The sequence below is a fragment of the Streptomyces sp. NPDC025784 genome (genome assembly GCF_055558435.1).
Genome location: NZ_JBVHMN010000024.1, coordinates 1 through 56,930 on the forward strand (window position 1 = coordinate 1; position 56,930 = coordinate 56,930).

Here is a 56,930-nt window from a genome sequence, read left to right on the forward strand (position 1 = left end):
AAACGCCCGGTTACATTCCGAACCCGGAAGCTAAGCCTTACAGCGCCGATGGTACTGCAGGGGGGACCCTGTGGGAGAGTAGGACGCCGCCGAACAATCTTTGGAGGACCTTTGGTCCCAGCGACTCGCTGGGACCAAAGGTCCTTTTTTGTTTTTCCGAAGCGCGCCGGGTACCCGACTGCGCGAGAATGACTTGCGGTACCGAAGACAGGAGTCACCATGTCCCCCAACTCTCCCGACGAGCGTCCGGAGCGCGACCAGCGCCGCCGGGACAGTGGTGACCGCGGCGGCTACCGTGGCGGCCCGCGCCGCGACAGCGACCGTGGCGGCTACGGCCGGCGCGACGACCGACGCGACGACCGCCGAGGCGACGACCGCCGAGGCGACGACCGCGGTGGATCCCGCCGCGACGACAGCCGTGACAGCGGTGGCTTCCGAGCCCGCGACGACCGGCGTGACGACCGTCGCGACGGCGACCGCGGCGGACGACCGCCGTACCGTCGTGACGACCGGTCCAGTGGGCCTCGCCGCGACGACCGGGACCGTGACCGTGGTTTCCGCAGGGACGGGGACCGTCCGGCGTTCCGCCGTGACGACCGTCCCGGTGGCCCGCGCCGCGACGACGACCGCGGTGGCTACGGCCGCCGTGACGACCGTCGTGACAGCGGTGACCGTGGCGACCGCGGTGGTTTCCGTCGTGACGACAGCCGTGGTGGCGACTTCCGTCGCGACGACCGGCGTGACGAGCGCCCCGCCTACCGTCGCGACGACCGCAGGGACGACCGGCGCGACGACCGCCGCGGCGACGACCGCGGTGGCTTCCGTCGCGACGACCGTCGTGACGGCGGTGACCGTGGCGACCGCGGTGGTTTCCGCCGCGACGACCGTGACCGTGGTTTCCGCAGGGACGGGGACCGTCCGGCGTACCGCCGTGACGACCGTCCCGGCGGCCCGCGCCGCGACGACGACCGCGGTGGCTACGGCCGCCGTGACGACCGTCGTGACAGCGGTGACCGTGGCGACCGCGGTGGTTTCCGTCGTGACGACAGCCGTGGTGGCGACTTCCGTCGCGACGACCGGCGCGACGAGCGCCCCGCCTACCGTCGCGACGACCGTCGTGACGGCGGTGACCGTGGCGACCGCGGTGGTTTCCGCCGCGACGACAGCCGAGGTGGCGACTTCCGTCGCGACGACCGGCGCGACGAGCGCCCCGCCTACCGTCGCGACGACCGCAGGGACGACCGGCGCGACGACCGCCGCGGCGACGACCGCGGTGGCTTCCGTCGCGACGACCGCGGTCGTGACGACCGTGGACGCGGTGGTCCGCGCCGTGACGACCGGGGCGGACGCCCCGGCGGCTTCCGCGGTCGCGACGACCGCAGGGGCGGCGACGACCGGCGCGGCGGTGGCGGCCGCTACCGCGAGGAGCGGGACCGCGACCGCGAGCCGATCAAGCGGCTCCCGATCCCTGACGACGTCACGGGCCACGAGATCGACAAGGACGTGCAGCAGGAGCTCCAGAGCCTGCCCAAGGGCCTTGCCGAGGACGTCTCGCGCAACCTGGTGATGGTCGCCCGGCTCATCGACGAGGACCCCGAGGGCGCATACGCGTACTCGAAGATCGCACTGCGGCTGGCCTCGCGCGTCGCCGCCGTGCGTGAGGCGGCCGGCTTCGCCGCGTACGCCAACCAGAAGTTCAGCGAGGCGCTCGCCGAGTTCCGCGCCGCGCGGCGGATGACCGGCAGCGTGGAGCTGTGGCCCGTCATGGCGGACTGCGAGCGCGGCCTCGGACGGCCCGAGAAGGCGCTGGACATGGCCGGTGCCCCCGAGGTGCAGAAGCTGGACAAGGCCGGTCAGGTCGAGATGCGTCTCGTGGCGGCCGGTGCGCGCCGCGACATGGACCAGCTGGACGCCGCCATCGTGACCCTTCAGAGCCCTGAGCTGGCGTCGAACTCCGTGCAGCCGTGGACGGCGCGCCTGCGTTACGCGTACGCCGACGCGCTCCTCGCCGCCGGCCGCGAGGACGAGGCCCGTGAGTGGTTCGCGAAGGCCGTCGAGTCCGACAAGGACGGCAGCACCGACGCCTCCGACCGGCTCGCCGAGCTCGACGGTGTCGAGTTCCTCGACGTCCTCGTCGAGGACGAGGACGGGGCCAAGGCGGTCGCGACGCAGCCGGAGGCCGAGGCCGAGGCCGCGGAGACGTCCGGGACCGCTGCCGAAGCCGACGCCGACTTCGAGGACGAGGACCAGCTCGACGAGGACGAGGACGACGAGGCCCTCGACGAGGCCGAGTCGGCCCCCGACGCGCAGCCGGAGGCCGGCAGCGACGCGGCGGACCGCGACGCTGCGGACTCCGACGGCGGCGAGGCCCCGCGCGACTGACACCCCGCCCAGCCCCGCGACAGCGGGGCGGACGGCGCACGACCTGCACGGGCGGCGGGACTCCGGAAAGGAGTCCCGCCGCCCGTCGGCGTTTCCGCGTGGGTTCAGCGGGCCAGTGCCCGCAGCACCAGCCCCGAGGCCGGCTTCGGCCCGAACGACGTCGATTTGCGGGGCATCTTGACCCCCTGGCGCGCGAGGTCGCGTACGACCTCCTCGCGGACCGGATGCATCAGGACGGCTGTCCCGCCGTCGCGTTCCGCCTTCTCGACCGTGGCGGTCGTGTCGTGGATGTACGCGATGTGCGCGGGCGAGTCCTCCGGGATGGCCCAGATGTGATCGAGGAGCGTGGCGTGCAGGACGGTCGCGTCGAGGGTGCGCCACGCCTCGGGGCGGTCGGCCGGGATCGTCCGGGCGAGGAGGGCCGGGTCCGGGCGGTCGAGCAGGTGGAAGGCGCCGTCGCCCGCCAGGAGGAAGGCGTTCCCGTCGGCGGCGGCCACCGCCAGGGCCTTCAGCGCCTCGGGGAGGGGCGCGTCGAGGCGGCGTACGCGGAAGGAGTCCCCGAGCGCGGCCAGGGCATCGGGCACCGGCAGCTGGTGCAGCAGGCGGTGGATGGCGCGGACGCGCAGCGGATAGCGCGCCGTGTCCACCAGCAGTACGAGGCCGAAGTCCCAGGGGCTGGGCGAGGGGTGCTCGGCGCGCAGCCGCAGGCAGGTGGCCCAGCGGTGGTGGCCGTCGGCGATGAGAGCCTGGTGGTGGCCGAGATCTGTCTGGATCTCGGCCAGTTCGGCCGGGTCGGTGACCGCCCACAGGCGGTGGCCGATGCCGTCCTCGGTGACGGTCGCGAGGAGCGGCGGGAGTTCGGCCGTCCGCTCGATGACCGCGGCCGTGCCCACGCGGGAACCGTTGCCCCGGTAGGTCAGGAGCAGCGGTTCGAGGTTGGCGGAGGTGGCGCGCATCAGGGCCGCGCGGTCCGCGACGACGTGCGGCATGACGTCCTCGTGCGGGAGGACGACCCCCTCCGAGGGCTCGGAGAGGCGCAGGGCGCCGATGACACCGCGTTGCAGATGGTCGCCGTCGCGCTGTTCGTAGACGTACAGGCCCGGCTCGGAGTCGGTCGTCAGTACGCCCTCGGACAGCCAGCGGCTGAGGGTGTCGGCCGCCTGCTGGTTGCGGGCTTCGGGGGTGACGTCCTGGGGGAGGATCAGCCGGACGATGTTGTGGGGGTCGGCGGACTCGAGTTCGATCAGCCCGTCGGGCCGCACGATGACGTCGTACGGCGGGGATGTCACGGCGGCCAGGCTGCCGACCCGGTCGGGGTCGTAGCGCAGGCCCCGGAACGGGGTCAGTTCGAGGCCGCTGCGCGCCGGTGTCTCCTCCGCGGGACCTGCATAGTTCATTGGGGCATCGTAAGTGCGTCGGTGGCATGAGCGATGATCGGGGGAAAGTGGTCGAACGAGGAGCGATACGCAATGAGCCAGACCGTCCGGACCCGGCCCAAGGGCAGTGACCAGGCATTGAGCGAGGCGTACGACACCGCTCTGCTCGATTTGGACGGAGTGGTCTATGCGGGTGGCGGTGCGATCGCGCACGCCGTGGAATCGCTCGGTACGGCCCGCTCCGGAGGCATGCATCTCGCGTACGTCACGAACAACGCGCTCAGGACGCCGGACGCGGTGGCCGCGCATCTGACCGAGCTCGGGACGGAGACCGACGCCGCCGATGTGATCACCTCGGCGCAAGCCGTGGCACGGCTCATCAGCGAGCAGGTGCCCGCCGGTGCGCGCGTGCTGGTCATCGGCGGCGACGGGCTGCGGGTCGCGTTGCGCGAGCGCGGGCTGGAGCCGGTGGAATCCGCCGACGACGACCCGGCGGCGGTCGTCCAGGGCTACGGCGGACCGGACCTGCCCTGGGGTCGCTTCGCGGAGGCGTGCTACGCCGTCGCGCGCGGGGTGCCGTGGTTCGCGTCCAACACCGATCTGACCATCCCGAGCGCACGAGGCATCGCCCCCGGGAACGGCGCGGCGGTCGAGGTGGTCCGTATCGCCACCGGTGCCGAGCCGCAGGTGGCCGGCAAGCCGCTGCCCCCGATGCACCGCGAGACGATCCTGCGGACCGGGGCGAAGCGCCCGCTGGTGGTCGGGGACCGGCTGGACACGGACATCGAGGGCGCGTTCAACGGCGAGGTGGACTCCCTGCTCGTGCTGACCGGCGTGACGGACGGCGCACAGCTCCTCGCGGCGCCGCCGCAGCACCGGCCGACGTACGTGGACGCGGATCTGCGCGGTCTGCTCACCGGCCAGCCCGAGGTCGTCGAGGCGGGCGAGGGCTTCCGCTGCGGCGGCTGGACGGCGACGGCCCGCCGGTCGAGCGGGTCCGCGGGGCCGGACCGGCCGGGCGACGCGGGGAGGCTGGAGCTGGAGGGCGACGGCGAGCCCATCGACGGGCTGCGGGCGCTGTGCGCCGCGGCGTGGACGGCGGCCGGCGAGGGCACCTGCGCACTGGACGGCGGGAAGGCGCTGGCCAGACTGGGGCTCTGAGCAGGCGTTGCCCCGACGGGTGCTGACGGGGGATCGAGACGCGATGCGAGGGTAGGCTAACCTAACCTCGTGTTGGTCGACAGTCCTCCCGAACAGCGCGCGGAGCCCGCCCCCGCGCCCCCAACCCGCCGGACGATACGTGCCTTTGGGCTCCTCGCCTCCGCCGGGATCCTGGTGCTCGTCGCCCTGGCGAGCATCGCGGTCGGTGCGAAGGCGCTGCCGCTGGACCAGGTCTGGCACGGCCTGTTCCACGGCTCGGGGACATACGCCGACGTCGTGGTGCGTGACCGGATGTCCCGTACCGTGCTCGGCCTGCTCGTCGGCGCCGCGCTGGGGCTGTCGGGTGCCGTCCTCCAGGCGCTCACCCGCAATCCCCTGGCGGACCCCGGACTGCTGGGCATCAACGCGGGCGCGTCCGCGGCGGTCGTCACCGCGATCACGTATTTCGGGGTCACGAGTCTGAGCGGCTACGTCTGGTTCGCCTTCTTCGGTGCGGCGGCCGTCGGGGCGCTGGTCTGGTTCCTCGGCGGCAGCCGCGGCGCGACCCCGGTGCGGCTCGCGCTCGCGGGCACGGCCATCAGCGCCGCGCTCTACGGCTATCTCCAGGCCGTGATGATCACGGACGACGCGGCGCTCGGCAAGATGCGCTTCTGGACGGTCGGATCGCTCGCCTCGGCCACCGACTCGACCATCAAGCAGGTGCTGCCGTTCCTGGTGGTCGGCACGGTCGCCGCGCTGGCCCTGGCCCGGCCGCTGAACGCGGTCGCGATGGGGGACGACACGGCCCGCGCGCTCGGTGCCAACCTCAACCGGACCCGCGCCCTGTCCATGGCCGCCGCCACCGTGCTGTGCGGCGCCGCGACCGCCGCCTGCGGGCCGATCGTGTTCGTCGGACTGATGGTCCCGCACGTCGTACGGTCCTTCACCGGCCCCGACCTGCGCTGGATCCTGCCGTACGCCACCGTCCTGTCGCCCGTCCTGCTGCTCGGCGCCGATGTCGTCGGACGGCTGGTGGCCCGGCCGGCGGAGCTCCAGGTCGGCATCGTCACCGCCGTCCTGGGCGGCCCGGTCTTCATCTTTCTCGTACGGCGACGGAGGACGGCACAGCTGTGAGGAACACCGGCAACCCGGCCTCCGTCCGGAACACCGCGCACGACACCGCCACCGCGGCACCCGCGGGCAAGGGCGGCGAGGCGGCCCCGGGCATCCGGGGTGTCCGCGCCGTCCGCGCGCGCGGCGGCCTCTCCGTCCGGTTCGACGTCCGGGCGTTCACCGTCGTCGTCCTGCTGCTGGCGGCCGCACTCGGCGCGAGCGTGGTGCTGATCGGCACCGGCGACTTCCCGATCCCGGCCGCGGACGTGCTCAAGACGCTGTTCGGCGACGGAGACCCCGGCCAGGAGTTCATCGTCAACGACCTGCGCCTGCCGCGCGTCCTCGTCGGCCTCCTCGTCGGGGCCTCCCTCGGCCTCGGCGGAGCGCTCTTCCAGTCCATCTCCCGCAACCCGCTCGGCAGCCCGGACGTGCTCGGCCTCGGCCAGGGCTCGACGGCCGGCGCCCTCATCATGATCGTGCTCTTCTCGGGGAGCGCGGACCAGGTCGCGCTCGGGGCGCTCGTCGGCGGACTCGTCACCGGCCTCGCCATCTACCTGCTCGCCTGGAGACGGGGCGTGCACGGCTACCGGCTGGTCCTGGTCGGTATCGGCGTCTCCGCGATCGTCACCGCCGTCAACGGCTATCTGCTGACCAAGGCGGACATCGTCGACGCGGCCCGCGCCGTCGTCTGGATGACGGGTTCCCTCAACGGCCGTGACTGGGAGCAGGTGTGGCCGCTGCTCGTCCTGTGCGCGGTCCTCGTCCCGCTCGTGCTGGCCAACGCCCGCGGGCTGCGCATGATGGAGATGGGCGACGACGTCTCGAACGCGCTCGGCGTGCGCGTCGAGCGGACACGGCTGCTGCTGATGCTCGCCGCCGTACTGCTCACCGCGGGCGCCACCGCCGCCGCCGGCCCCGTCGGCTTCGTGGCGCTCACCGCGCCGCAGCTCGCCCGGCGGCTGACCCGCTCGCCCGGACCCAACCTGGTGCCGTCCGTGTGCATGGGTGCGACGCTGCTGATCGTCGCGGACTGGGCCTCGCAGCGGGCCTTCGGCGCGGACCAGCTGCCCGTAGGCGTGGTCACCGGTGTACACGGCGGCGTGTACCTGCTGTGGCTCCTGGTCACCGAGCGCAAGGCGGGACGCATATGAGCACCAGCGGACCGGACATGAACAACCAGAGGAGCACTGTGAACCGCCTGTCCGCCGACGACGTCACCCTCGGCTACGACCAGCGCGTCATCGCGGAGAAACTGTCGGTGGAGATCCCCGACAACTCCTTCACCGTCATCGTCGGCCCCAACGCCTGCGGTAAGTCGACGCTCCTGCGCGCCCTGTCGCGGATGCTGAAGCCCACCCGCGGCCGGGTGCTCCTCGACGGCCACGTCATCCAGTCGATGCCCGCCAAGAAGGTGGCCCGCACGCTCGGGCTGCTGCCGCAGTCGTCGATCGCCCCCGACGGGATCACGGTCGGCGACCTGGTCGGCCGGGGCCGCTACCCGCACCAGGGACTGCTGCGGCAGTGGTCGGCGGAGGACGAGCGGGTGGTCCAGGAGTCCATGGCGTCGACCGGTGTCGCCGAACTCGCGGACCGCTACGTCGACGAGCTCTCCGGCGGCCAGCGCCAGCGCGTGTGGATCGCGATGGCGCTCGCCCAGCAGACCCCCCTGCTGCTCCTGGACGAGCCGACGACCTACCTCGACATCCAGCACCAGATCGACGTGCTCGACCTGTGCGCGCAGCTCCACGAGGAGCAGGGCCGCACCCTCGTCGCGGTGCTGCACGACCTCAACCACGCGGCCCGGTACGCCACCCACCTCATCGCCCTGCGCGGCGGCGAGGTCATCGCCGAGGGCGCGCCGAACGACATCGTGACGGCCGAGCTGGTCGAGCAGGTCTTCGGACTGCGCTGCCAGGTCATCGACGACCCGGAGACGGGGACTCCGCTGGTGGTGCCGGCGGCCCGCAGGGCGCGACGGGCGACAGTTGCCGCCGCCGAAGGGGCCTGAGAGAAGGGTTCCGGGCCCGTACGGGCCGCGACGGCCACCGGCCGGGACGGGCCGCGACGGCTACGGGCCCGGACCCGCCGCGGCGGCTAGAGAAGGGACCGGAGCCGGAACAGGTCCCGCAGGCCGGCCTCCAGCCGTACCCGGCCCGAACCCCAGGCCTTCGCGAAGTTCAGCTCGCCGTTCACCATCGACACCAGGTCGTCGCCGCTCATCGTGAGCCGTATCTGGGCTCGCTCGCGCGGTGCGCCGGGCAGCGCGTCGAGGACCTCGATCCGGCCGTCCTTGAGGCGCCCCACGAAGGTGATGTCGAGGTCGGTGATACGGCAGCTGAGCGAGCGGTTCAGGGTCGCCGCGCTGCGTACGTCCCCCTCGGCGCCCGCCAGGTTGTCAGAGAGCTTGTCGAGTGCGGTGCGGCACTCCTCAATCGTCGCCATCGCGATCGACGTTACCGCAGCGCTTCGCGGTAGCGTCGGGGCATGAGCGAGTCAGTTCCCGAGGCCGGGGCCCCGGCGCAGCCGGCGGCCGTGGAGCCCGCGCCGCAGGTGACGGCGTCCGAGAGCGGGCCGTCGGGCGTGCCCTCCCGGACGGCCGGACGCGAGGGCGAGGAGGTGCGGGACACCGTCCCCGATGTCGAACCCGCGTACGATCCCGCCGCGCCGGCCCCGCTGGACGTCCCCCGCACGCCGACCGGCAACGCGGACGTGGACGCCCAGCTGGACCGGCTGACCGACGCCGACCACCTCGCCACGGACGGACACGTCGAGGTGTACGAGGATGTACACCGGGGGCTGCGCGACGCGCTCACCGCGCTCGACGCCCGCCCGGGACCTCCGGCGCCCCCGACGACGTATGGCACTAGGAGCTGAACCGAACGTGGCAGGAGTGGCACGCCGCCGCCTCGACGCCGAGCTGGTCCGCCGGAAGCTCGCACGCTCGCGCGAGCACGCCGGCCAGCTGATCGCCGCGGGAAGGGTCACCGTCGGCAAGACACTCGCGACCAAGCCCGCCACTCAGGTGGAGACCGCGGCCGCGATCGTGGTCACCCAGGACGACAGCGACCCCGACTACGTCTCGCGCGGCGGGCACAAGCTCGCCGGCGCCCTGGAGGCGTTCGTACCCCAAGGGCTGAAGGTCGGGGGACGGCGGGCGCTGGACGCCGGCGCGTCCACCGGGGGCTTCACCGACGTCCTGCTGCGCGCGGGCGCCGCCCATGTCGTCGCCGTCGACGTGGGATACGGACAACTCGCCTGGTCTCTGCAGAGCGATGAACGCGTCACCGTCAAGGACCGTACGAACGTACGCGAGTTGACGTTGGAGGCGATCGATGGGGAGCCCGTGGACCTTGTTGTCGGGGATCTGTCCTTCATCCCGCTCGGACTGGTGCTGCCCGCCCTGGTGCGGTGCGCGGCGCCGGACGCCGACCTGGTGATGATGGTCAAGCCGCAGTTCGAGGTGGGGAAGGAACGGCTGGGGAGCGGCGGTGTCGTGCGCAGTCCCGAACTGCGCGCCGAGGCCGTGCGCGGGGTGGCCGGACGAGCCCGGGAGCTGGGGCTCGGAGTGAAGGGTGTGACCGCCAGCCCACTGCCCGGACCCTCGGGCAATGTCGAGTACTTTCTGTGGCTGCGTGCCGGGGCACCCGAACTCGACCCGGCCGACGTTGACCGTGCAGTGGCGGAGGGGCCGCGTTGACACAGACCCGAGCTCGTACTGTTTTCCTGCTGGCCCACACGGGGCGGCCGGCGGCCATCCGCAGCGCCGAGCTGGTCGTCCAGGGGCTGCTGCGCTCCGGAATCGGCGTACGGGTCCTGGAGGCGGAGGCGGCCGACCTGCCGCTGCCCGGCGAGGTGGAACTGATCGGGGAGGCGACGCCGCAGTGTCTCGACGGCTGCGAGCTGCTCATCGTCCTCGGGGGTGACGGCACCCTGCTGCGCGGCGCGGAGTTCGCCCGCGCCTCCGGAGTGCCCATGCTCGGGGTCAACCTCGGCCGCGTCGGCTTCCTCGCGGAGGCCGAGCGGGACGACCTCGACAAGGTCGTCGACCGTGTCGTCACCAAGGCGTACGAGGTCGAGGAGCGGATGACCGTCGACGTCGTCGTGCACCGCAACGGCGACATCGTGCACACGGACTGGGCGCTCAACGAGGCCGCCGTGCAGAAGGTGTCCGCCGAGAAGCTCCTCGAAGTCGTCCTGGAGATCGACGGGCGGCCCGTGACCGGCTTCGGCTGCGACGGCATCGTCTGCGCGACCCCGACCGGCTCCACGGCCTACGCCTTCTCCGCGGGCGGGCCCGTCGTGTGGCCGGAGGTGGAGGCGCTGCTCATGGTGCCCATCAGCGCGCACGCGCTGTTCGCCAAGCCCCTCGTCACCTCGCCGGACTCCGTGCTGGCCGTGGAGGTGCTGCCGCACGTCCCGCCGGGTGTCCTGTGGTGCGACGGCCGGCGGACCGTGGAGCTGCCGCCCGGGGCCCGTGTGGAGGTGCGGCGGGGCGCCGTGCCGGTACGGCTCGCGCGGCTGCACCACGCGTCCTTCACCGACCGGCTCGTGGCGAAGTTCGCGCTGCCGGTCTCGGGGTGGCGGGGAGCCCCTCACTAGGCGCACGCAAGGGCCTGCCACACGCGTGCGGCAGGCCCTTCGTCCGTGCGACGGACCGTTCGGAAACCCACTCCCGCGGGTGACAAGGGTGTCTTTGCGGTCCCTTGTCACCTGCGTCTTCGCTCCGGCGGGGCGGGGCCCGTCGCACACACGGGCTCCGACCTCGTAAGGTCGTGTCCGTGTTGGAGGAGATGCGGATACGGTCGCTCGGAGTCATCGACGACGCCGTCGTCGAGCTGTCGCCCGGCTTCACCGCCGTGACCGGTGAGACCGGTGCGGGCAAGACGATGGTGGTCACCAGCCTCGGGCTGCTGCTGGGCGGGCGCGCGGACCCGGCCCTCGTACGGATCGGCGCGAAGAACGCGGTCGTGGAGGGGCGGATCGCCGTACCCGCCGGAGGGACCGCCCTCGTACGGGCCGAGGAGGCCGGGGCGGAGCTCGACGACGGAGCCCTGCTCATCAGCCGTACCGTTTCCGCGGAGGGACGTTCACGGGCGCACCTCGGCGGACGCTCGGTGCCGGTGGGTGTCCTCGCGGAGCTCGCCGACGAGCTCGTCGCCGTCCACGGCCAGACCGACCAGCAGGGGCTGCTCAAACTGTCCCGGCAGCGGCAGGCGCTCGACCGGTACGCCGGGGACGCCGTCGCGGTGCCGCTCGCCAAGTACGCGGGCGCCTACCGGCGGCTGCGGGCCGTCTCGGTGGAACTGGAAGAGATCACCACGCGAGCGCGCGAGCGGGCCCAGGAGGCCGACATGCTCCGCTTCGGACTCGACGAGATCGCGGCCGTCGAGCCGCGGGCCGGCGAGGACGTCGAGCTGGCCGCCGAGGCCGAGCGGCTCGGCCACGCGGAGGCGCTGGCCTCGGCCGCCACCGCCGCGCACGCCGCCCTGGCGGGCAATCCCGAGGACCCCGAGGGAATCGACGCCACCACGCTCGTCGCGGGCGCCCACCGGGCGCTGGAGGCCGTGCGGTCCCACGACTCCGCCCTCGCCGCCCTCTCCGGGCGCATCGGCGAGATCGGGATCCTGCTCGGTGATGTCGCGGGCGAGCTGGCCGGATACGCCGACGACCTCGACGCCGACCCGCTGCGGCTCGCCGCGGTCGAGGAGCGCCGCGCCGCGCTCACCCAGCTGACCCGGAAGTACGGCGAGGACATCGCCGCCGTGCTCGCCTGGGCCGAACAGAGCGCCGCGCGACTCACCGAACTCGACGGCGACGACGAGCGGATCGACGAACTGACCGCCGAACGGGACGCGTTGCGCACCGAACTGGGCGGACTCGCGCAGGCCTTGACCGACGCGCGCACGGAGGCGGCCGCACGGTTCGCCGCCGCCGTCACCGCCGAACTGGCCTCGCTCGCCATGCCGCACGCGCGCGTGTCCTTCGACATCCGGCAGACGGACGACCCGGACGGAGTGGAGCTCGGCGGGCGCACCGTCGCGTACGGGCCCGCGGGCGTCGACGAGGTCGAGCTGCTGCTCGCCCCCCACCCGGGTGCGCCCCCGAGGCCCATCGCCAAGGGCGCGTCGGGCGGTGAACTCTCGCGCGTGATGCTCGCTGTCGAGGTGGTCTTCGCGGGCACGGACCCGGTCCCGACCTATCTGTTCGACGAGGTCGACGCCGGTGTCGGCGGCAAGGCCGCCGTGGAGATCGGACGTCGGCTCGCCAAGCTCGCCAGGACCGCCCAGGTCGTGGTCGTGACGCATCTGCCGCAGGTCGCCGCGTTCGCCGACCGGCAGCTGCTCGTCGAGAAGACCAACGACGGGTCGGTCACCCGGTCCGGAGTGAAGGTCCTGGAGGGCGAGGAGCGGATCCGTGAACTGTCCCGGATGCTCGCCGGGCAGGAGGACTCGGAGACGGCGCGGGCCCACGCCGAGGAGCTGCTCGCGACGGCGCGCGCCGACGGCTAGGCGGGAGTCGTCCGGATCGGCCCGCGTCCGCGCCCGTCCGGCACCTCGCCGCGTTGCCCCCGGGCGCGCGCCGTCGGGGCCTTCGGCCGCCGCGGGTCTCCCTTCGGCGGGGCCGCCCGACCTTGCCGCCCTCGGTTCGGTCGGGCCCTGCGCGGGACTTCGGGCGCGTTGGGGGGTGTGGCGGCGTGAACATGTTGTCGCGCGCCTTGCGGAGGGGGCGGCGCGCCCTCGCCAACCCCTTCCACATGCAGGGGACTTCTCACCCGTGTGAGTGATCGGCCTCGGCGAGTCGCCCCGTCCGCCGCGCCCCGCACCGGCGACGGTCCCGGAACACCCGTACGGCCTGGCATCCTTGGCGGAGTACGCGAAGTCCGCGGAGCGCGCTGTGCGTCACACTCCCGCACGAACCTTCTGTACGTTTCTTCGTGACCGTCCGACGCCGAACCAGGAGCCCTGGCCGCGTGACCCACGTGAGCAGCCACCCGCCGCACGGCCAGTCCGCCCTGCGCACCGTGCAGGTGCTCGGTGGCGGGAGCGCGGGCAGCAGCGCGCACGTGCGGTCGCTCGCAGCGGGCCTGGTGGCCCGAGGGGTACGCGTCACGGTGTGCGCTCCCACCGAGGCCGACCGGGCGTACGGCTTCACGCACGCGGGCGCGCAGCACGTGCCCGTGCCGCGCAGCAGCGATCCCGCCTCCGTGGCCGCGCTGCGGGCGGCGTGCGCGGACGCCGACCTGGTCCACGCGCACGGACTGCACGCCGGACTGCGGGCGACGCTGGCCCTCAGCGGACTTCGTGTACCGCTCGTCGTCACCTGGCACACGCGCGCGCACGCCGAGGGCGCCCGGGCCCATCTGCTGCGGCTGCTGGAACGGAGGGTCGCCCGGACCGCCGCCGTGGTGCTGGGCACCTCCTCCGATCTGGTGGACCGGGCGCGCAGGAGGGGCGCCCGCGACGCACGGCTCGCCGCCGTCGCCCTGCCCGCACCCCGCACCCCCGCGGAGCCGCAGGACCCCGATCTCTCGCCGCTCAAGGTGCGGGCCGAACTCGGCGCCACCGAACGCCCGTTGCTCATGGCCGTCGGCTCGCTCGACCGGCACCGCGGCTACGACGTCCTGCTGGACGCGGCACGCTCCTGGCGGCGCCTCGATCCCGTGCCGCTGCTCGTCATCGCGGGGGAGGGACCGCTGCGGGCGGCGCTCCAGCGGCGGATCGAGGACGAAGAGCTGCCCGCCCGCCTGATCGGACGGCGCGGTGACGTCGCGGACCTCCTCTCGGCCGCCGATCTCGCACTGCTGACCAGCAGTTGGGAGTCGCGCTCGGTCCTCGCGCAGGAGGCCCTGCACGCGGGCGTGCCGCTCGTCGCCACCGCGGTCGGCGGCATCCCCGAACTCGTCGGCGACGCCGCCGAACTCGTCCCGTACGGCGACGCGGACGCCCTCGCCGACGCGGTGGTGCGCCTGCTCGGCGACCCCGCACACCGGGAACTCCTGAAGGAGCGGGGCACCCGGCAGGCCGCCGGCTGGCCGACCGAGGACGAGACGGTGGCCCAAGTGCTCAGCGTCTACGACGAGTTGACGCAGGCTCAACCCCTCGCCTGAGCCCCCGGCGCCACGGCCCGGCTACGGGACGTGGCGCCGGGCCCGCAGCGCCAGGCTCAACGCCATGACGGTCTGCGGGTCGTCCAGGTCCGTGCCGAGCAACTCACCGATCCTGGCGAGGCGGTTGTAGAGAGTCTGCCGGTTCAGGTGCAGCTCGCGGGCGGTCTCCGCCTTACGGCCCGCGTGCGCCAAGTAGGTCTCCAAAGTGGGCAGCAGAGGCGGCTTGGAGCGGTTGTCGTGGTCGCGCAGCGGGCCGATCGCACGGTCCACGAAGGCTGCCAGGTCCGGCTGGTCGCGCAGCCGCCACAGCAGCAGGTCGATGTCCAGGCGGCGCGCGTCGTACCAGGGGCGGTCCGACAGGCCCTGCGCCGCCGTCGCCGTCTCCGCGGCGTGCCGCAGACCGGCCGAGGCGGCGGCCCAGCCGCCCGCGACGCCGACGACCACCACCGGCGGCTGCGCGCCGGGCCGTTGCATGCCGGCGCGTTCCACGCCGGCCCGCAGCGCCGCGGCGACCCGATCCGCCACAGTCGGGCGTTCGGACTCCGAGCGCAGGCCCACGAGCAGTGGCACGCGGCCCTCGACGGGGCGCACGCCGAGCAGCAGCGGGACTCCGACCGAGGCCAGCTCCTCGGCGACCGCGCGGGCCAGGACCGCCCAACCGCCGCCGGGGGAGGGGCCGTCGGCGAGACGCATCACGACCGGGAGGAGCGGCCCGGCACCGGGCTTGAAGCCGAGCACCCGGGCCTGCGCGGGCGCGTCCTCGGCCGCGATACGGCCCTCGGCGAGATCGGTGAGGAAGTCGCCGCGCCCGCGCGCCGCGAGCTCCTCCTCCTGGCGGGCCTGCATCAGTACGACGGCCAGGATGCCGGCGGCCCGCTCCGCGGCGATCCGGTGCACCGGGGCGACAGGGTTGCCGACCGGCAGCAGAACGAGACGTGCCCGCACGGAGCCCGAGCCGGGGCCGCCCCCGGGCACGTCCACGAGCGTCGTACCGGCGGGCGGCTCCTGCTTGTGCTGGCCGCGCAGGCCCTCCCACACCTGGAGCGGGTCGGCACCGGCGGACTTCGTCCCGGCGGCGTACAGGAGCTGTCCGTCCGCCGTCTCCAGGAAGACCGGGTCGCCGCTGAAGTCCGCCAGGATGTCCAGGACTTGGGGCACACCGCCGCCGCCGAGGAGTGCCTCCGTGCAGCGCCGGTGCACCTCCTCGGCCTGCTGGAGCAGCGCGTAGTGGCCGTTGACGATCTCGGTGTGCACCTCCTCCGTGACCGTCACGAACGGCACTTCGCGGTGCAGCTGGACCAGCGGGAGACCGGCGGCCCGCGCCGTGTCGACGAGCGCGGAGGGCAGCCGGGTGAAGCGTGGCCCCAGCTCCACGACGAGCGCGGCGATACCCCGCTCGGCGAGCGTGCGGACGAAGGCGCGCTGGTCCGCGGGGCGTGTGCCGAGCCCGTATCCCGTCGTCAGGAGCAGCTCGCCGCCCTTGAGCAGCGAGGCGATGTTCGGGACCTCGCCCGCGTGCACCCAGCGCACGGTGCGCTGCAGGCGGTCGGCTCCGGCGAGGATCTCCGGCAGTCCGCTGCGCAGTCCGGGCAGCTCGAGGGCCCGCTGCACAGTGATTCCGGCGCCCTGGGTGTCGTAACGGCTGTCCATACGGCGGACGCTACCCGTGGATGCGTTCCGGGGGCATCTTCCGGGGCTCCGGGAAGATCCGCGGGACCGGCCTCGGCAGGCGCCGGGGGACCGGTCGGAGGGTGCCGGGCCCGGCACCGGCCGCCGTGCTCACTCCGGCACGGGCCTGATGTTGTGGTTGAAACGGAAGACGTTGTCCGGGTCCCACGAGGCCTTCACCGCGGCCAGACGTCTGAGGTTCTCGGCGCCCAGACCGGCCACGATCCGGTCCGCGCCCTCGTCGCCGATGAAGTTGAGGTAGACGGCGCCGGTGCTCCAGGGCCGTACGCTCTCCCGGACCTCCCTGACCCAGTCGATGCACCTTTCGTCGTCGGCGGGGTCCTCCCAGATGCCGAAGGGATGCACCACCCAGGTCGCGTCCCGGTACGGCACCGGGTAGTCGGTGGGCCCGGTGGCGATCGCGCCGCCCTGCGGGAACAGCACGTGCCGGGTTCCCGTGGGCACGGGCACCCTCTCGCCGAGGGAGTGGAAGACGTCGAGCATGGCGTCGGGGGCCGCCGCCATGTACTCCGCGGACCAGTAGTTGCGCATGTCGGGAGGGTCGTCGAACATCGTCTGGAACTCCGCGTACGACATGGCCGTCACGATCTCCGCCTCGTGCGGCAGCGCCAGCAGCGGCTGGGCGACCTTGCGCAGATCCTCCTCACTGCCCGTGTACGTCACCACGGCGACGAGCAGCCGCGTGCCCACCAGATGGGCGGGGACGAAGTCCTCCGGGGGACCGGTCAGGTAGAGAATGCCGCCGCCCGCCTCCTGCGGGCCGGTCGTGATGATCTCGCGGTAGGTGCGCAGGACGTCGGGCCCGTGCTCGGGGAGGAAGATCACCAGGGCGAAGGAGAACTCGGGCAGCTCGTGCAGGTGCAGGGTGAGCGCGGTGGCGACACCGAAATTCCCGCCGCCGCCGTGCAGCGCCCAGAACAGTTCGGGGTTCTCGTCGTGGCTCGCGCGGACGGCCGTACCGTCCGCGGTGACGAGTTCGACGCCGAGCAGATTGTCGATGGCGAGGCCGAACGCCCGGTCCAGCCAGCCGGTGCCGCCGCCCAGCACGAAGCCGCCGACGCCGGTCGTGGAGGCACGGCCCCCGGTGGTCGCCATGTGGTGGGGCTGGGTGGCGGTGTCCATGTGCCTCATCGTGGCGCCGCCCTGGATGCGTACGCTCGACGACCCGGGGTGCACCGTGACCTCGTGCATCCGCCGCAGGTCGATCACCAGGGCGGCGTCGCCGAGGGCCATGCCCGCCACGCTGTGCCCGCCGCCGCGGACTGCGACCGCCAGGTCCAGGTCCCGTGCGAAGCGGACCGAGCGGATCACGTCGGCCTCGTTCTCGCACTGGGCGATCACGGCGGGCCGCCGGTCGATCATCGCGTTGAAGACGACCCGGGCTTCGTCGTAGCCCAGGTCGTCCGGGGCGAGGACCTCACCGCTCAGATCCGTGCGGAGCGCGTGGAGTGCCGCGCCCGCCTTCGAAAGGGGAGCCATCGCAGCCGCCCCCTTTCCGGCAGGGGACAGGACTGATTCAAGCGTAGGCGGGCACGGCGGATCCCTCCTGTTCGGCGGGGCGCGCCGGGTCAGCCGCCGTACGCTCCCGAGGCCGTCAGACGCAGTGCCGTGTCGATCAGGGGGACGTGGCTGAACGCCTGCGGGAAGTTCCCCACCTGGCGCTGCAGATTCGGGTCCCACTCCTCGGCGAGCAGCCCGAGGTCGTTGCGCAGGGCCAGCAGGCGCTCGAACAGCTTGCGGGCCTCGTCGACCCGGCCGATCATCGCGAGGTCGTCGGCCATCCAGAACGAGCAGGCGAGGAACGCGCCCTCGTCGCCCTCCAGACCGTCCACGCCCGCGTCCTCACCGGCGGTCGGGTAGCGCAGGATGAACCCGTCCGGGGTGGACAGCTCACGCTGGATCGCCTCGATCGTGCCGATCACCCGCTTGTCGTCCGGCGGCAGGAAGCCCATCTGCGGGATCAGCAGCAGCGAGGCGTCCAGCTCCTTGGAGCCGTACGACTGCGTGAACGTGTTGCGTTCCTTGTCGTAGCCCTTCTCGCACACGTCCCGGTGGATGTCGTCGCGCAGTTCGCGCCACTTCTCCAGCGGACCGTCCGCGTCACCGGACTCGATGAGCTTGATGGTGCGGTCGACGGCGACCCAGGCCATCACCTTGGAGTGCACGAAGTGCCGGCGCGGACCCCGCACCTCCCAGATGCCCTCGTCGGGCTGGTCCCAGTGGTCCTCCAGGTAGCGGATCAGCTTCAACTGGAGCAGCGAGGCGTAGTCGTTGCGGGACAGGCCCGTCATGTGGGCCAGGTGCAGGGCCTCGGTGACCTCGCCGTACACGTCGAGCTGGAGCTGGTGCGCGGCGCCGTTGCCCACGCGGACCGGCATCGAGTTCTCGTACCCGGGGAGCCAGTCGAGTTCCGCCTCGCCCAACTCCCGCTCACCCGCGATGCCGTACATGATCTGCAGGTTCTCCGGGTCGCCCGCGACGGCGCGCAGCAGCCATTCGCGCCAGGCGCGCGCCTCCTCGCGGTAGCCGGTGCGCAGCAGCGAGGAGAGGGTGATCGCGGCGTCGCGCAGCCATGTGTACCGGTAGTCCCAGTTGCGTACGCCGCCGATCTCCTCCGGGAGCGAGGTCGTGGGCGCGGCGACGATCCCGCCCGTCGGCGCGTACGTCAGGGCCTTCAGCGTGATCAGCGAGCGGACCACGGCCTCGCGGTAGGGCCCGTGGTACGTGCACTGCTCGACCCAGTCGCGCCAGAACTCCTCGGTGGCCACCAGGGACTGCTCCGGCTCGGGCAGCGCGGGCGGCTCCTTGTGCGAGGGCTCCCACGAGATGGTGAACGCGATCCGGTCGCCCGGCGCCACGGTGAAGTCGGCGTACGTGGTCAGCGCCTTGCCGTAGGTCTCGCAGGCCGTGTCGAACCACACCGAGTCGGGTCCGGCGACGGCGACGGTGCGTCCCTCGTGCTTGTGCACCCAGGGGACCACTCGCCCGTACGAGAAACGCATCCGCAGCGCGGAGCGCATCGGTACCCGGCCGGTGACGCCCTCGACGATCCGGATCAGCTGCGGCGCGCCGTCACGCGGGGGCATGAAATCGGTCACCCGGACCGTGCCCCGCGGGGTGTCCCACTCGGATTCCAGGATCAGCGAGTCGCCGCGGTACCTGCGGCGTGCCGCCGTCGGCGGTTCGGCGTCGGCCGCGTGCGCCGGGCCGAGCCGCCAGAACCCGTGTTCCTCCGTGCCGAGCAGCCCCGCGAAGATGGCATGCGAGTCGAAGCGGGGCAGGCACAGCCAGTCGACTGTGCCGTCCCGGCAGACCAGCGCGGCTGTCTGCATGTCTCCGATGAGTGCGTAGTCCTCGATGCGCCCGGCCACGTGCATCTCCAGTCGAACGGCCACGTCGCCCCCCGTCAGGGGCGGTCGCTCTTGCGGTCAGGGGAACGTATGTAATGCGAAGCGTCTGATGTTGCGGAACGTCGGTGTTGCGCCGCTGCGGAACGTCAATTGTCGGTGCGATTGTCGTTGCGAAACGAACTGACGAGCTCTCTTTGTTCCGGGATACGGGCGGGGATGGTGCCGTGTGCCGGCCGGGCTCGGCAGCGAGTGTCCGAGCAGGATACGACGCACCTGGAAGATCCGCGTGCCGCTCACGGCAACCCGGGTGGGCCGATCGAGTGAGGGCTGTGCGGGCTCTGTGGCCAGGTGTGCGCGGAGCGTGGCCGGAAGCGGTCCTGTTCTGTCGCTGATACCCTGGTAGCCCGTGGACCGGTGGGCAAGAAACCCCCGAACCGCAGCGACGGCACCTCCGGAAATCTCCGGACCCCACGCCGGCACGCACCCCAGACCGCGACCACGGGAGCCCCCCTTTGGCCATGCCGCCCAAATCCACGACGACCAAGCACATCTTCGTCACCGGGGGTGTCGCCTCCTCCCTCGGCAAGGGCCTCACCGCCTCCAGCCTGGGCGCGCTGCTCAAGGCGCGGGGCCTTCGGGTCACGATGCAGAAGCTCGACCCGTACCTGAACGTCGACCCCGGCACCATGAACCCGTTCCAGCACGGCGAGGTGTTCGTCACCAACGACGGCGCCGAGACCGACCTGGACATCGGTCACTACGAGCGCTTCCTCGACGTGGACCTGGACGGCTCGGCCAACGTCACCACCGGTCAGGTGTACTCGACGGTGATCGCCAAGGAGCGGCGCGGCGAGTACCTGGGCGACACCGTGCAGGTCATCCCGCACATCACCAACGAGATCAAGCACCGCATCCGCCGCATGGCCACCGACGACGTCGACGTCGTCATCACCGAGGTCGGCGGCACGGTCGGCGACATCGAGTCCCTGCCGTTCCTGGAGACGGTCCGCCAGGTCCGTCACGAGGTCGGCCGCGACAACGTCTTCGTCGTGCACATCTCGCTCCTTCCCTACATCGGCCCGTCCGGGGAGCTGAAGACGAAGCCGACGCAGCACTCGGTTGCGGCGCTGCGCAACATCGGTATCCAGCCGGACGCGATCGTGCTGCGCGCCGACCGCGAGGTCCCCACCGCGATCAAGCGCAAGATCTCGCTGATGTGCGACGTCGACGAGGCGGCCGTGGTCGCGGCCATCGACGCCAAGTCGATCTACGACATCCCGAAGGTCCTGCACACCGAGGGCCTGGACGCGTACGTCGTGCGCAAGCTGGACCTGCCCTTCCGCGACGTGGACTGGACGACCTGGGACGACCTGCTCGACCGCGTCCACAACCCGCTCCACGAGATCAACCTGGCCCTGGTCGGCAAGTACATCGACCTGCCGGACGCCTACCTCTCGGTCACCGAGGCGCTGCGCGCCGGCGGCTTCGCCAACAAGGCCCGCGTGAAGATCAAGTGGGTCACCTCCGACGACTGCAAGACCCCGGCGGGCGCCGCGAAGCAGCTCGGCGACGTCGACGCGATCTGCATCCCCGGTGGCTTCGGCGACCGCGGCGTCTCCGGCAAGGTGGGCGCCATCCAGTACGCCCGCGAGAACAAGATCCCGCTGCTGGGCCTCTGCCTCGGCCTCCAGTGCATCGTGATCGAGGCCGCGCGCAACCTGGCCGACATCCCGGACGCCAACTCCACCGAGTTCGACTCCGGCACCGCGCACCCGGTCATCTCCACCATGGCCGAGCAGCTCGACATCGTCGCCGGCGAGGGCGACATGGGCGGCACCATGCGCCTGGGCATGTATCCGGCCAAGCTCGCCGAGGGCTCCATCGTGCGCGAGGTGTACGACGGCAAGGAGTACGTCGAGGAGCGCCACCGGCACCGCTACGAGGTGAACAACTCCTACCGCGCCGAGCTGGAGAAGAAGGCCGGTCTGCAGTTCTCCGGCACCTCTCCGGACGGGAAGCTGGTCGAGTACGTCGAGTACCCGCGCGACGTCCACCCGTACCTGGTCGCCACCCAGGCCCACCCCGAGCTGCGCTCCCGCCCGACCCGCCCGCACCCGCTGTTCGCGGGGCTGGTCAAGGCGGCCGTGGCACGCAAGACGGGCAAGTAACGCAAGGGTTGTACGGTGGCCGGGGTGCGCGTCTTGCGAGGTGCGCGCCCCGGTTCCGTCACAGGACCGGATCTTTCGCACGTGTGGGAGGACAGGCCATGACGATCAAGGACACCGCCGAGGAGTGGGAGGTCCGGGCGACCGAGACCCCGTTCAAGGGCAACAAGACCTCGGTGCGCACCGACGACGTGGTCATGCCCGACGGCTCGGTGGTCCGCCGCGACTACCAGGTCCACCCCGGGTCCGTGGCCGTCCTCGCCCTCGACGAGGAGGACCGCGTCCTGGTCATCCGCCAGTACCGCCACCCCGTGCGCCACAAGCTCTGGGAGATCCCCGCGGGCCTGCTCGACATCCCCGGCGAGAACCCGCTGCACGCCGCGCAGCGCGAGCTCTACGAAGAGGCGCACGTCAAGGCGGAGGACTGGCGCGTGCTGACCGACGTCTACACCACTCCCGGCGGCTGCGACGAGGCCGTGCGGATCTTCCTCGCCCGCGACCTCTCCGAGGCGGAGGGCGAGCGTTTCGAGGTCGAGGACGAAGAGGCCGACATGGAGCTGGCCCGGGTGCCCGTCGCGGACCTGGTCCGCGGTGTGCTCGGCGGTGACCTGCACAACAACTGTCTGGTGGTCGGCGTCCTCTCGCTGATCGCCGCACGGCAGGGCGACGGCCTCGACGCGCTGCGCCCGGCCGAGGCGCCCTGGCCCGCGCGCCCCTTCGAGGTCTGACGCCCGCCCACGGTTCCTGCCGCCGCGCACGGCACACCGCCGGTCCTACGATCGCCTGATCCGATCGGGGGACGTGTCCGCCGCGCTCCGCACGGTTCGTCGCAGAGCGTGAACTAGGCTCTGGAAACGCCCGAACCGGAGTCCCGGCGGGCTTGCGCGTGCAGTGGGACGGGAGTGTGGCCCGTGACGGAACCGGCCGTGGAAGACGACGGCACGAACGTGTCGGCGAAAGGGCAGCCGCCGGCTGTCGAGTCAGTTTCCACGCAGGGTCAGTTCCTCGGCCGTACAAGAGAGTTGAAGGAACTCAGGGCCGACATCGAGCGTGCGGGCCTGGACACCCTCTCCGGGCGCAAGGCGCCTCGCGCGCGCGTGCTGCTCATCGCGGGCAAGCCCGGATCCGGCCGTTCCGCGCTCGCCGAGGAGCTCTCCCGGCAGGTTGCCGAGCGTTACCCCGACGGGGTGCTGCGCGCGCGGCTCACCGAACCCGACGGGACCCGGGTGCCCACCGAGCGCACCGCGCGGGAACTGCTCGTCGCCCTGGGCCTCTCGACACCTCCCGGAGCCGATGCCGACGACCTCGGGGAGGCCCTGCGCGAGGCCCTCGCCGTCCGCCGGGTGGTGCTGCTGCTCGACGACGCGGCCGACGCCGAGCAGGTCGACGCCCTGCTCCCGGACGCGCCCGAGTGCCTGGTCGTCGCCGTCTCCGGAGGGCCTCTCACCGGCATCGCGGACGTCCGCCCCTGCACGCTGGGCGGCATGGACACCAAGTCCGCCCTCGAGCTCCTCGGCCGGTACACCGGATCGGTCCGTATCACCGTCGACCCGCTGGCCGCCGAGGGGCTGGTCGAGCTGTGCGCGGGCCAGCCCGCGGCGCTGGCACTGGCCGGCGGCTGGCTCGCCGCCCGGCCCGCGTCGGCCGTCGCCGACCTCACCAAGCACCTGCGCACCGACGGCGAGGAGGGCACGCCCGTCGACCGCGTCTTCCGCCTCTCGTACGGATCGCTCCAGGCCGCCGCGGCGCGGACGCTGCGTCTGCTGTCCCTGGCCCCCGCGGGCCTCGTGGACCCGCACACCGCCTCCGCGCTGGCCGGCTGTTCGGTCGGCGCCGCCCGCTCCGCCCTGGACGAATTCGTCACGCTCGGTCTGCTGCGCTCCGTCGAGTCGCCGCTGTCGCAGTACGAGGTGCCCGGCTGTCTGCTGCCCCTGCTGCGGGCGATGACGGAGATCCACGACCGCCCGTCCGAGCTCCAGCTGGCCCGCGCCCGCATGCTGGAGCGGACCGTGCGGCTGCTGGTGTCCTGCCGCGCCATCACGGAGACCGACAGCTCGCCGGCCCGCGAGAAGCTCGCCGGGATGCCCCGCGCCCTGCGCTTCCCCACTCCCCGGGCCGCGGCCGAGTGGCTGGAGCTCCGGCAGCCCGCGCTGCTGGCCTCGGCCCGGCTCGCGGTCGCCGACGGGGAGCTGGACACGCTGGCCCGCCGCCTCATGGCCGCGCTGGTCAGGGCTCTGGTCGCGCACGTCGGGACGCGGGCCGCCGCCCCCGAGCTGTACGGCATCCACCGGCTCGTCCTGGACGTCGCCGAGCGGCGCAGCCTGCCGCGCGAGAAGGCCGCGGCGCTGCTGAACCTCGCCGACCTGGACGCGCAGACCGGCCGGACGGCCGACGCCCTGGTCCGCTACCGGGCAGCGCTGGACGCCGGACGCGAGGCGAACGACCCGTATGCGACCGGCCGCGCGATGGAATCCGTAGGCGGTGCCCATCAGGAGCTCGGGGACTTCGACCGGGCCGCCGACTGGTACGGCAGGGCGCTCGCCCAGCGCCTGGCCCGTGGGGAGCGCGTGGACGCCGCCCGGCTGTACGGCCGCATCGCCACCGCGCTCACGTACGCGGGCCGCTACGGCGAGGCCCTGCGCAACTGGCGCGCCGCCGTCACCGGACACCGGCGCAACGCCGACGTGGCCGCGCAGGCAAGGGCGTTGAGCGAGATGGCCCGGGTGCAGGAGTACGCGGGACGGCCCGAGGAGTCGCTGCGCACCTGCCAGGAGGCCGTCGAGTGGGCACGGCACGCGGACGACGTACGCCTGCAGGCGGCGCTCCAGCTCAGGCTGGCCGACACGCTGGACCGGCTCGGCGACCCGGCGGCGGCCCGGCTGCACCGCGGCGCGGCGGAGCGCATGCTGGGAGACGAGCTCCCCGAGGGCACATCCAGCCGGGAACACGACGCTAACGCCTACGAAATCCGCAGTACATCCGCTGAAGATTGATGCATTGGAAGGCTAGACAGAGAGAATCCCTTCATTAGACTGGCTCCGCCGCGTTCTTTCGTGGTGTCTCCCGATGTGCTCCGGTGCGTCAGGTATGACATGCATTGCCTGGCTTGCATCGCCTCGGCATGCATAGCCCCAGAACCCTCTGAGCCAAGGACCGTGATCGACGTGAAGGTCGGCATCCCCCGCGAGGTCAAGAACAACGAGTTCCGGGTGGCCATCACCCCGGCCGGCGTGCATGAGCTGGTGCGCCACGGCCATCAGGTCGTCATCGAGCGCGGCGCCGGTGTCGGCTCGTCGATCCCGGACGAGGAGTACACCGCCGCAGGCGCGCAGATCCTGGAGACGGCCGACGAGGTGTGGGCCGCCGCCGACCTGCTGCTCAAGGTCAAGGAGCCGATCGCGGAGGAGTACCACCGCCTCCGCAAGGACCAGACCCTCTTCACCTACCTCCACCTGGCCGCCTCCAAGGAGTGCACGGACGCGCTCCTGGAGTCCGGCACCACGGCGATCGCGTACGAGACGGTCGAGCTCCCCAGCCGCGCGCTGCCGCTGCTGGCCCCCATGTCCGAGGTCGCGGGCCGTCTCGCCCCGCAGGTCGGCGCCTACCACCTGATGCGCGCGGTCGGCGGCCGTGGCGTGCTGCCCGGCGGTGTCCCGGGCGTGCTGCCCGCCAAGGCCGTCGTGATCGGCGGCGGCGTCTCCGGCTGGAACGCCGCGCAGATCGCCATCGGCATGGGCTTCGAGGTGACGCTGCTCGACCGCGACATCAACAAGCTGCGCGAGGCCGACAAGATCTTCGGCACGAAGGTCAAGGCCGTCATGTCCAACTCCTTCGAGCTGGAGAAGGCCTGCCTGGAGGCCGACCTCGTGATCGGCGCCGTGCTCATCCCGGGAGCCAAGGCCCCGAAGCTGGTCACCAACGAGCTGGTGTCCCGGATGAAGCCGGGAAGTGTCCTTGTCGACATCGCGATCGACCAGGGCGGCTGCTTCGAGGACTCGCGTCCCACCACCCACGCCGAGCCGACCTTCCCGGTCCACAACTCGGTCTTCTACTGCGTCGCCAACATGCCCGGCGCGGTGCCCAACACCTCCACGTACGCGCTGACCAATGCCACGCTGCCGTACATCGTCGAGCTTGCGAACCGCGGCTGGGTCGAGGCGCTGCGCCGTGACCCCGCGCTGGCCAAGGGTCTCAACACCCATGACGGCAAGGTCGTTTACCGCGAGGTCGCCGAGGCGCACGGCCTCGAGCACGTCGAGCTGGAGACGCTGCTCGGCTGAGTCATCGACCGGTAAAAAGTCGATACTTCCCGGTCCGCACTTCGCTCGATCAGGGGGAAAACGTCACAGGTCGTCAACACCGCGCACCCGGCCGGACCTTGCCCGACAAGGTCCGGCCGGGTGTGTGTCGGGTCACTTTGCGACACTCGTTCAACTCGCCGCGAACGTAACCCTTCGACCGATTCGCACACCGGTGAAACCTGCCGTGCGACGGCCTTACGCCCTTGACAGAGGGGTGTTCGGTTGCCGACACATCGGGTCGGGTCCGGCGGATTGTGTTGCTGCGGACCGGTGACACGCCATAGAGTCGCCAACCGTCGGCATGGTGCCACGCTGACCTATCTAGAAGTTTCCTGGTCACCAAGGAGGTAAGACGACTTGTGAATGAGTCGACATTTACTCCCGGGGGTGGTCAACCAGGAATGCCGGCGCGGGGCCAGGGCCCCACGGAGCTCAAGGCTGTCGGCTCCGTCGCTGTCCGAACCTTCGCAGCCCACCAGAGTCCCCGGATGACTCAGACAGCACACCAGAGCATGGATGGCCATCACGTGAACGCCATGGCCGGCAACGGAAGTGGCGAGAACCACACCCACTTCGCCGACTACGACGAACTGCCCGAGGGGCACTTCTACGACCCCGACGCCGAGTACGAGCCCGATCCGGAGTACGCGGCCACGCTCGCGCCCGACGCGGCCCGCCAGCGCCGCGAGCGCATCGGCCCGACCGGCCGCCCGCTGCCGTACTTCCCGATCCCGGGCCCGCTGACCGACCACGGCCCCGCGAAGATCATCGCGATGTGCAACCAGAAGGGCGGCGTCGGCAAGACCACGTCGACCATCAACCTGGGCGCCGCGCTCGCGGAGTACGGCCGACGGGTCCTGCTCGTCGACTTCGACCCGCAGGGCGCGCTCTCGGTCGGTCTCGGTGTCAACCCCATGGAGCTCGACCTCACCGTCTACAACCTGCTCATGGAGCGGGGCATGGCGGCCGACGAGGTGCTCCTGAAGACAGCGGTCCCGAACATGGACCTGCTGCCCAGCAACATCGACCTGTCCGCCGCCGAAGTGCAGTTGGTGAGCGAGGTCGCCCGCGAGTCCACGCTGCAGCGCGCCCTGAAGCCGCTGATGGCCGACTACGACTACATCGTGATCGACTGTCAGCCTTCGCTCGGCCTGCTCACCGTCAACGCCCTGACGGCGGCTCACAAGGTGATCGTGCCGCTGGAGTGCGAGTTCTTCGCCCTCCGCGGTGTCGCGCTGCTCACCGAGACCATCGAGAAGGTCCAGGAGCGGCTCAACCCCGAGCTGGAACTCGACGGCATCCTCGCCACGATGTACGACTCCCGCACGGTGCACAGCCGCGAGGTGCTCGCGCGCGTGGTCGAGGCCTTCGACGATCACGTCTACCACACGGTGATCGGCCGCACGGTCCGCTTCCCGGAGACCACGGTCGCCGGTGAACCGATCACCACCTACGCCTCCAACTCCGTCGGTGCCGCCGCCTATCGCCAGCTCGCCAGGGAGGTGCTCGCCCGGTGTCACGCCGAGTGAGTCTGCCGGGGGCCGACGAACTGTTCCGTACCACCGGGGGAATGGCGCTCCAGGCGTCCACGCCCTCACGCCGGACCAATGGCGAGGCGCGGGTTCCGGCGCCCGCGGGTGACAGCGACGCGGCCGCCGCGGGGGAGGACGCGCCTCAGTCGGTGCCCGTCCAGGGCGGCGACGGCGAGGGCGACGAACACGTCGCGGCCGACGCCGAGCCGGCCGACGCGGGCGAGTCCCGCAGCCGGGGTGCCGCCGCGGAGCGCACGGGACGGCGCCAGGCGCCGCAGGAGGGCTCCTCCGCCGCCCAGCCGTCCCGCAAGCGGGGGCGGGCCGCCAACCGCCGGCCCAGCGGCCGGGAGCGGCACGACGAGAAGATCACGGTGTACGTGTCCGCCGAGGAGCTCATGGACCTCGAGCACGCCCGGCTGGTGCTCCGCGGCGAGCACGGTCTCGCCGTCGACCGCGGGCGGATCGTCCGCGAGGCGGTGGCCGTGGTGCTGGCCGACCTGGAGTCCCGGGGGGACGCGAGCATCCTCGTACGACGGCTGCGTGGGCGGTAGCGGTAGCCTGCGACGGCTATGACCTCGAACGACGCCCCCGTCCCCGCCGCCGGCTCCGGCGGGCGTCGGCGTGTCCTGGGGCGGGGCCCCGGGGCGACGCCACCGCCCGAGACGCCGGCCGCGACGTCGCCGCCGCAGCCTCCGGGCGGAGAGCCCGCGCTTCCGGAAGAAGCCGAGGCGGTCGTGTCGCGGCAGGCGGACGAGGCGGCGAGCGAGCCGGTCGCGTCGGCCGAGGCGGTCGGCCCGGCCGCGCGGGTCGGCGCGGGTGAGTCGCCCGCCGGGCGCGAGCAGCCTGCCGCGGTCGTGGAGACCGAGGCGGCTGCGGAATCCGTCGAGGTCGTGCAGTCCGAGACGGCTGTGGAGTCCGAGGCGGTCGCGGAATCCGTCGAGGTCGTGCAGTCCGAGTCGGTGGCGGAATCCGTCGAGGTCGTGGAGCCTTTCGCCGTCGAAGGTCCTGCCGGTGCTGTGCCCGGGGCCGGGGTCGCGACGCAGGGCGCCGGGTACATCGGTGCGGATGCCGTGGCTGCACCCTCCGAAGGCCCCGACGACGCCGCCGACGGGGTCTTCAAGGTGCGGCTCTCGAACTTCGAGGGGCCCTTCGACCTGCTGCTCCAGCTGATCTCGAAGCACAAGCTGGACGTCACGGAAGTGGCGCTGTCCCGCGTGACCGACGAGTTCATGGCGCACATCAGGGCGATGGGACCGGACTGGGACCTCGACCAGACGACCGAGTTCCTGGTCGTCGCGGCGACCCTGCTCGACCTCAAGGCGGCCCGGCTGCTGCCCGCCGCCGAGGTCGAGGACGAGGCCGACCTGGCGCTCCTGGAGGCCCGGGACCTGCTCTTCGCGCGGCTCCTGCAGTACCGCGCGTACAAGCAGATCGCGGACATCTTCAACGCGCGGCTGGAGGAGGAGGCCCGCCGGTACCCCCGTACCGTCGGCCTGGAGGCCCACCACGCGGAACTGCTGCCCGAGGTCGTCATCAGCATCGGCCCGGAGGGCTTCGCGAAGCTCGCGGTCAAGGCGATGCAGCCGAAGCCCAGACCGCAGGTCTACGTCGACCACATCCACGCGCCGCTGGTCAGCGTGCAGGAACAGGCCGGGATCGTGGTGGCGCGGCTGCGCGAACTCGGCGAGGCGAGCTTCCGCGCGCTGGTCGAGGACACCGACGACACCCTCACCGTCGTGGCCCGCTTCCTGGCCCTGCTGGAGCTCTACCGGGAGAAGGCCGTCGCCCTCGACCAGGAGGAGGCCCTCGGGGACCTGCTGGTGCGCTGGACGGGCGGTGAGGGCGACGAGCAGCCCCGGGTCACCGACGAGTTCGACCGGCCCCCCGAGGATCCGACGGGCAAGGACGACGCCAAAGGGACCGGCACGGGCAAGGAGGAGAAGGCGTGAGCGAGGACATCAGCGAGATCCCGGCGGGGCTGCGCACCGTCGCCGACCTCGATCTCAAGCCTGCCCTGGAGGCCGTCCTCATGGTCGTCGACGAGCCGGCCACCGAGGAGCACCTCGCCAAGATCCTGGAGCGGCCGAAACGGCAGATCGCGGACGCGCTGCGGGAGCTGGCCGACGAGTACACGGTTCAGGGCCGGGGCTTCGAGCTGCGGCTCATCGCGGGCGGCTGGCGGTTCTACACCCGGCCCGCGTACGCCACGGCCGTGGAACGCTTCGTCCTGGACGGGCAGCAGGCCCGGCTCACCCAGGCCGCGCTGGAGACGCTGGCGGTCGTCGCGTACCGCCAGCCGGTCAGCCGTTCCCGGGTCTCGGCGGTCCGCGGAGTGAACTGTGACGGTGTGATGCGCACCCTCCTCCAGCGCGGTCTGGTCGAGGAGGCGGGCACGGAACCCGAAACAGGTGCGATCCTGTACACGACGACGAACTACTTCCTGGAGCGAATGGGCCTGCGCGGCCTGGACGAGCTCCCGGAGCTCGCGCCCTTCCTCCCCGAGGCGGACGCGATCGAGGCCGAGACGCAGGAAGGTGTTCCGTCGTTCGACCCGGACGCACCTGACGCTCCGGGGACAGACGACGCAGACGACCAGACGGAATTTTGATGCGAAGCAGCGGCAGCGGCAGCGGCAAGAGCGGCGGGCGCGGTAACTTCCGCGGTGCCGGCAACAACAGGGACCAGAAGCAGGGGCAGGGACGCCCCCGCAAGCCCCGCCCCGAGGAGCGCCGCTACGACGTGGGCCCCGGGGCCTCACCGGACGGCCCGAAGTCCGGACGCGGCAGTGCGGCCCGCGGCGGCGCCAAGGGCGGACCCAAGCAGAGCCAGCAGCGTGGCGGCCGCACCGAGCCCGCGCGCTCCCGCGAGTACGAGACGCGGGCCGAGGAGCGCAACCGGGACCGGTACGCGGGCAAGAAGGACATCAAGCTGCCCAAGACCTTCCCCGGGGCCGAGCAGGAGGGCGAGCGCCTGCAGAAGGTGCTCGCGCGCGCGGGTTACGGCTCCCGGCGGGCCTGCGAGGAACTGGTCGAGCAGGCCCGGGTCGAGGTCAACGGCGAGATCGTCCTGGAGCAGGGCCTGCGCGTCGACCCGGAGAAGGACGAGATCAAGGTCGACGGGCTGACGGTCGCGACGCAGTCGTACCAGTTCTTCTCGCTGAACAAGCCCGCCGGTGTCGTCTCGACCATGGAGGACAACGAGGGCCGTCAGTGCCTCGGCGACTACGTGACGAACCGCGAGACGCGGCTCTTCCACGTCGGCCGGCTCGACACCGAGACCGAGGGCGTCATCCTGCTCACCAACCACGGTGAGCTGGCCCACCGCCTGACCCACCCCAAGTACGGCGTGAAGAAGGTCTACCTCGCGCACATCGTGGGCCCGATCCCGCGCGACCTGGGCAAGCAGCTGAAGGACGGCATCCAGCTGGAGGACGGCTACGCGCGCGCGGACCACTTCCGCGTCGTCGAGCAGACCGGCAAGAACTACCTCGTCGAGGTGACCCTCCACGAGGGCCGCAAGCACATCGTGCGCCGCATGCTCGCCGAGGCCGGGTTCCCCGTCGACAAGCTGGTGCGGGTGGCCTTCGGTCCGATCACCCTGGGCGACCAGAAGTCGGGCTGGCTGCGCCGCCTGTCGAACACCGAGGTCGGCATGCTGATGAACGAGGTCGGCCTCTGAGGGCTCCCGCGACCCACGACGGCCGGTTCCGGAACTTCTCCGGGGCCGGCCGATTCGTTTTCGCCGCCCCGCCGGTCTGTACCGGTGAACGATCCGCCGGTCCGCGCCGGCGGGGGACGCGCCGGTCCGCGCCGTTGTGCCCTCCGCCGGATCCGGTCGGCGCGGGCACCGCCGGTCCGTACCGGCACGGGAGCCGCCGGGCGTGGACCGGCGGGAAGGGAGCGGGCATGGCTGCGACGGCCGACCGCGAGGAGTTCGTACGGCTCACGGATCCGTACCGGCGCGAGCTGCTGGCGCACTGCTACCGCATGCTCGGATCGGTGGACGACGCCGAGGACCTCGTCCAGGAGACCTATCTTCGGGCCTGGCGGGCGTACGGCGGGTTCGAGGGCCGGGCGTCCTTGCGGACCTGGCTGCACCGGATCGCCACGAACACGTGCCTGACGGCCCTGGAGGGCCGTGTGCGCCGTCCGTTGCCCGCCGGCCTCGGCGGGCCCTCGGACGCGCCCGAGGAGCCGCTCAGGGCCCCCGCGACGGACGTCGAGTGGCTTCAGCCGCTGCCCGACGCGCTCGTCGACCCGGCGACCGTGGTGGCGGCCCGGGGGAGCCTGCGGCTCGCGCTCGTCGCCGCGCTCCAGAACCTGCCCGCCCGGCAGCGGGCCGTGCTGATCCTGCGCGACGTGCTGGCCTGGCGCGCGCCGGAGGTCGCCGCGCTGTTCGGGACCTCGACCGCGGCCGTCAAGAGCACCCTCCAGCGCGCGCGTGCCCGGCTCGGCGAGGTGGCGCCCGAGGAGGACCTGGTGACCGAACCCGACGTCGCCCGGGACCGCGAGCTGATCGACCGCTACATGGCGGCCTTCGAGCACGCCGACATGGACGCCCTGCTGGAGCTCCTCCAGGACGGCGTCGAACTGGAGATGCCTCCTCACCTGGACTGGTTCCGCGGCACCAAGGACGTGCTGCGCTTCCTGGGGGTGCGGGTCGGCGAGCCGGGACGGGTCCGGATGCTGCCGACGGGGGCCAACGGACAGCCCGCGGTGGGGTCGTACGAGAGGGGCGCGGACGGCGCGTACCGGGCGCACTCCTTGCAGGTGCTCGATGTGACCGGCGCACGTGTCCCGGATCCGCGCGACGCGCACGCAGTGCCTGCGCTCGGCGTACGCGGAGCGCGCATCGCGCGGATCACCGCCTTCCTCGACCCGGACCTCTTCGCGCGCTTCGGCCTGCCGAAGGTGCTGCCGCAGGTGTTCCGGTGAACTCCGGCGAGCTCCTGGAGCGTGCGCTCGCCTACGCCCTGGGAAGCGTCGCGGTGGTGGCGCCCGGCACGCTGGGACGGGCCACGCCCTGCGCGGGCTGGGACCTGGGGGAGCTGCTGCGGCACCTCGACGACTCGGTGGACGCGCTGTACGAGGGCGTCACCGACGGGCAGGTGGGGCTGTGTCCCACCGTGGGCGTCGCCGATCCGGTGTGCGCCTTCCGGGAACGTGCCTGCGCGCTGCTCGGTGCCTGGGCGGTGGCCTTCGGCGACGTGCCGTACGCGGGCCGCCCGCCCGGCACGGACGGGCCTTCGGCCGGGGGTGCCGCGAGTCGCGGCGGGGCCTTCGCGCGCGGCCTCCCGGGCACGGGCGAGCCCCTCGTGGGCGTGGGCGACCGGTCGCTCGGGCTGGGCGTGCTCGCGGCGGTCGGCGCCGTCGAGATCGCGGTGCACGGCTGGGACGTGGCGCAGGCGTGCGGGACGTTCCGGCCGATCCCGCCGGCGCTCGCCGCCGAACTGCTGCCCGTGGCGCGGTGCGTCGTGGACGACGCCGACCGCGGGGTGCGCTTCGCCGATCCGGTGGGCGCGCCGGCGTCGTGGCCCCGGCCCGAAGACCGTCTGGTGGCCTTCCTCGGGCGGCGCCCCGGCCCGCCGCGATTCCTTTCCGGACGGGGCCCGGTCTGCCTTCCGTGAGTGATCCCTCGACCTCACGGAAGGAACCGACATGGCTGACACCCTGCGCGCCCCGGTCCGCGAACCCGCTTCCGGTGCCGCACCGCCACGACGCGCGTGGACCGTCGTACTGGCCGGACTCGGGGCGCTGCTCTGCTCCCTGGACGTGGTCGTCGTCTCCACCGCGCTGCCCGCTCTGCGGGCGGACTTCGGGGCGAGCCTGTCCGACCTGGAATGGACGATCAACGCCTACAACCTCGTCTTCGCCTGTCTCACCCTGACCGGTGCCGCGCTCGGCGACCGGTTCGGCCGGCGCCGCATGTACGTCGCGGGACTCGCCGTCTTCACCGCGGCCTCGGCCATGGCGGCGCTCGCGGGAAGTCCCGGACAGCTGATCGCCGCGCGCGTGGTCCAGGGCGCCGGCGCCGCCGTCCTGCTGCCGCTCACGCTCACCCTCATCAGCGACGCGTTCCCGGCGGAGAAGCGGGGCGTCGCCATCGGCCTGTGGGGCGGGGTGACCGGGCTCGGCGTGGCGGCCGGACCGGTTCTCGGCGGCGCGGTCACCGAGGGCCTGTCCTGGCAGTGGATCTTCTGGCTGAACGTGCCGACAGGGCTTGCGATGCTGCCGGCGGCCGCCCGCAGGCTGCGGGAGAGCCACGGTCCGCGTCCCCAACTCGACATCGTGGGACTGCTGCTGGCGGCGGTCGGGCTGACCGGACTGGCGTGGGCGCCCGTGCGGGCCCCGGAGGTGGGCTGGGGGAGCGCCGAAGTGCTGGGCGCGCTGGCCCTCGGAGTGGTCTTCGCGGCGGCCTTCCTCGGCTGGGAGCACACACGGGCCCGCTACCCGATGCTGCCGCTCACCCACTTCCGCCGGCGCGGCTTCTCCACCGCCAACGGCGCCGCGTTCCTGACGTTCATGTCCCTGCTCGGCTCCCTCTTCATGATCTCGCAGCTCTTCCAGCTGGGTCTCGGCAACTCCCCGCTGGCGGCAGGCGTCCGCATCCTGGTGTGGACGGGGATGCCGCTGCTCGTCGCGCCGCTCGCGGGCGCGCTCGCCGACCGGTTCGGCAACCGGCCCTTCATGCTCGCGGGACTCGTCCTGCAGGCCGTCGGGATCGGCCTGCTGGCCCGGCAGATCGAGCCGGGCGTCTCCTACGGCAGCCTGGTCCTGCCGCTGGTCGTGGCGGGTGTCGGGATCTCCATGGTCTTCCCCACCGTGGCGAACGCGGTGACGTCGTCGGTGCCGCCCGAGGAGGCGGGCGTCGCGGCCGGGGTCAACAACGCGCTGCGCGAGCTGGGCGGCGTCTTCGGAGTCGCCGTGGCCGCAGCCGTGTTCACGCGGTACGGCGGCTACGGCTCGGCGCGGTCCTTCGTCGACGGCTGCGGACCCGCGCTCTGGGTCTCGGCGGGGGCGGCCGCGGCGGGCGCGGTGGTGGCGGCGTTCGCGCCGTCGCGCGCCGGAGACTGACGCCGGGGCCGGGCGGACGGAGCCGGGGGACCGCGCACCCCGGCTCCGTCCGCCCGGCGTCAAATTCCCGCGCTCAGGGGCTTGTTGGCACCCACCCACCCCTTTATAGTCGTACTGACCATAGTCAGAGTGACCATAAAAGTGACGGTGAGCAGGAGGTGGGGGCGTGCGCGGGAAGGAGAGCCGTGCGCCGGGCGGCACAGCACCGGAGGGCTACGACAAGTACGCGTTCGAACCCTTCGCCGTCACCGTCGACCTGGCCGTCCTGACGGTTCGCGCCGGCGCACTCCAGGTGCTGCTCGTCGAGCGCGGTCAGGAACCCTACGCGGGCCGCTGGGCACTGCCCGGCGGCTTCGTGCTGCCGCACGAGTCGGCGGAGGCGGCGGCCCGCCGTGAACTCGCCGAGGAGACCGGTCTGTCGGACCTCTCCGGACTCCACCTGGAGCAGCTGCGCACCTACAGCGAGCCCGACCGTGACCCCAGGATGCGTGTCGTCTCCGTCGCCTTCGCCGCGCTGCTCCCGGACCCTCCCGAGCCGCGTGGCGGCGGCGACGCCGCACAGGCCCAATGGCTGCGGTTCAACGCGCTGGGCCCGCTCGCCTTCGACCACGACCGGATCCTCGCGGACGCCCACGAACGCGTCGGCGCCAAGCTCGAGTACACCTGTCTCGCGACGTCCTTCTGCCCGCCCCGTTTCACCCTCGGCGAGCTGCAGCAGGTCTACGAGACCGTGTGGGGCACCGCCCTCGACCGGCCCAACTTCCGGCGCAAGGTCCTTGCCACGCCCGGATTCGTCGAGCAGGTCCCCGGCGCCGCGCGCCTCACCGGCGGCCGCGGCAAGCCCGCCGCGCTCTACCGCGCGGGCGGCGCCAAAGCCCTGCACCCGCCCCTGCTGCGTCCCAGTTCGGAAGGACGGCCCTGATGACCGCCACGACTCTCGCCAAGCGCGCCGCCACCGGATCCCTCATCGGCCTCGCCCTCGGCGACGCGCTCGGGTACCCGACCGAGTTCAACTCCGTCCCCGCGATCCTCGACAAGTGTGGTCCCTGGCGGCAGATGGCGCTGCCCACGCCCGCGAAGGTCACCGACGACACCCAGATGACGCTGGCGCTGGCGCGGGGCCTGCGCACGGCCATGGACCGCGGACTGCTCGGCCCGCTGCGGATGGAACGGCCGGTCCGCGAGGAGTTCGTGGACTGGTACCAGTCGCCCGACAACAACCGCGCGCCCGGCCGCACCTGCCTCGTCGCCTGCAACCTCCTCAAGAACGAGAAGCGCCGCTGGCAGGAGGCCAGTCAGATCGGCTCCAAGGGCTGCGGCGCCAACATGCGCGTGGCTCCCGTCGGACTGGTCCGCGGACTCAGCGACGAACAGCGCGCCGGTGCCGCGCAGCTCCAGGCCGCGCTCACCCACGGACACCCCACCGCCCTCGCCGCCGCGGACCTCACCGCGCAGGCGATCTGGCTCCTCACCCAGGGCGTCGAGCCGATGGGCCTCGTCGGCCGGCTGCGGTCGTACGCGTACGAGAACCGCCACCGCTACCACTCCCGCTGGCTCGGCGACCTGTGGACCTACAGCGAGGACCCCACGCCCGAGGCGTTCATCACCCGCGGCTGGGACGAGTGCCTCGCCGCCCTGGACCAGCTGCGGCACGCCGTGCGGACCGTCTCGCCCGAGAGCGACCCCTGCATGGCCACCGGCGGCGGCTGGATCGCCGAGGAGGCCCTCGCCACCGGCCTGCTGTGCTTCCTGCTCTTCGTCGACGAGCCCCTCACGGCGCTGCGCCGGGCCGCCTGCACCTCGGGCGACTCCGACTCCATCGCCTGCCTGACGGGCGCCTTCGCCGGTGCCTACCACGGCTCGGACGCCTGGCCGACGGCCTGGGCCGACCGGATCGAGTACCAGGGCGACCTCATGTCGCTGGGGGCGCTCTGGGACGCTTGACGGATGACGGACGTCCTCGACATCGACCTCAGGGCCGTGGTGGCGCAGCAGCCCGACCCGGTGCTCTTCGCCACGGTCTCCGGAGCCCATCTCTACGGCTTCCCCTCGCGCGACTCCGACGTCGACCTGCGGGGCGTCCATCTGCTGCCCACCGCCGAACTCGTCGGCCTGCGCGAACCGGAGGAGACCCGGTCGCGGATGTGGTTCGAGGACGCTGTCGAGATGGACCTCGTCACCCACGACCTGCGCAAGTTCGTCCGGCTGATGCTGCGGCGCAACGGCTACGTGCTGGAGCAGCTCCTGTCCCCCCTGGTCGTGCACACCACCGAGGCGCACCGCGAGCTGGTCTCGCTCGCCCCCGCCGTGCTCACCCGCCATCACGCCCACCACTACCGGGGCTTCGCCGCGACGCAGTGGCGGCTGTTCGAGCGGACCGGCGAACTCAAACCGCTGCTCTACACCTTCCGTGTGCTGCTCACCGGCGTCCATCTGATGCGCAGCGGTGAGGTGCAGGCCCATCTGCCCACGCTCGTCGGGTGCGTGGCCGAGGCCCCCGCCCGGCTGCCCGACCTGATCGCCGCGAAGGCGGAGCGGGAGCACGGTGCGGCCGACGTCGACCACGCGCGGGTGCGGGACGACGTGGAGCGGCTGCACACCCTGCTGGACGAGGCCCAGGACGCCTCGGCGCTGCCCGAGGCATCAACCGCCCACGACGCCCTGCACGATTTCGTCGTCCGGGTCCGCCTGGAGGGCTGAGGCGCGGCGCACCCGGACCAGGAAGTCCTCCACGCGGGCCCGGTCCGGCTCGTACGGGAGGGGACTTCCCGCGGCCGCCTCGTCCGTCTCCGCCGCCAGCCGGGACATCCAGGCCTCCACCCGCTCCCACGGGACCTCGCCCCGCTTCACCGCGAGGAGCGGCTCACGCTGCTCGCCCACGTCGATCCGGAGCTCGCCGGTGCGCAGGAGATCGCGGCACGTCGTGAGAAGCCGCAGCAGGTGCATGGCGTGCTTCCAGCGCGGGGCGCCGTAGCTGCGGACGTCGGCGTCGAGCTTCTTGCGCTGCCCCATGGCGTAGCGCGCGAACGTCTCGTGCGCCTGACGGGACAGGAAGGCCTCGCGCAGGGAGAGCAGTTCGCGGCCGGTGGCGTCGGCGTACTCGACGAGCGGGGAGTGCAGGCACTCCAGGACGTTCGGGTTGGCGCGCAGCGCCAGGATGCAGAACCGCTCCAGCTCCCAGCTGAACTGTTCCTCGGCCGGGCCCTCCACGTGCGTCGGCGGCTTCTCGAAGCGCCAGAAGAGCGGGGTGGGGACGAGGAACACGCCCCGGCGGTCGGTGTCGCTGGTGTCGGTGGCCAGCCCGAAGGCGCGCGAACCCATCACGCAGGAGTAGATCGTGTGGTCACGCACCAGGGCCGCGGCATCCATTCCTGGAGCGTACGTGCTGCCTCAGGCCAGCCGGATCGAATTTCCGTCGACGGTGATCTTCTTGGCGGGCAGCGGACGCGGAGCCGGGCCGGCCTTCACCGCGCCGTCCACGACGCTGAACTTGCTGCCGTGGCAGGGGCAGTCGATCAGGCCGTCGACCACGCGGTTCACCGTGCAGCCCTGGTGGGTGCAGATCGCCGAGAAGGCCTTGAACTCGTCCTTCTTCGGCTGGGTGACGACCACCTTCTGTTCCTTGAAGATCTTGCCGCCGCCCACCGGGACGGCGGCCTTCGTGGTCAGCTCCTTGCCGCCGGACGCCGCCGCGGACGGAGCGGACGAGGGGGCTTTCGACGTGTCCGCCAACGGGGCCTCGGAGGGAGACGACTCGGACTCGCTGCTGCTGTTGTCGCCGTATTTGCTGCACCCCGCGAGCAGTGCGGCCGTCCCTGTCGCGAGAACCGTGCGCCGCGTCGAGCGGTTGGTCATGTCGTCACTCCGAACGTACGGAAGAACCAGAGGGCAGAGGTCAGCCAGATGGCCGTGAGCACGGCGAAGACGAGGCCGCCGATGATCGGCAGCAGCCAGCCGGGCAGGCGCTCCGAGCGGAGCAGCAGCATCTTGGCACTGAAGGCGCCGAAGAAGAAGCAACCCAGGAGGGAGTGCCACAAGACGCGCGATTCGTACGTCTGATAGCCCAATGCGTACAGACAGTGCACGGCGACCGGGACGGCCACGAGGAAGGCGGCGCGGCCCGACCAGCGGTGCAGCGCCGGCGCCCAACCGGGGCCCGGCAGTCTGCCGTAGACCATGAACGCGGAGACGACCTGGACGAGCGCGAAGAAGAAGGCGGCCGTCGCGAGCCAGGACTTCACGGCGCCCGTGCTGCTGAAGCCGGCGATGTTGAAGGCGGTCCCGGCCGGGTCGTGCACCTTGCCGTAGGCGCCCAGCCCGACGGCGACCGCCGCGGCGACCAGGGCCGGGACGAGGTAGCGGGCCGGGTGCGAGCGGTGGTGGACGGGCCCCGGCGAGGGGAAGCCCTGGGTGGCGGCGTTCGGGTCCACGGTCATATCGGTTCCCTGGTGTCGGTGCCCTGGTCAGGAAGGACGGGGGCCGGCGGGGGACGGGACGGGTGCCGGTGGTGCGGGTGCGGGTGCGGGTGCCTGGCCGCGGGCGTTCGCGGAGCGTGCGGCGGGGGCGGGACGGGGCCACTGCGCGGGCATGGGCACCGCCGTAGGGCGGCGGACCGAGCCCGGTGCGGGTCAGGGAGTGACGGGCTTCGCCGTGATCGTCCGGCCGTCGACCGTCACGGCACCGGTCTCCGGGTCGATCCTGGGCGCCGTGGACGGCCTGCCGTCGCGGTCGAGGACGCCGACCTGCCGACCGCCGGGCAGCACGATCCAGCCGCCGTCGACCTTCGCGCCGCGCACCGTGGCGGTCGCCCGGTACAGGCCGGACGGCTTGACCGCCTTGTCGGCGGTGAATCCGTAGCGGTGCCCGCCCAGATCGACGGTTCCGCGGATCCGCCTGCCGTCCTGGAGGGTGCCGTCGAGCTTCGCGCCGTTCTTCCCGGTGAGCTTCATGGTGCCGTCGTCCTCGACGTCGCCCTTCAGCCAGGACTCCTTGTCCCGTCCGTCGCAGAAGTAGGCGATCGCCCGGCCGTCGCGCAGCGAGACGGCGACCGCCGACGAGTCGTCGTCGGTACGGCCCGCGTAGTCGGCGTCGGCCGCGGCGCTCCGGGACGGGCGCGCGGACGCCGTCGACGGCGCGACCGGTGAAGCGGGCGTGGGTGCGGTCGGGCCGGCCGTCGCGCCGGGCGACACGGCTGTGGCCGGCGGTTCCTCCTGGGCCGAGGACGCGTTCCTCGTCCCCGTCGTCGCGTTGAGCGACAGCAGGAACACCCCGAGCAGCAGTCCCGCCAGCAGGGTGAGAAGGGGTCCTGGACGCTTCATGCGGGTCATACGGGCCTCCCCCGAGGCGAGCCTCCTGCCATGACAGCGGACGCGCGCCTCCGCGTCCAGAGGCGTACAGGGGTGTTCTCACCACAAGTGGCGGAATACAGCGATTCACGTGAGATTGGCAGGGTCTGAGGCCGTGGGGCGACCTGCCCCCGGCCCTCCTCAGGAAAGGCGTGACCATGGCGGGTAACGATCTCGGCGGCCTCCTCGGCGGCTCCGGCCAGAGCGGCGCCGCGGGCGCCTCCGGTGCGGGCAACATCCTCGGCGCCCTGCTCGGAGCCCTGAGCGGCGGCGGCTCGGGTGCCGCGGGCGGTAATCCGCTGGGCGGCCTGCTGGACATGCTCACCAAGGCAGGTCTGGCCGAGCAGAAGGACTCCTGGGTCGGCACCGGAGAGAACCAGTCCGTGACCGGCGCACAGATCCAGCACGCGCTGCCCGACGACACCCTCAAGCAGGTCGCCGACGAGGCCGGGATCACCACCGACCAGGCCGCGACCCAGATCGCCGAGAACCTGCCCCGGGCCGTCGACAGACTGACGCCCGAGGGGCAGATGCCCGCAGGGTCCCTGGAGGACCTCATCCGGGCGCAGAACCTCTGATAATCACCGGTCCGTAGGGGGCGTCCGCTCGTCTCGGCAGGCGGGCGCCCCGCACCCGTGCGTCGCGGGCTGACTACGCTGGTGCGTTCAGACACGTACGTACATCAGCGAGGAGCATCACCGTGGCGGTACGAGCGGTCCGGGGCGCCGTCCAACTGGAACGGGACGAGGCCGGGCACATGGACGAGCAGGTCAGCGAGCTGCTCACCGCCATCCTGGAGCGCAACGCGCTCACCGCGGACGACCTGATCAGCATCTGGTTCACCGCCACGCCCGACCTGCACAGCGACTTCCCGGCCGCCGCGGCCCGGGGACTCGGCATCGTCGACGTCCCGCTGATCTGCGCGCAGGAACTGGACATCGAGGGCGCGATGCCCCGGGTCGTACGGGTCCTCGCGCACATCGAGTCCGACAAGCCGCGCGCCGACGTGGTGCACGTCTACCTCGGCGCAGCCGGCGCACTGCGCAAGGACATCGCCCAGTGAGGACCGCACTCGTCATCGGGACCGGGCTGATCGGCACGTCGGCGGCCCTCGCACTGGTGGCCCGCGGGGTCGTCGTCCACCTCGCCGACCACGACCCGGAGCAGGCCCGGACGGCGGCGGCGCTCGGCGCCGGCACGGACGAGCCGCCGCAGGGGCCCGTCGACCTGGCGATCGTGGCGGCGCCGCCCGCGCACGTGGCGGCCACGCTCGCGGACGCCATGCGCCGCGGGGTCGCGCGCGGCTACCTCGACGTCGCCAGCGTCAAGGGCGGACCACGCCGTGAACTGGAGGCGCTCGGCCTCGACCTGTCCTCGTACATCGGTACGCACCCCATGTCGGGCCGCGAGAAGTCGGGCCCGCTGGCCGCGACGGGAGACCTCTTCGAAGGCCGTCCCTGGGTGCTCACTCCCACCCGCGACACGGACACCGAGGTCCTGAACCTCGCCCTGGAGCTGGTGTCGCACTGCCGTGCCGTGCCGGTCGTCATGGACGCGGACGCCCACGACCGGGCCGTCGCCCTCGTCTCGCACATGCCGCACCTGGTATCCAGCATGGTCGCCGCACGCCTGGAGCACGCGGAGGAGGCGGCGGTGCGGCTCTGCGGGCAGGGCATCCGTGACGTGACCCGTATCGCCGCCTCGGACCCCCGGATGTGGATCGACATCCTCTCCGCGAACCCGGGGCCGGTCGCCGACCTCCTCGCGGACGTCTCCTCCGACCTCGACGAGACCGTCCAGGCGCTGCGCTCCCTCCAGTCCTCCGACGAGGCCAAGCGCCGCGAGGGTGTCGACGGCATCCAGGACATGCTGCGCCGCGGCAACGCGGGCCAGGTCAGGGTCCCCGGCAAGCACGGTTCGGCTCCGCGCGTGTACGAGACCGTGGCCGTCCTCATCGACGACCAGCCCGGTCAGCTGGCCCGCATCTTCGCGGACGCGGGGATGGCCGGGGTCAACATCGAGGACGTGCGCATCGAGCACGCCACCGGCCAGCAGGCCGGACTCGTCCAGCTGATGGTGGAGCCCAAGGCGGTGCCGGTGCTGAGCGCGGCACTGCGCGAGCGGGGCTGGGCGCTGCGGCAGTAGCGGCCACCCGGCCACCGGGCGGGACCGGCCGCCGCCGTGACCCCCGCACCCGCGGCGGTGACGCCGGCGGCCGGGCGCTCCCCGGGGCGCGGTCGGGCGTCCGTGGACGGGCACGGCGGCCGGTCCTGGCGTGGGCCGGTGATCCGGCCGCGGGAAGGGCCAGTGATAAGGGGTCCGCGAAGCCAGTAACCTTGGGCGGGGCGCGATCGTGCCCCCACACCCATCACCCCGTACCAGGAAGGTGTCCGTCACCGTGGAAAAGGCCGCCCGGACCGCTCCGGCTGTGATTGTCGCCATCGACGGCCCCTCCGGCACGGGCAAGTCGAGCACCTCGAAGGCCGTCGCCGCGCAGCTCGGCCTGAGCTACCTGGACACGGGGGCCCAGTACCGGGCGATCACGTGGTGGATGGTGAGCAACGGCATCGACGTCGCCGACCCCTCCGCGATCGCTGCCGCGGCGGAGAAGCCGGAGATCATCTCCGGCACCGACCCCTCCGCGCCGACCATCACGGTCGACGGGACCGACGTCGCCGGCCCGATCCGCACGCAGGAGGTCACCTCCAAGGTCAGCGCGGTCAGCGCGGTGCCCGAGGTGCGCGCCCGCATCACCGAGCTGCAGCGCTCGCTCGCCGCTTCCGCCGCGTACGGGATCGTCGTCGAGGGCCGCGACATCGGCACCACCGTGCTGCCGGACGCCGACCTGAAGATCTTCCTCACCGCCTCCCCGGAGGCCCGTGCCGCCCGCCGCAGCGGTGAGCTGAAGGGCGCGGACGTCAACGCCACGCGCGAGGCGCTCATCAAGCGGGACGCGGCCGACTCCAGCCGCAAGACGTCCCCGCTGGCCAAGGCGGACGACGCGGTCGAGGTGGACACCTCCGACCTCACGCTCCAGCAGGTCATCGAGTGTGTGGTCACCCTCGTCGAGGAGAAGCGGGCCGCGAAGTGACCGCACCCTCCGAGAGGGGCGCCGAGGTCGGGCGCCGCATCGGCGTCGGCCTGATGTACGGGCTGTGGAAGCCGCGCGTCCTGGGCGCCTGGAAGGTGCCCGCGACGGGCCCGGCGATCCTGGCCGTGAACCACTCGCACAACATCGACGGCCCGATGGTCATGGGCGTCGCGCCCCGGCCCACGCACTTCCTGATCAAGAAGGAAGCGTTCATCGGGCCGCTCGATCCCTTCCTGCTGGGCATCGGCCAGCTGAAGGTGGACCGCGAGACCACCGACCGCACGGCCATCACCCAGGCGCTCGGCGTCCTGGAGAACGGCGGCGTGCTCGGGATCTTCCCGGAGGGCACGCGTGGCGAGGGCGACTTCGCCTCGCTGCGGGCCGGCCTCGCGTACTTCGCCGTACGCAGCGGAGCCCCGATCGTGCCGGTGGCGGTGCTGGGAAGTTCCGACAGGCGGGGCCGGTTGATAAAGGGGCTGCCCCCGCTGCGCAGCCGGGTCGACGTCGTCTTCGGCGACCCGTTCGACGCGGGTGACGGCACCGGGCGGCGCACGCGCAAGGCGCTGGACGAGGCCACCACCCGCATCCAGAAGCAGCTGAGCGCCCATCTGGACGAGGCCCGGCGTCTGACCGGACGCCGGGAAAACGCCGGGCGCCCCATCGGGCACTAGGCGACACTTGAGTAGTGGATCTCCCGGAGGCGGGCGGTCCACCGATCACCACGAATGAACGACGAGGTACGGACTTCATGAACGACCACATCCAGCCCGAGGGCTCGGCAGAGCACGACCACGGGGCACTCGGCGACGTCGAGTACGCGGAGTTCATGGAGCTCGCCGCGGAAGAGGGCTTCGACGTCGAGGACGTCGAGGGCGCGATCGAGGAGGCGGGCCACGGCCCGCTGCCCGTCCTCGCCGTCGTCGGCCGTCCCAATGTCGGCAAGTCGACCCTGGTGAACCGGATCATCGGCCGCCGTGAGGCGGTCGTCGAGGACAAGCCGGGCGTCACCCGTGACCGTGTCACCTACGAGGCCGAGTGGGCGGGCCGCCGCTTCAAGGTCGTCGACACCGGCGGCTGGGAGCAGGACGTCCTCGGCATCGACGCGTCGGTGGCCGCGCAGGCCGAGTACGCGATCGAGGCCGCCGACGCGGTCGTCTTCGTCGTCGACGCCAAGGTCGGCGCCACCGACACCGACGAGGCCGTCGTCCGCCTGCTGCGCAAGGCGGGCAAGCCCGTCGTCCTGTGCGCCAACAAGGTGGACGGACCGAGCGGCGAGGCCGACGCCTCGTACCTGTGGTCCCTCGGTCTCGGTGAGCCGCACCCGGTCTCCGCGCTGCACGGTCGCGGCACCGGCGACATGCTCGACGCGGTCCTGGAGGCGCTGCCGGAGGCCCCGGCGCAGACCTTCGGCTCCGCCGTCGGCGGCCCGCGCCGCATCGCCCTCATCGGCCGCCCGAACGTCGGCAAGTCGTCGCTGCTCAACAAGGTGGCGAACGAGGAACGCGTCGTCGTCAACGAACTCGCGGGCACCACCCGCGACCCGGTCGACGAGCTCATCGAACTCGGTGGTGTCACCTGGAAGTTCGTGGACACGGCGGGCATCCGCAAGCGCGTCCACCTCCAGCAGGGCGCCGACTACTACGCCTCGCTGCGCACGGCCGCCGCCGTCGAGAAGGCCGAGCTCGCCGTCATCCTGCTCGACGCGTCCGAGACGATCTCCGTGCAGGACCAGCGCATCGTCACCATGGCGGTCGAGGCGGGCCGGGCGATCGTCCTCGCCTTCAACAAGTGGGACAACCTCGACGAGGAGCGCCGCTACTACCTGGAGCGCGAGATCGAGACCGAGCTCGGCCAGGTGGCGTGGGCGCCGCGCGTCAACGTCTCGGCGCGCACGGGCCGTCACATGGAGAAGCTCGTCCCGGCGATCGAGACGGCCCTGGCCGGCTGGGAGACCCGCGTCCCGACCGGCAGGCTGAACGCCTTCCTCGGTGAGCTGGTCGCCGCCCACCCGCACCCGATCCGGGGCGGCAAGCAGCCCCGCATCCTGTTCGGCACGCAGGCGGGCACCAAGCCCCCGCGGTTCGTGCTCTTCGCCTCCGGCTTCATCGAGCACGGCTACCGTCGCTTCATCGAGCGTCGGCTGCGCGAGGAGTTCGGCTTCGAGGGCACGCCGCTGCACATCTCGGTGCGGGTGCGCGAGAAGCGCGGCGCGAAGAAGAAGTAGCAGGACATGAGGAAGGGCCGGCTCCCCCGGGGGAACCGGCCCTTCCTCATGGGCGGGGTCAGAGACCCCGACGCGGTGCGGGCGGCAGCGCGGCCGGGATGTGGTGCATCCCGGTGCTGTGCTGCCGCCCGCTCGGCTGCCAGATGGCCGTCGCCGTCGTGGTGTGACCCTGCTGCACGGCACTGTGCCGCGCGGAGTGCGCACCGGCGCTGTAGGAGTTGTACGAGCCGGACGCGCCGTACGTGGTCGCACCGCGCGGCATGCTCCCGAAGGCCGTGAAGGCCAGACCCTCCTCGCCGTGCCGGTCGCCGGGCAGGGTCCTGAGCCACTCGGCGTACAGCGCGTCGTAGATCGGCGTGGCCGATGGACCGCCCGAGGTGTCCTGCGCCGATCGCGCGGGCGGGTCCGGCTGGAAGGGCCGGCGGCGGGGGGCTTCGTAGGTGTGCACGTATGTGCCAACGACCCCGCTGCCCAACGGATGCGGCCACCACGTCGCTTTCGCAGGTCAACCGGAGTGTGCCCGGCGCACTTTCGCGCCCGGGCTCCCCGGGGGCCGGCTCAGGTGCCCGCGAGCGGCATGGTGGCGGCGACGAGCTTCCCGTTGGCCGCCGCCTTGTCCAGCGCGTCGCGCAGCAGGTCCTCGCGGGGCTGGCGGCCGATCGAGCCGACCGGCGCCGCGAACAGGAGCACCTGCTGGTGCTTGTTGGCGGCCGACCGCCAGCTCTCGGCGACCTGGAGCGCCTGGTGGGCCTGCCACCACGCGACGGGGGAGCCACCGCCGGTGCCCGGCTGGAGCACGGCGTGCAACTGGCCCATGGCGAGCAGCACGGACCAGCCGTGCAGGACCGGGGGCACCGCGTTCACCGCGGTCACCGGCATGAAGCCCTGCTCGATGAGGAGGGGGAGGAAGTCGTCGCCGATGTCGGTCGAGCCGGGGCGCACGATGGGGCCGGTCGGTTCGACGACGAGCGCCGGGTGCAACTCGCCGTTGATCAGGACGAGTCCGCTGGTGACACCCAGTACGGCCTGCTCGGGAACGAACTCGGTGGGGATGCCGTCGGGGTGGATCGAGCGGACGGCGCCCTGCAGCTGCTCCTCGGTGACCTGCACGACCTGTGAGGGCAGGCAGGTGGCGTGGGCGAAGGCGAGGACGGCTGTCTCGTCGCCGATGAACAGGACGGTGCTGGTCCGCTCCTGTTCCGAGTCGCCCGGGGTGCGGCAGGACGTGCAGTCGTAACTGCCGGGGGCGTTCTCTCCGGCGAGCAGCCGGTCGGCTTCTTCGTCGCCGATCTCGGCGCGTACGTCGTCGCTGACGTCGAGCATGCGCGGCACGGTGGCTCCTCGGGAATGCGGTGCGCGGTGATGCCGGGTGGCTCCCGGCCCATGAACCCGGGGGATCCCGGCTCATGAAGATGACAACGGACGATCTGTGGCCGGAGTCACGCCCGAGCGCGAACGGAATCGAACCATCCGACGCCCAGGGTGAGATCGCCTGCGGAATCGGTCACTCCCAGTCAACTTGTCTGAGCGCCAAGGAAGTTGAGGCGGTGAAGTGGGTCACAGGTCGCGAAGATGACAGGTCGATAAATCCTGAAATCACCCAATGAAATGGGTGGCCGAAAATCGACGATACTCGCGGTAACGGCTAACTGGCCTCGAATGACAAGGAGTTGGTTGATATCGGGGCGGTCGGCTCCCTAGATTCCTCGGCCGTGTGCAACGAGCACCGCTCGGGCAGGTCCGCCGGCCGAACCATCCAGCTCTCAGTACAGCCTCCGGCGGACGGGGCGGAGCGCGCCGACCGCGTCCCATGCGCGGGCCGTCGCGCCCCGCCCTGGGGGACCCCGGGTGTTTCGAGAGGGAATTACATGTCCGAATGTGCCGAGAACACCCATCAGGCTCGTACGGCCGGCAAGGCCCGTACGACGGCGGTCCTCGCCGGGGCGGCGCTCCTCGCCCCGCTCGGACTGCTCGCCGCGAGCGGTGACGCCGCCGCGGCCGACAGTGGAGTGTGGGACCGCATCGCGCAGTGCGAGAGCGGCGGCAACTGGCACATCAACACCGGCAACGGCTACTACGGAGGGCTCCAGTTCTCCGCGGGCACCTGGCGCGCGTACGGCGGCACCGCCTACGCGTCGAGGGCCGACCAGGCCTCCAGGGGCGCGCAGATCGCCGTCGCCACCAAGGTCCAGCGGGCGCAGGGGTGGGGCGCGTGGCCCACCTGTGCGGCGCGCGCCGGAGCCTACGGAAACGCGCCCGCGTCCTCGGGCGCCGGATCGGCCGCGGGGACGGCCGCCACGAAGTCGACACCCGAGTCGGCCCCGTCGAAGCCGAAGCCGTCGAAGACGCCGGCACGCCCGTCGGGCCACACCAACCGTGACGCGTCGCGCGGTGACTACACCGTCCGCAGCGGCGACACGCTGAGCGGTATCGCCGAACGGCACGGCACCACCTGGCGGAAGGTCTACGCCGCCAACAGCACCGTCATCGGCGACGACCCCAACCTGATCGTGCCCGGGCTGCGGCTCGACCTCTGAGTCGCGTTCCCCCTCGCCCCGGGCATGCGGCCCCACCCGGTCCTCCGACCGGGTGGGGCCCCGGACGCACCGGGCGCGGCTCGACCGGCCGGGCGGAGGAGCCGCCTAGCGTGGGCGCGATGTTCCTCATGCCGACCCGGCCGGTCCCGTCGCCCCCGTCGATCAACCGCCTCCGGCAGGCGGCCGAGCACGCCAGACACGCGGCCGGGCGCCTCGGGCACGCGGTCGTGTCCGCCGGCGTCGTGGCGGTCACCGCGCTGGCCGTCCTCGTGCCCTCGGACGCCGTCGCCGCGCCCCCGCCCCCGCTTCCCGGCCCCGACATGACACGGGTGTCGTACGACTGCGCGAAGGACCAGTGGCCCTGGGGCTGCGTCGCCGAGTGCGAGAGCGGTGGCCGCTGGGACGCGAACACGGGGAACGGCTTCTACGGCGGGCTGCAGTTCTGGCAGCCCACCTGGGAGGCGTTCGGTGGACTCAAGTACGCCCGGCGTGCCGACCTCGCCACCCGCGCGGAGCAGATCAAGATCGCCGAGAAGGTGGTGGCCTCCCAGGGCTGGGGGGCCTGGCCGGTCTGCTCCCGGAGATACGCGCTCCAGGGCCGCATGCACGTGGTCAAGCACGGCGAGACGCTCGCGTCGATCGCCCGCAAGTACAAGGTCAAGGGCGGCTGGCAGGCGCTGTACAAGGTCAACAAGCAGATCGTCGGAAAGTCGCCGGACAAGCTGAACGAGGGCACCCTGCTGGTCATCCCGGAGGGTTCGGCCGGCTCCCGCCACCTGGGCCTCGTCCTGTTCGGTCCGCCACTGCGCCCGTCGCTCTTCGCGCAGTCTCCGCCGCCTCTCCGCTGAACACGACCTCGCCCCGGCTCAGTTCGTACACGAACGTCGTCCGATCGGTCCGTCCGCGCAGCCCCGGCGGCAGTCGTTGCTCCGCGACCACCACGCACGCGTCGAGACCGGCCAGCAGGTCGTACGTCCGTGCCGCGACCGCCGGGGACATGCCCTGCGCGGGTTCGTCGACGAGCACCACCCGCGCGCGGGCGAGCAGGGCGCGGGAGACGGCGAGCATCCGCTGCTCACCGCCCGACAGCGTGCCCGCGCGACGGGAGAGCAGGGGCTCCAGCCGCGGGTAGGCGTCGAGGGCGGGGGAGAAGTCGCCCGCGGCGAGCTCCAGGTTCGCGCGCACGGTGAGCGAACCGAAGACGGCCCGGCGCTCGGGGACCAGGCACAGGCCGAGCCGGGCCCGTTCGTGCGCGGTCCTGCGGGTGACGTCGACGCCGTCCCACACGACTGCCCCGCCGGACAGCGGCACGGTTCCGGCCAGCGCGTGCAGCGCCGTCGTACGGCCGGATCCGTTGCGGCCGAGCAGCACGGTGAGACCGGGACCCGGGGCGGCCAGGGTGACGCCGTGCAGGGCCTCCAGCGGGCCGTAGCGCACGCGTGCTCGGCGCAGGGCGATACTCAACCGTCGTACCCCCTCTCCAGTACGCGGTCGGCGGGGCCGGAGGTGACGACCCGTCCCGCCACCATGACGTGGACGGTGTGCGCCAGGTCGGCGACGAGATCGAGGTCGTGCTCGACGACGAGGAGGGCGGTGCCGTCCGCGGCGACCGCCCGCAGCACCCGTGTCAGCGCGGTCACTTCGGGGGCGTCGAGTCCTGCCGCGGGCTCGTCCAGCAGCAGCACCCGGGGACGTCCCGCGAGCGCCCGGGCCAGCTCGACGCGCCGGAGCGTGCCGGTGGGCAGCCCCGCCGCGGGCAGCGCCCGCACCGGCCCGTCGAGGCCGAGGAGCCGCAACGCCCGTTCCGCGGCCTCGGGATCGGCGGTCCGGCCCTGCTCGGCACCGACCCGGACGTTCTCGGCCACGGTCAAGGAGGGGAAGACGGCGAGCTGCTGGAAGGTCCGCGCGATCCCCAGCCGGGTGCGCGCGTGCGCGGGGAGCCGGGTGATGTCCCGCCCGCCGAGCAGCACCCGCCCGCCCGACGGGCGCAGCGTGCCGGCGAGGCAGTGGAAGAGCGTGCTCTTCCCGGCGCCGTTGGGCCCGACGACGGCCGTGACGCGTCCGGGCCGGACGTCCAGGTCGACCCCGTCGAGGGCGGTGAACCCGCCGTACCCGACGCGCAGACCGCGGGCGCGCAGGGACACGGACAGGGGAGCCCGCGGCTCGGCGCCCGCCGGGGGAACGGAGACGGCCCCCGACCCGGTGCGGTACCCCGACGGGGCAGCCGCTCCGGGCACGGAGCCGCGCGGCGCGGGAGCGGTTGCCCCGGGCAGGCCGCGGGGCGGCGAGGGCGCCGCCGCCTCCGGCCGGGTGTGCGGGGGCGGCGGGGGAGTCGGAGTCGGTCCTTGCCCGGTGTGCGGGCCGGCCGGGGTGGAGTCGCTCTGGTTGCTGCCCGGGACGGTGTGGCGCTGCCCGCTGCGGGGTGCGGTTACGGCGGCAGGGCCTCGCGTGCCGGAGTGGGGCGAGGGGCGGGCCGCCGGCCGCGTGCGCGGGGGCGGCGGGGGAGTGGCTCCCTGCCGGGTGTGCGGGCCGGGCGTGCCGGAGTGCGGTGACAGGCGGCCGGCCGGCCGGGGCGCCACGGGCAGCAGTCGCCGGCGCACTCGCGACCCCAGCGGGGTCAAGGACACCTCGCGGCGCAGTCGGAGGCGGGAGGCCGCCGTGCGCAGCGCCTCGTAGGGACCGCCGGGGAAGCGGCCGACGAGGACCGCCAGGACGCCGACCAGGGCCGCCGCGACGCCGCCGCGCGCCCCCGCGTCGAGGCCCACCAGCAGCGCCGCCGCGGCCAGTGCACCGAGGACGCTGTCCGCGCCGAGGACCACGACCGCCGCGAACCACAGCAACCCCCGGACCGGGTCGTAGGCCGCGGCGTCGAAGGCGCGCAGCCCCATGCCGAGCATCCCGCCGCCCAGCGCGGCCAGCGCGGCACCCGCGACGAACGCGGCCAGCTTCAGGGCCGGGACGCGGACACCCGCCGCCGAGGCGCCCGGCTCGTGGTCGCGCAGGGCGGCGAGGGCGCGTCCCGTGCGTCCCCGGCGCAGAGCGTTCGCCGCCAGCAACGCGGCGGTCAGCAGCCCCAGTTCGAGCACGTAGTACGCCCGGTCGCCGCCGAAGCCGGCCGGGCGGCCGAGGGAGAGCCCCGACGTGGCGTACGGCTGGGCGAAGACGAACCTGCTGACCCCCACCCCCACCGCGAACGTCGCCGGCGCGAGCGCCAGGCCGTGTCGCCGGATGGCCGGCCACCCGGTCAGCACACCGAGCGGCGCGACCAGGAGCACGGCCACCGCGAGCGCGGCCAGTTCGGGAAGGCGCGGCAGGCCGGGGAAGCGGCCCGCGGCGAGCAGCGCGGTGAAGAGGGCGCCCAGACCCGCGTACGCGGCCTGCCCCAGCGAGATCTGGCCGCCGCGGCCGGTGACGACGACCAGCGACAGCAGGACCACGCCCAACGCCGGCACCTGGACCGACGCGTGCAGGTCCGAGCCCGCGAACCCGAGGGGCAGCAGGAAGAGGACGACCGCCACGATCCACGCCCCCGGCGGCGTCGCCACGCGGGCCGTCGCGGTGCGCGGCAGCGTGTCACGGGTGCCGATGCCGGGCAGGACGAGCGCCGAGACGAGCAGCGCCACCACGAACAGGTTCGCGCCGACCGCCTGGAGCAGCGGTTCGGCGCGGCCCGCGGGGTGCAGCCGGGTCAACTGGCTCTGCCCGACCGCCACACCGAGGGCCACCACGACGGCGACGGGGAGACTGCGCATCCGCGCGGCCACCGCCACCGCCATCACCTCCATGACCAGCAGCGGCATCCCGTACGGATCCAGGCGCACGTACGGGGCGAGGAGCACGCCGGTCAGACCGGCCGTGAAGGAGCCGAAGGCCCAGCCGGCCGCCGCCACCCGGTCGGCGTCGATGCCGCCGAGCCCGGCGAGCGGGCGGTCGTCGACGACGGCGCGCAGTTCGGTGGCGAAGCGGGTCCGCCGTCGCGAGCGCGGCGGGCGTCCCTTCGGCGGACGCAGTACGGCCCCCACGGCCGCGGCGAGCGCGAGGGCCACCGCCAACTGCCCCCAGGGGTCCGCCGACACCACGGTCGGCGCGTCCGCCCGTGCCCCGGTGCCCCACACCAGTGCCGCCCCGCCGACCAGCAGGACGAAGACGCCGATCGACGCGACCAGCGTCTGCGCCGGGTCGCCGCCGAGCACGGCCAGCGGCCGGAACACGAAGCGCTCCAGTGCCACACCGATGGCCGGGGCCACCACGAGCAGGGTCACGGCGGTGCCGAGCGCGAGCGGCCAGCCCCACTCGACGGTGAACTGGCGCAGCAGGAAGGCGCACACCATGGCGACGGCGCCGTGTGCGAAGTTGAGCACCCCGGTGGCGCGGTGAGTGACGATCAGGCCGATCCCGGTGAGCGCGGCGGCACTTCCCACCGAGAGACCGGCGAGGGTGAGGTCGTACGTCAGCGAGGCCACGGCAGGGCCGTCAGTCTCCCGGACCGGCGGCGGACGGCTCGCAGATCGGGCACGGCCCGAGCTCCCCGCTCGCCAGGACCCGCGAGTCCACCGGCACCGCCTCCGCCTTCCCGGCGACCAGCGGGCAGTCGGCGCGATGCCACAGCGTGCCGCCCGGCACCATCGACAGGTCGCCGCTGGAGGCCAGGGGCGCGCTCACGGCGGGCCCGGACTCCGCCGCCCCGGCGGGCTCGGCCGCCACCAGCAGTCCGTACAACTCCTCGACGCGCGCCGCGGCCAGTGCGTTCCGGCCGTGCGTGAGGAGCACCGCGCCCGCGATGATCAGCGCCGCCCCGGGCACCGTGCACGAGGCGAGGTACGGCAGTTGGCGCTCCGCGTAGCGCTCGCCCGAGATGCCGTACCAGCCGATGACGCACAGCACCGCTCCGGCGGCGAGCGCGGCCCACCCGGCCCACAGGACGGGGTGCACGGTCCGCAGTCGAGATGTCCGCATCCGGGCTCCCACACGTCGTGTGTCTGTCCATGTCGGCCAATGGCTTGCACTATGCCTTCTGGAAGCTGACCCTGAAAGCACCGGGCGCACATGGCCCGGACTACACCCGGTGGTGAGCCAGATGGTTCTCGGGAGCGAACTCAGGCGGCCAAGTGGCCGGGCAGCGGCGGCGGTTCTCGTCCTCGCCGCGGCCCTCACGGCATGCGGCGACGACAGCGGCGGTGGGGGCGGCGCCCCGCCCGCGCCCTCCGTGGAGCGGTCCGCCGAACAGTCGACCGGCGCCACCGCCCCGTCCGACCCGGCGGCGGCCGAGAAGGAGATCGAGCGGAACTGGGAGAAGTTCTTCGATCCCGCCGTCCCCCAGAAGGACAAGCAGAGCGTCCTGGAGAACGGCGACGCCATGACCGAGGTCCTGAAGAGCTTCAACGGCGACAAGCGCGGCCAGGAGGTGCAGGCGCACGTCGAGAAGGTCGAGTTCACGTCACCGCGGGACGCGGACGTCACGTACTCGCTGACCCTGAAGGGCGCGACCGCGCTGCCGGGCGCCTCCGGGACGGCCGTCGAACAGGACGGCACCTGGAAGGTCTCCGTCAAGACCCTGTGCGCGCTGGTCCAGTTGAGCGGCAATGAGTCGCCCGGCCCCGGCTGCTGAGGGGCTCGCCCTCGCGTTGCTCCTCCTGCTGGGCACGGCCTGCGGCAGCCGCCTCCCCGAGAGCGACTTCGAGAACCGGTCCACCCCCACCCGGCAGGGCGGCACCGCCCCGATCCGGGTCGGCATCGTCACCAGTGCCACCAGCCCCGTCGGCGGTTCGGTCTTCACCGGCCCGCGAGACGGGGCGAAGGCCTACTTCGACCGCCTCAACGCGCGCGGCGGCATCGACGGGCGCCGCGTCGAGGTGCGGCTGTGCGACGACGGCGGCAGCGGTGTCGGCAACAACGAGTGCGTGCACCGGCTGATCGACGAGGACAAGGTCGTCGCCCTCGTCGCGACCACGGCCCTCGACTACGCCGGCGCCTCGCGCGTGTCGCACGCGCGCGTGCCCGACATCGGTGGCCAGCCGATCGGGCCGGCGTACGACACCTACCCGCACCTGTACGGGATCTACGGGAGTCCCGCACCCCGGGACGGAACGCCTGGCTGGGGCGGGAAGCTGTACGGGGGCACCGAGGTGTACCGCTACTTCAAGCGCGTGCACGGCGCCCGCACGGCCGCCGTGGTCTCCTACAACCAGTCCGCGTCGGCCGCCTACGCCCGGCTCGTCACCCAGGGCCTGAAGGCCGAGGGCTACCAGGTGGTCACCGAACAGGTCGACTTCGCGCTGCCCAACTTCCGTGCCGCCGCCGCCGATCTGAAGGACCGGGGAGCCGACCTCGTCTTCGACGCCGTGGACACGCACGGCAACGCGCAGCTGTGCAAGGCGATGGACGACGTGGACGCCGAGGTCATCGCCAAGGTCACCAACGTGCAGAACTGGACGTCCACCGTGGCCGAGGACTACAAGGACTCCCCGCGGTGCCGCAACGCTCTGTGGGCCACCGGGTCCAGCCGCGACTACGAGGACACCGCGAACCCCGCCGTACGCGAGTTCCGGGACGCGACCAAGGGATTCGGGTCGCACTCGCAGTGGCAGCTGGAGGGCTGGGCGGCCGCACGGTGGTTCGCCGACGCGGCGAAGTCCTGCACGGGGGCCGGGGTCACCCGCGCGTGCGTCGACGCCTTCATGAACCGCGGCGAGCCCTACACAGCGGGCGGGCTGCTGCTCCCGGTCACGTACGAGCGGCTGGCCGAGCCGCCGACGACACGGCGGGCCTGCCTGTCGGTGGCCCGCTGGAAGGACGGCCGGGGCTGGGTCTCCCAGGGCGACATGAACTCCACCTGCTTCCAGGTCCCGCAACTGTCCTACCGGCCCTGAGCCTTCGGGCCGCGGCAAGGCTCCCCGACGGAGACCGGCAGCCGTGGGGGACCTCGCCGACATGGGCACCGAGTCCTTGCGGACCGTAGATGTCCGCAAGGGCTGACAGACTCGGGTCCATGTTGGACACCTCCGCACGGCTGCTCCGTCTGCTGTCATTGCTCCAGGCCCACCGGGAATGGTCGGGTGCCGATCTCGCGGAGCGTCTCGGCGTCACGCCGAGGACGGTCCGGCGCGATGTGGACCGGCTGCGCGAGCTGGGGTACCCGGTCAACGCCAGCCCCGGCACGGGCGGCGGCTACCAGCTCGGCGCGGGGGCCGAACTCCCGCCGCTGCTGCTGGACGACGACGAGGCGGTGGCCGTCGCGGTCGGCCTGCGCACGGCCGCCGGCCAGGGCATCGAGGGCATCGGCGAGACCTCCGTCCGCGCCCTCGCCAAGCTGGAGCAGGTACTGCCGCACCGGCTGCGCCGCAGGATCGGCGCCCTGAACGCGTTCACCGTGCCGATGCTGCGCGGCCCGCAGCCCTCGGCGGTCGACCCGGCCGTCCTCACCGAACTGGCCAACGCCTGCCGCGACGGCGAGCGGCTCCGCTTCGAGTACCGCGACCACGGCGGCTCCTCGACCCGCCGCACCGTCGAGCCGCACCGCCTGGTGTGCACCGAACGCCGCTGGTACCTGGTCGCCTGGGACGTCGACCGCGACGACTGGCGCACCTTCCGGGTGGACCGTGTCACGCCCAGGCCGCCGCACGGACCGCGCTTCCGGCCCCGCACCCCACCGGCCGAGGACCTCGCCGCGTACGTCTCCAAGGGCGTCTCCACCGGCGCGTACGCCACACACGCCGTCATCCGGCTGCTGGTGCCCCTGGAGGAGGCGGCCGAGCGGATCTCACCGTCCGCCGGAACACTCGAAGCCTCCGGTCCGGACAGCTGTGTCCTGCGGACGGGGGCGGCCAGTCTCGACGTCATGGTCGTGCACGTGACGATGACGGGATTCGAGTTCGAGGTCCTCGAACCCGCCGGGCTCACCGACGCGCTCACCGCGGCCCGGGACCGGCTGTCCCGGGCTCTGGAGCGGAGTTCACCGGCACAGCCGTGATGTGCACGGTGGGTCGTGGGCCGGCCGGCCGCATGTGGGGTTCCTGTGCCGGAACGGGTATTTCCCATGGGGCGTCAGATTCCACGGCGGGCCCGGGAATCGGAATGGAAAGTCCGTGCCGAGACATTGGATCCGCACATTCCATCGAGCCGTTCGGGACGGTGTCACGCCGGTTCCGAATTACGTTCGAAGGAGTGCAGAACGCGTAGGGATCCCCTCGTGCGTGTGACGGAGTTCGGCCGAAACGCGTGTCGTGATCCTGTGACAGAAGTGTGACCGGAGGGGTATGGGTGACGCTGGGTGGCGATCCGGACTTCCCCGGCCGGGGCGACGCCGCCTAACGTGGCCGTCATGGCACCCATTCCCCCTCATTCCGCAGAGCCCCAGGACAGTCCGGAGAGTTACGTAGGACTGGAGGCGAGCAGCGCCGAGCGCCGTGCCCGGGAGCACGGCTGGACCACGGTGCGCTCACTGCCCCCGGGCGCGATCATCACCATGGAGTACCTCGTGGGGCGGCTGAACTTCGAGGTCACGGACGACAGGGTCACGCGCTGCTGGAAGGGCTGACGGCACCACGCCGACGGGACCCGGCGGTCCCGGCAGGAGACCCGGCCGACGCACGAAGGCCCCCGGCTGTCAGGAGCCGGGGGCCTTCGCGGTGCGGGGACAGGTGTGCGTACCGGCCCCGCCGTTCGGTTGTCCTCAGCCGCCCGTCAGGGGGCGGGCCGAGGTGGTGGCCGAGCGTGCCACCCGGTCGGCGTGCGGCGGGCGGCGGCTGCCGACCGGGGTGACCGGGGTGCGCTCCGAGCGGGCCGTGTGCGGGCCGGGAGCCAGGTACACCGGCGCTCGGGGCGCGCGGACGGAGGCGGCCGGCTCCCGCGCGGGGACGTCGCCGTCCGCGGTGGCGGGGTGCGGCACCATGGCGGGGGCGCCGACCGGCGAGGCCGCGGGAGCGGGCACGACACCGCCGCGACGGGCACGCCAGGAGTCGCGCAGCGAGAAGATCCCGGCCTCGGCGCGGGCGATCAGCGGCTCGCACCAGGGCAGCGCCAGCAGGATCAGCAGACCCGCGGCCCAGCCGAGGAGTACGTCGCTCAGCCAGTGCGTGCCGAGGTACACGGTGGTCAGACCGACGCCGAGCGACGTCACCGCGGAAAGCGCGGACAGCCAGCGCCGGGCCCGTGGGGTCGAGGCCAGATAGGCCAGGATGCCCCAGGTCACAACGGCGTTGGCGGTGTGACCCGAAGGAAATATATCGCCGCCCAGGCCCATCTCGTTCGAGCCGATGGTGATGGCGTAGTGGGGGCCGAGGCGCCCCATGCCCAACTTGGCGGCGCCGACCGTGATGTTGAGGAGCAGCAGCGAGGCGCCCAGCGTGAGCAGCGGGCGCAGGGTGTGCTGCCGCCAGGAGCGCCAGCCCAGCCAGGCGGCGACCATCACGGCGGTGGGGCCGCGCTGGCCGAGCACCACGTAGTAGTCCAGGAACGCGTGGATCTCCGGCCATTGCTGGTAGGGCCGGAAGAACATGACCTGCCA

General features: G+C 72.7%; 52 protein-coding genes and 1 rRNA gene (1 of these 53 running past the window's edge). 38 read left to right on the plus strand and 15 right to left on the minus strand.

Going from position 1 to position 56,930, the window contains the following annotated elements; genetic code table 11:
• A 5S ribosomal RNA gene (gene rrf / locus ACZ4IF_RS37975) occupies positions 1 to 95 on the plus strand; the annotation flags it as partial.
• 1,408 nt (positions 96 to 1,503) lie between these two features.
• Complete coding sequence (locus ACZ4IF_RS37980) at positions 1,504 to 2,382, plus strand: tetratricopeptide repeat protein (protein WP_467571982.1); 879 nt, start codon at positions 1,504 to 1,506, stop codon at positions 2,380 to 2,382.
• 104 nt (positions 2,383 to 2,486) lie between these two features.
• Here the strand turns inward: ACZ4IF_RS37980 and ACZ4IF_RS37985 are convergent, their stop codons facing one another.
• Positions 2,487 to 3,779, minus strand: a complete 1,293-nt coding sequence (locus ACZ4IF_RS37985; RefSeq protein ID WP_467571662.1) for a DUF1015 domain-containing protein — start codon at positions 3,777 to 3,779, stop codon at positions 2,487 to 2,489.
• Between the two features lie 72 nt (positions 3,780 to 3,851).
• Between ACZ4IF_RS37985 and ACZ4IF_RS37990 the strand changes: the two genes are divergently transcribed.
• The 4 genes from ACZ4IF_RS37990 to ACZ4IF_RS38005 all read left to right on the plus strand — a co-directional run bounded on the left by ACZ4IF_RS37990 (position 3,852) and on the right by ACZ4IF_RS38005 (position 8,019).
• A complete protein-coding gene (locus tag ACZ4IF_RS37990) occupies positions 3,852 to 4,919 on the plus strand; it encodes an HAD hydrolase-like protein (protein ID WP_467571664.1) in 1,068 nt (355 codons plus the stop codon).
• A gap of 69 nt (positions 4,920 to 4,988) precedes the next feature.
• Positions 4,989 to 6,032, plus strand: coding sequence for a FecCD family ABC transporter permease (locus tag ACZ4IF_RS37995; RefSeq protein WP_467571667.1), 1,044 nt, complete (start codon positions 4,989 to 4,991; stop codon positions 6,030 to 6,032).
• 92 nt (positions 6,033 to 6,124) lie between these two features.
• The gene (locus tag ACZ4IF_RS38000) at positions 6,125 to 7,162 is read left to right on the plus strand and encodes a FecCD family ABC transporter permease (RefSeq protein ID WP_467571985.1); all 1,038 of its coding nucleotides are present in this window, start codon (positions 6,125 to 6,127) and stop codon (positions 7,160 to 7,162) included.
• Complete coding sequence (locus ACZ4IF_RS38005) at positions 7,159 to 8,019, plus strand: ABC transporter ATP-binding protein (RefSeq protein ID WP_467571670.1); 861 nt, start codon at positions 7,159 to 7,161, stop codon at positions 8,017 to 8,019. The genes ACZ4IF_RS38000 and ACZ4IF_RS38005 overlap by 4 nt, the downstream gene beginning before the upstream one ends.
• An 86-nt stretch (positions 8,020 to 8,105) precedes the next feature.
• Here ACZ4IF_RS38005 and ACZ4IF_RS38010 read toward each other — a convergent pair whose 3' ends face one another.
• On the minus strand, positions 8,106 to 8,453 hold the full coding sequence (locus ACZ4IF_RS38010) for an SCP2 sterol-binding domain-containing protein (RefSeq protein WP_467571673.1): 348 nt from the start codon (positions 8,451 to 8,453) through the stop codon (positions 8,106 to 8,108).
• Positions 8,454 to 8,495: 42 nt separating this feature from the next.
• Here ACZ4IF_RS38010 and ACZ4IF_RS38015 point away from each other — a divergent pair, with 42 nt between their 5' ends.
• From ACZ4IF_RS38015 to ACZ4IF_RS38035, 5 genes are all read left to right on the plus strand, one after another.
• Entirely contained in the window at positions 8,496 to 8,885 is a 390-nt protein-coding gene (locus tag ACZ4IF_RS38015; protein WP_467571676.1) for a hypothetical protein, read from the plus strand.
• Between the two features lie 7 nt (positions 8,886 to 8,892).
• Positions 8,893 to 9,708: a TlyA family RNA methyltransferase gene (locus ACZ4IF_RS38020; RefSeq protein WP_426682344.1), complete on the plus strand. Its 816-nt coding sequence runs from the start codon at positions 8,893 to 8,895 to the stop codon at positions 9,706 to 9,708.
• Entirely contained in the window at positions 9,705 to 10,610 is a 906-nt protein-coding gene (locus ACZ4IF_RS38025; RefSeq protein ID WP_028805222.1) for an NAD kinase, read from the plus strand. Before ACZ4IF_RS38020 ends, ACZ4IF_RS38025 begins: the two co-directional genes overlap by 4 nt.
• A gap of 179 nt (positions 10,611 to 10,789) precedes the next feature.
• Complete coding sequence (gene recN / locus ACZ4IF_RS38030) at positions 10,790 to 12,520, plus strand: DNA repair protein RecN (RefSeq protein WP_467571680.1); 1,731 nt, start codon at positions 10,790 to 10,792, stop codon at positions 12,518 to 12,520.
• Between the two features lie 461 nt (positions 12,521 to 12,981).
• Entirely contained in the window at positions 12,982 to 14,118 is a 1,137-nt protein-coding gene (locus ACZ4IF_RS38035) for a glycosyltransferase family 4 protein (protein WP_467571683.1), read from the plus strand.
• Positions 14,119 to 14,139: 21 nt separating this feature from the next.
• On the opposite strand, the gene ACZ4IF_RS38040 is transcribed toward ACZ4IF_RS38035, so the two are convergent.
• The 3 genes from ACZ4IF_RS38040 to ACZ4IF_RS38050 form a co-directional block, all read right to left on the minus strand.
• On the minus strand, positions 14,140 to 15,768 hold the full coding sequence (locus tag ACZ4IF_RS38040; RefSeq protein ID WP_467571685.1) for a PucR family transcriptional regulator: 1,629 nt from the start codon (positions 15,766 to 15,768) through the stop codon (positions 14,140 to 14,142).
• A gap of 129 nt (positions 15,769 to 15,897) precedes the next feature.
• Complete coding sequence (locus ACZ4IF_RS38045) at positions 15,898 to 17,286, minus strand: FAD-binding oxidoreductase (RefSeq protein WP_467571688.1); 1,389 nt, start codon at positions 17,284 to 17,286, stop codon at positions 15,898 to 15,900.
• Between the two features lie 89 nt (positions 17,287 to 17,375).
• Positions 17,376 to 19,184 carry a glycoside hydrolase family 15 protein gene (locus tag ACZ4IF_RS38050; protein WP_467571989.1) on the minus strand — a complete coding sequence of 603 codons (1,809 nt, stop codon included), beginning with the start codon at positions 19,182 to 19,184 and terminating at the stop codon, positions 17,376 to 17,378.
• 491 nt (positions 19,185 to 19,675) lie between these two features.
• Between ACZ4IF_RS38050 and ACZ4IF_RS38055 the strand changes: the two genes are divergently transcribed.
• From ACZ4IF_RS38055 to ACZ4IF_RS38125, 15 genes are all read left to right on the plus strand, one after another.
• Positions 19,676 to 21,325 carry a CTP synthase gene (locus ACZ4IF_RS38055; RefSeq protein ID WP_345648239.1) on the plus strand — a complete coding sequence of 550 codons (1,650 nt, stop codon included), beginning with the start codon at positions 19,676 to 19,678 and terminating at the stop codon, positions 21,323 to 21,325.
• Between the two features lie 98 nt (positions 21,326 to 21,423).
• A complete protein-coding gene (locus ACZ4IF_RS38060) occupies positions 21,424 to 22,050 on the plus strand; it encodes an NUDIX domain-containing protein (protein ID WP_095933339.1) in 627 nt (208 codons plus the stop codon).
• Between the two features lie 183 nt (positions 22,051 to 22,233).
• Positions 22,234 to 24,315 carry a tetratricopeptide repeat protein gene (locus tag ACZ4IF_RS38065; RefSeq protein ID WP_467571691.1) on the plus strand — a complete coding sequence of 694 codons (2,082 nt, stop codon included), beginning with the start codon at positions 22,234 to 22,236 and terminating at the stop codon, positions 24,313 to 24,315.
• Between the two features lie 162 nt (positions 24,316 to 24,477).
• Positions 24,478 to 25,602 (plus strand): alanine dehydrogenase, encoded by a 1,125-nt coding sequence (gene ald / locus ACZ4IF_RS38070; RefSeq protein WP_467571695.1) that lies wholly within the window; start codon positions 24,478 to 24,480, stop codon positions 25,600 to 25,602.
• 422 nt (positions 25,603 to 26,024) lie between these two features.
• Positions 26,025 to 27,152, plus strand: a complete 1,128-nt coding sequence (locus ACZ4IF_RS38075) for a ParA family protein (protein ID WP_345648230.1) — start codon at positions 26,025 to 26,027, stop codon at positions 27,150 to 27,152.
• Entirely contained in the window at positions 27,137 to 27,706 is a 570-nt protein-coding gene (locus tag ACZ4IF_RS38080; RefSeq protein ID WP_095933337.1) for a hypothetical protein, read from the plus strand. The genes ACZ4IF_RS38075 and ACZ4IF_RS38080 overlap by 16 nt, the downstream gene beginning before the upstream one ends.
• A gap of 183 nt (positions 27,707 to 27,889) precedes the next feature.
• Complete coding sequence (locus tag ACZ4IF_RS38085; RefSeq protein WP_467571699.1) at positions 27,890 to 29,104, plus strand: segregation and condensation protein A; 1,215 nt, start codon at positions 27,890 to 27,892, stop codon at positions 29,102 to 29,104.
• Entirely contained in the window at positions 29,101 to 29,763 is a 663-nt protein-coding gene (scpB, locus tag ACZ4IF_RS38090; protein ID WP_095933336.1) for an SMC-Scp complex subunit ScpB, read from the plus strand. Before ACZ4IF_RS38085 ends, scpB begins: the two co-directional genes overlap by 4 nt.
• Positions 29,763 to 30,833: a pseudouridine synthase gene (locus ACZ4IF_RS38095; RefSeq protein WP_359492741.1), complete on the plus strand. Its 1,071-nt coding sequence runs from the start codon at positions 29,763 to 29,765 to the stop codon at positions 30,831 to 30,833. Before scpB ends, ACZ4IF_RS38095 begins: the two co-directional genes overlap by 1 nt.
• A 227-nt stretch (positions 30,834 to 31,060) precedes the next feature.
• The gene (locus ACZ4IF_RS38100) at positions 31,061 to 32,089 is read left to right on the plus strand and encodes a sigma-70 family RNA polymerase sigma factor (RefSeq protein WP_467571704.1); all 1,029 of its coding nucleotides are present in this window, start codon (positions 31,061 to 31,063) and stop codon (positions 32,087 to 32,089) included.
• Positions 32,086 to 32,781, plus strand: coding sequence for a DinB family protein (locus tag ACZ4IF_RS38105; RefSeq protein WP_467571707.1), 696 nt, complete (start codon positions 32,086 to 32,088; stop codon positions 32,779 to 32,781). The genes ACZ4IF_RS38100 and ACZ4IF_RS38105 overlap by 4 nt, the downstream gene beginning before the upstream one ends.
• A 31-nt stretch (positions 32,782 to 32,812) precedes the next feature.
• Entirely contained in the window at positions 32,813 to 34,228 is a 1,416-nt protein-coding gene (locus ACZ4IF_RS38110) for an MFS transporter (protein ID WP_467571709.1), read from the plus strand.
• A gap of 166 nt (positions 34,229 to 34,394) precedes the next feature.
• Complete coding sequence (locus ACZ4IF_RS38115; RefSeq protein WP_345648200.1) at positions 34,395 to 35,150, plus strand: NUDIX hydrolase; 756 nt, start codon at positions 34,395 to 34,397, stop codon at positions 35,148 to 35,150.
• A complete protein-coding gene (locus ACZ4IF_RS38120; RefSeq protein ID WP_345648197.1) occupies positions 35,150 to 36,172 on the plus strand; it encodes an ADP-ribosylglycohydrolase family protein in 1,023 nt (340 codons plus the stop codon). Before ACZ4IF_RS38115 ends, ACZ4IF_RS38120 begins: the two co-directional genes overlap by 1 nt.
• Before the next feature lie 3 nt (positions 36,173 to 36,175).
• Entirely contained in the window at positions 36,176 to 36,928 is a 753-nt protein-coding gene (locus tag ACZ4IF_RS38125) for a nucleotidyltransferase domain-containing protein (protein ID WP_467571713.1), read from the plus strand.
• Here ACZ4IF_RS38125 and ACZ4IF_RS38130 read toward each other — a convergent pair.
• The 4 genes from ACZ4IF_RS38130 to ACZ4IF_RS38145 form a co-directional block, all read right to left on the minus strand.
• On the minus strand, positions 36,872 to 37,597 hold the full coding sequence (locus ACZ4IF_RS38130) for a nucleotidyltransferase domain-containing protein (RefSeq protein ID WP_467571716.1): 726 nt from the start codon (positions 37,595 to 37,597) through the stop codon (positions 36,872 to 36,874). The two genes, ACZ4IF_RS38125 and ACZ4IF_RS38130, sit on opposite strands and share 57 nt — an antisense overlap.
• A 21-nt stretch (positions 37,598 to 37,618) precedes the next feature.
• Positions 37,619 to 38,083: a Rieske (2Fe-2S) protein gene (locus tag ACZ4IF_RS38135; protein WP_467571719.1), complete on the minus strand. Its 465-nt coding sequence runs from the start codon at positions 38,081 to 38,083 to the stop codon at positions 37,619 to 37,621.
• A complete protein-coding gene (locus tag ACZ4IF_RS38140) occupies positions 38,080 to 38,664 on the minus strand; it encodes a DUF6529 family protein (RefSeq protein ID WP_359492727.1) in 585 nt (194 codons plus the stop codon). Before ACZ4IF_RS38140 ends, ACZ4IF_RS38135 begins: the two co-directional genes overlap by 4 nt.
• A gap of 192 nt (positions 38,665 to 38,856) precedes the next feature.
• Positions 38,857 to 39,546, minus strand: coding sequence for a hypothetical protein (locus ACZ4IF_RS38145; protein ID WP_467571992.1), 690 nt, complete (start codon positions 39,544 to 39,546; stop codon positions 38,857 to 38,859).
• Positions 39,547 to 39,731: 185 nt separating this feature from the next.
• Here ACZ4IF_RS38145 and ACZ4IF_RS38150 point away from each other — a divergent pair, with 185 nt between their 5' ends.
• From ACZ4IF_RS38150 to der, 6 genes are all read left to right on the plus strand, one after another.
• On the plus strand, positions 39,732 to 40,151 hold the full coding sequence (locus ACZ4IF_RS38150) for a YidB family protein (protein ID WP_467571722.1): 420 nt from the start codon (positions 39,732 to 39,734) through the stop codon (positions 40,149 to 40,151).
• A 122-nt stretch (positions 40,152 to 40,273) separates the two neighbouring features.
• Positions 40,274 to 40,636: a chorismate mutase gene (aroH, locus tag ACZ4IF_RS38155; protein WP_028805244.1), complete on the plus strand. Its 363-nt coding sequence runs from the start codon at positions 40,274 to 40,276 to the stop codon at positions 40,634 to 40,636.
• A complete protein-coding gene (locus ACZ4IF_RS38160) occupies positions 40,633 to 41,718 on the plus strand; it encodes a prephenate dehydrogenase (RefSeq protein ID WP_467571725.1) in 1,086 nt (361 codons plus the stop codon). The genes aroH and ACZ4IF_RS38160 overlap by 4 nt, the downstream gene beginning before the upstream one ends.
• 253 nt (positions 41,719 to 41,971) lie before the next feature.
• On the plus strand, positions 41,972 to 42,664 hold the full coding sequence (cmk, locus tag ACZ4IF_RS38165) for a (d)CMP kinase (protein ID WP_345648166.1): 693 nt from the start codon (positions 41,972 to 41,974) through the stop codon (positions 42,662 to 42,664).
• 53 nt (positions 42,665 to 42,717) lie between these two features.
• Positions 42,718 to 43,335 carry a lysophospholipid acyltransferase family protein gene (locus ACZ4IF_RS38170; protein WP_467571995.1) on the plus strand — a complete coding sequence of 206 codons (618 nt, stop codon included), beginning with the start codon at positions 42,718 to 42,720 and terminating at the stop codon, positions 43,333 to 43,335.
• A 77-nt stretch (positions 43,336 to 43,412) separates the two neighbouring features.
• Complete coding sequence (gene der / locus ACZ4IF_RS38175; protein ID WP_467571728.1) at positions 43,413 to 44,888, plus strand: ribosome biogenesis GTPase Der; 1,476 nt, start codon at positions 43,413 to 43,415, stop codon at positions 44,886 to 44,888.
• Between the two features lie 58 nt (positions 44,889 to 44,946).
• Here der and ACZ4IF_RS38180 read toward each other — a convergent pair whose 3' ends face one another.
• Both ACZ4IF_RS38180 and ACZ4IF_RS38185 read right to left on the minus strand, forming a co-directional pair.
• Positions 44,947 to 45,336 (minus strand): hypothetical protein, encoded by a 390-nt coding sequence (locus tag ACZ4IF_RS38180; RefSeq protein WP_467571730.1) that lies wholly within the window; start codon positions 45,334 to 45,336, stop codon positions 44,947 to 44,949.
• 110 nt (positions 45,337 to 45,446) lie between these two features.
• A complete protein-coding gene (locus ACZ4IF_RS38185) occupies positions 45,447 to 46,220 on the minus strand; it encodes a hypothetical protein (RefSeq protein WP_028805249.1) in 774 nt (257 codons plus the stop codon).
• A 536-nt stretch (positions 46,221 to 46,756) separates the two neighbouring features.
• Between ACZ4IF_RS38185 and ACZ4IF_RS38190 the strand changes: the two genes are divergently transcribed.
• A complete protein-coding gene (locus ACZ4IF_RS38190; protein ID WP_467571732.1) occupies positions 46,757 to 47,425 on the plus strand; it encodes a transglycosylase family protein in 669 nt (222 codons plus the stop codon).
• Between the two features lie 119 nt (positions 47,426 to 47,544).
• Positions 47,545 to 48,273 (plus strand): LysM peptidoglycan-binding domain-containing protein, encoded by a 729-nt coding sequence (locus ACZ4IF_RS38195; RefSeq protein WP_467571735.1) that lies wholly within the window; start codon positions 47,545 to 47,547, stop codon positions 48,271 to 48,273.
• Here ACZ4IF_RS38195 and ACZ4IF_RS38200 read toward each other — a convergent pair.
• From ACZ4IF_RS38200 to ACZ4IF_RS38210, 3 genes are read right to left on the minus strand one after another with little or no spacing between them, the layout of a single operon-like run.
• A complete protein-coding gene (locus ACZ4IF_RS38200; protein ID WP_467571741.1) occupies positions 48,170 to 48,889 on the minus strand; it encodes an ATP-binding cassette domain-containing protein in 720 nt (239 codons plus the stop codon). The two genes, ACZ4IF_RS38195 and ACZ4IF_RS38200, sit on opposite strands and share 104 nt — an antisense overlap.
• Complete coding sequence (locus ACZ4IF_RS38205) at positions 48,886 to 51,888, minus strand: ATP-binding cassette domain-containing protein (protein ID WP_467571745.1); 3,003 nt, start codon at positions 51,886 to 51,888, stop codon at positions 48,886 to 48,888. Before ACZ4IF_RS38205 ends, ACZ4IF_RS38200 begins: the two co-directional genes overlap by 4 nt.
• A gap of 10 nt (positions 51,889 to 51,898) precedes the next feature.
• On the minus strand, positions 51,899 to 52,381 hold the full coding sequence (locus ACZ4IF_RS38210; protein WP_467571749.1) for a hypothetical protein: 483 nt from the start codon (positions 52,379 to 52,381) through the stop codon (positions 51,899 to 51,901).
• A 121-nt stretch (positions 52,382 to 52,502) separates the two neighbouring features.
• Here ACZ4IF_RS38210 and ACZ4IF_RS38215 point away from each other — a divergent pair, with 121 nt between their 5' ends.
• From ACZ4IF_RS38215 to ACZ4IF_RS38230, 4 genes are all read left to right on the plus strand, one after another.
• Positions 52,503 to 53,033 (plus strand): MTB12 C-terminal domain-containing protein, encoded by a 531-nt coding sequence (locus tag ACZ4IF_RS38215; protein WP_467571753.1) that lies wholly within the window; start codon positions 52,503 to 52,505, stop codon positions 53,031 to 53,033.
• The gene (locus ACZ4IF_RS38220; RefSeq protein ID WP_467571755.1) at positions 53,008 to 54,294 is read left to right on the plus strand and encodes an ABC transporter substrate-binding protein; all 1,287 of its coding nucleotides are present in this window, start codon (positions 53,008 to 53,010) and stop codon (positions 54,292 to 54,294) included. The genes ACZ4IF_RS38215 and ACZ4IF_RS38220 overlap by 26 nt, the downstream gene beginning before the upstream one ends.
• Before the next feature lie 119 nt (positions 54,295 to 54,413).
• Positions 54,414 to 55,394 carry a helix-turn-helix transcriptional regulator gene (locus tag ACZ4IF_RS38225; protein WP_467571758.1) on the plus strand — a complete coding sequence of 327 codons (981 nt, stop codon included), beginning with the start codon at positions 54,414 to 54,416 and terminating at the stop codon, positions 55,392 to 55,394.
• Between the two features lie 351 nt (positions 55,395 to 55,745).
• On the plus strand, positions 55,746 to 55,961 hold the full coding sequence (locus ACZ4IF_RS38230; protein WP_359492702.1) for an I78 family peptidase inhibitor: 216 nt from the start codon (positions 55,746 to 55,748) through the stop codon (positions 55,959 to 55,961).
• Between the two features lie 135 nt (positions 55,962 to 56,096).
• Here the strand turns inward: ACZ4IF_RS38230 and ACZ4IF_RS38235 are convergent, their stop codons facing one another.
• Positions 56,097 to 56,930, minus strand: partial view of a phosphatase PAP2 family protein gene (locus ACZ4IF_RS38235; RefSeq protein WP_467571762.1) — the 3' portion only. Its footprint extends 192 nt past the window's final position; only the last 834 of its 1,026 coding nucleotides appear in the window; the start codon falls outside the window, past its right edge; it ends in the stop codon at positions 56,097 to 56,099.

Bases quoted from the DNA above. Each gene is read 5' to 3' on its own strand.
- ACZ4IF_RS37985 (WP_467571662.1), bottom strand. From the start codon at position 3,779: ATGAACTATGCAGGTCCCGCGGAGGAGACACCGGCGCGCAGCGGCCTC.
- ACZ4IF_RS37990 (WP_467571664.1), top strand. From the start codon at position 3,852: ATGAGCCAGACCGTCCGGACCCGGCCCAAGGGCAGTGACCAGGCATTG.
- ACZ4IF_RS38005 (WP_467571670.1), top strand. From the start codon at position 7,159: ATGAGCACCAGCGGACCGGACATGAACAACCAGAGGAGCACTGTGAAC.
- ACZ4IF_RS38010 (WP_467571673.1), bottom strand. From the start codon at position 8,453: ATGGCGACGATTGAGGAGTGCCGCACCGCACTCGACAAGCTCTCTGAC.
- ACZ4IF_RS38015 (WP_467571676.1), top strand. From the start codon at position 8,496: ATGAGCGAGTCAGTTCCCGAGGCCGGGGCCCCGGCGCAGCCGGCGGCC.
- ACZ4IF_RS38040 (WP_467571685.1), bottom strand. From the start codon at position 15,768: ATGGACAGCCGTTACGACACCCAGGGCGCCGGAATCACTGTGCAGCGG.
- ACZ4IF_RS38045 (WP_467571688.1), bottom strand. From the start codon at position 17,286: ATGGCTCCCCTTTCGAAGGCGGGCGCGGCACTCCACGCGCTCCGCACG.
- ACZ4IF_RS38050 (WP_467571989.1), bottom strand. From the start codon at position 19,184: ATGCACGTGGCCGGGCGCATCGAGGACTACGCACTCATCGGAGACATG.
- ACZ4IF_RS38055 (WP_345648239.1), top strand. From the start codon at position 19,676: ATGCCGCCCAAATCCACGACGACCAAGCACATCTTCGTCACCGGGGGT.
- ACZ4IF_RS38060 (WP_095933339.1), top strand. From the start codon at position 21,424: ATGACGATCAAGGACACCGCCGAGGAGTGGGAGGTCCGGGCGACCGAG.
- ACZ4IF_RS38075 (WP_345648230.1), top strand. From the start codon at position 26,025: ATGCCGGCGCGGGGCCAGGGCCCCACGGAGCTCAAGGCTGTCGGCTCC.
- ACZ4IF_RS38095 (WP_359492741.1), top strand. From the start codon at position 29,763: ATGCGAAGCAGCGGCAGCGGCAGCGGCAAGAGCGGCGGGCGCGGTAAC.
- ACZ4IF_RS38100 (WP_467571704.1), top strand. From the start codon at position 31,061: ATGGCTGCGACGGCCGACCGCGAGGAGTTCGTACGGCTCACGGATCCG.
- ACZ4IF_RS38110 (WP_467571709.1), top strand. From the start codon at position 32,813: ATGGCTGACACCCTGCGCGCCCCGGTCCGCGAACCCGCTTCCGGTGCC.
- ACZ4IF_RS38120 (WP_345648197.1), top strand. From the start codon at position 35,150: ATGACCGCCACGACTCTCGCCAAGCGCGCCGCCACCGGATCCCTCATC.
- ACZ4IF_RS38125 (WP_467571713.1), top strand. From the start codon at position 36,176: ATGACGGACGTCCTCGACATCGACCTCAGGGCCGTGGTGGCGCAGCAG.
- ACZ4IF_RS38130 (WP_467571716.1), bottom strand. From the start codon at position 37,597: ATGGATGCCGCGGCCCTGGTGCGTGACCACACGATCTACTCCTGCGTG.
- ACZ4IF_RS38135 (WP_467571719.1), bottom strand. From the start codon at position 38,083: ATGACCAACCGCTCGACGCGGCGCACGGTTCTCGCGACAGGGACGGCC.
- ACZ4IF_RS38140 (WP_359492727.1), bottom strand. From the start codon at position 38,664: ATGACCGTGGACCCGAACGCCGCCACCCAGGGCTTCCCCTCGCCGGGG.
- ACZ4IF_RS38145 (WP_467571992.1), bottom strand. From the start codon at position 39,546: ATGAAGCGTCCAGGACCCCTTCTCACCCTGCTGGCGGGACTGCTGCTC.
- ACZ4IF_RS38150 (WP_467571722.1), top strand. From the start codon at position 39,732: ATGGCGGGTAACGATCTCGGCGGCCTCCTCGGCGGCTCCGGCCAGAGC.
- ACZ4IF_RS38170 (WP_467571995.1), top strand. From the start codon at position 42,718: ATGTACGGGCTGTGGAAGCCGCGCGTCCTGGGCGCCTGGAAGGTGCCC.
- der (WP_467571728.1), top strand. From the start codon at position 43,413: ATGAACGACCACATCCAGCCCGAGGGCTCGGCAGAGCACGACCACGGG.
- ACZ4IF_RS38190 (WP_467571732.1), top strand. From the start codon at position 46,757: ATGTCCGAATGTGCCGAGAACACCCATCAGGCTCGTACGGCCGGCAAG.
- ACZ4IF_RS38195 (WP_467571735.1), top strand. From the start codon at position 47,545: ATGTTCCTCATGCCGACCCGGCCGGTCCCGTCGCCCCCGTCGATCAAC.
- ACZ4IF_RS38210 (WP_467571749.1), bottom strand. From the start codon at position 52,381: ATGCGGACATCTCGACTGCGGACCGTGCACCCCGTCCTGTGGGCCGGG.
- ACZ4IF_RS38215 (WP_467571753.1), top strand. From the start codon at position 52,503: ATGGTTCTCGGGAGCGAACTCAGGCGGCCAAGTGGCCGGGCAGCGGCG.
- ACZ4IF_RS38220 (WP_467571755.1), top strand. From the start codon at position 53,008: ATGAGTCGCCCGGCCCCGGCTGCTGAGGGGCTCGCCCTCGCGTTGCTC.
- ACZ4IF_RS38225 (WP_467571758.1), top strand. From the start codon at position 54,414: ATGTTGGACACCTCCGCACGGCTGCTCCGTCTGCTGTCATTGCTCCAG.
- ACZ4IF_RS38230 (WP_359492702.1), top strand. From the start codon at position 55,746: ATGGCACCCATTCCCCCTCATTCCGCAGAGCCCCAGGACAGTCCGGAG.